Origin of the sequence: Alicyclobacillus sp. TC (assembly GCF_016804365.1) — a bacterium.
Classification (GTDB): Bacteria; Bacillota; Bacilli; order Alicyclobacillales; family Alicyclobacillaceae; genus Alicyclobacillus_I; species Alicyclobacillus_I tolerans.
In genome coordinates, this window is sequence record NZ_CP044434.1 from 1324425 (window position 1) to 1382095 (window position 57671).

58 protein-coding genes, 1 tRNA gene and 1 pseudogene (1 of these 60 only partly in view) are annotated in these 57671 nt (G+C 42.5%); 47 read left to right on the forward strand and 13 right to left on the reverse strand.

Going from position 1 to position 57671, the window contains the following annotated elements:
• Positions 1–55: 55 nt before the first annotated feature.
• From FY534_RS06460 to FY534_RS06480, 5 genes are all read left to right on the forward strand, one after another.
• Positions 56–820 (forward strand): CheR family methyltransferase, encoded by a 765-nt coding sequence (locus FY534_RS06460; protein WP_203115458.1) that lies wholly within the window; start codon positions 56–58, stop codon positions 818–820.
• 96 nt (positions 821–916) lie between these two features.
• Entirely contained in the window at positions 917–1090 is a 174-nt protein-coding gene (locus tag FY534_RS06465; RefSeq protein ID WP_165612039.1) for a hypothetical protein, read from the forward strand.
• Positions 1091–1245: 155 nt separating this feature from the next.
• Entirely contained in the window at positions 1246–1707 is a 462-nt protein-coding gene (gene cbpB, locus FY534_RS06470) for a cyclic-di-AMP-binding protein CbpB (protein ID WP_072875231.1), read from the forward strand.
• 6 nt (positions 1708–1713) lie between these two features.
• Positions 1714–2436 (forward strand): biosynthetic peptidoglycan transglycosylase, encoded by a 723-nt coding sequence (locus tag FY534_RS06475; protein WP_072875230.1) that lies wholly within the window; start codon positions 1714–1716, stop codon positions 2434–2436.
• A 137-nt stretch (positions 2437–2573) separates the two neighbouring features.
• Complete coding sequence (locus FY534_RS06480; protein WP_072875229.1) at positions 2574–2810, forward strand: biotin/lipoyl-containing protein; 237 nt, start codon at positions 2574–2576, stop codon at positions 2808–2810.
• Positions 2811–2990: 180 nt separating this feature from the next.
• Here FY534_RS06480 and FY534_RS14820 read toward each other — a convergent pair whose 3' ends face one another.
• Positions 2991–3116: a hypothetical protein gene (locus FY534_RS14820; protein WP_255567418.1), complete on the reverse strand. Its 126-nt coding sequence runs from the start codon at positions 3114–3116 to the stop codon at positions 2991–2993.
• Between the two features lie 244 nt (positions 3117–3360).
• Here FY534_RS14820 and FY534_RS06485 point away from each other — a divergent pair, with 244 nt between their 5' ends.
• The 3 genes from FY534_RS06485 to FY534_RS06495 all read left to right on the forward strand — a co-directional run bounded on the left by FY534_RS06485 (position 3361) and on the right by FY534_RS06495 (position 4697).
• Positions 3361–3936: a lytic murein transglycosylase gene (locus tag FY534_RS06485; RefSeq protein ID WP_203115459.1), complete on the forward strand. Its 576-nt coding sequence runs from the start codon at positions 3361–3363 to the stop codon at positions 3934–3936.
• Positions 3937–4058: 122 nt separating this feature from the next.
• Positions 4059–4529: a hypothetical protein gene (locus FY534_RS06490; RefSeq protein ID WP_203115460.1), complete on the forward strand. Its 471-nt coding sequence runs from the start codon at positions 4059–4061 to the stop codon at positions 4527–4529.
• 92 nt (positions 4530–4621) lie between these two features.
• Positions 4622–4697: transfer RNA gene (locus FY534_RS06495), tRNA-Gly, on the forward strand.
• A 122-nt stretch (positions 4698–4819) separates the two neighbouring features.
• Here the strand turns inward: FY534_RS06495 and FY534_RS06500 are convergent.
• Positions 4820–5488, reverse strand: a complete 669-nt coding sequence (locus tag FY534_RS06500; RefSeq protein ID WP_072873240.1) for a class II aldolase/adducin family protein — start codon at positions 5486–5488, stop codon at positions 4820–4822.
• A gap of 184 nt (positions 5489–5672) precedes the next feature.
• Here FY534_RS06500 and FY534_RS06505 point away from each other — a divergent pair, with 184 nt between their 5' ends.
• A complete protein-coding gene (locus tag FY534_RS06505; RefSeq protein WP_203115461.1) occupies positions 5673–6056 on the forward strand; it encodes a PadR family transcriptional regulator in 384 nt (127 codons plus the stop codon).
• Complete coding sequence (locus tag FY534_RS06510; RefSeq protein ID WP_072873238.1) at positions 6053–7462, forward strand: MFS transporter; 1410 nt, start codon at positions 6053–6055, stop codon at positions 7460–7462. The genes FY534_RS06505 and FY534_RS06510 overlap by 4 nt, the downstream gene beginning before the upstream one ends.
• 33 nt (positions 7463–7495) lie before the next feature.
• Here FY534_RS06510 and FY534_RS06515 read toward each other — a convergent pair whose 3' ends face one another.
• Positions 7496–8275, reverse strand: a complete 780-nt coding sequence (locus FY534_RS06515) for a sulfite exporter TauE/SafE family protein (protein ID WP_072873237.1) — start codon at positions 8273–8275, stop codon at positions 7496–7498.
• A 609-nt stretch (positions 8276–8884) separates the two neighbouring features.
• On the opposite strand from FY534_RS06515, the gene FY534_RS06520 reads away from it, so the two are divergent.
• Positions 8885–10084, forward strand: coding sequence for an iron-containing alcohol dehydrogenase (locus tag FY534_RS06520; protein ID WP_304503230.1), 1200 nt, complete (start codon positions 8885–8887; stop codon positions 10082–10084).
• Between the two features lie 78 nt (positions 10085–10162).
• Positions 10163–11623 carry a CoA-acylating methylmalonate-semialdehyde dehydrogenase gene (locus FY534_RS06525; protein WP_238413697.1) on the forward strand — a complete coding sequence of 487 codons (1461 nt, stop codon included), beginning with the start codon at positions 10163–10165 and terminating at the stop codon, positions 11621–11623.
• Between the two features lie 178 nt (positions 11624–11801).
• On the opposite strand, the pseudogene FY534_RS14605 reads toward FY534_RS06525, so the two are convergent.
• Positions 11802–13016 (reverse strand): annotated as a pseudogene (locus FY534_RS14605) (MFS transporter).
• Positions 13017–13055: 39 nt separating this feature from the next.
• Here FY534_RS14605 and FY534_RS06540 point away from each other — a divergent pair.
• Complete coding sequence (locus FY534_RS06540) at positions 13056–13565, forward strand: hypothetical protein (protein ID WP_238413698.1); 510 nt, start codon at positions 13056–13058, stop codon at positions 13563–13565.
• A gap of 774 nt (positions 13566–14339) precedes the next feature.
• On the opposite strand, the gene FY534_RS06545 is transcribed toward FY534_RS06540, so the two are convergent.
• The 5 genes from FY534_RS06545 to FY534_RS06565 form a co-directional block, all read right to left on the reverse strand.
• Positions 14340–14663 carry an antibiotic biosynthesis monooxygenase family protein gene (locus tag FY534_RS06545; protein WP_203115464.1) on the reverse strand — a complete coding sequence of 108 codons (324 nt, stop codon included), beginning with the start codon at positions 14661–14663 and terminating at the stop codon, positions 14340–14342.
• A 31-nt stretch (positions 14664–14694) separates the two neighbouring features.
• Complete coding sequence (locus tag FY534_RS06550) at positions 14695–15750, reverse strand: cytochrome d ubiquinol oxidase subunit II (protein ID WP_203115465.1); 1056 nt, start codon at positions 15748–15750, stop codon at positions 14695–14697.
• Positions 15747–17114 carry a cytochrome ubiquinol oxidase subunit I gene (locus FY534_RS06555; protein ID WP_072873230.1) on the reverse strand — a complete coding sequence of 456 codons (1368 nt, stop codon included), beginning with the start codon at positions 17112–17114 and terminating at the stop codon, positions 15747–15749. Before FY534_RS06555 ends, FY534_RS06550 begins: the two co-directional genes overlap by 4 nt.
• Positions 17115–17273: 159 nt before the next feature.
• The gene (locus FY534_RS06560; RefSeq protein WP_203115466.1) at positions 17274–17960 is read right to left on the reverse strand and encodes a response regulator transcription factor; all 687 of its coding nucleotides are present in this window, start codon (positions 17958–17960) and stop codon (positions 17274–17276) included.
• Between the two features lie 49 nt (positions 17961–18009).
• Entirely contained in the window at positions 18010–19041 is a 1032-nt protein-coding gene (locus FY534_RS06565) for a sensor histidine kinase (protein ID WP_072873228.1), read from the reverse strand.
• Positions 19042–19215: 174 nt separating this feature from the next.
• On the opposite strand from FY534_RS06565, the gene FY534_RS14610 reads away from it, so the two are divergent.
• The 6 genes from FY534_RS14610 to FY534_RS06590 all read left to right on the forward strand — a co-directional run bounded on the left by FY534_RS14610 (position 19216) and on the right by FY534_RS06590 (position 24273).
• A complete protein-coding gene (locus FY534_RS14610) occupies positions 19216–19371 on the forward strand; it encodes a hypothetical protein (protein WP_238413699.1) in 156 nt (51 codons plus the stop codon).
• Between the two features lie 3 nt (positions 19372–19374).
• A complete protein-coding gene (locus tag FY534_RS14615; RefSeq protein WP_238413700.1) occupies positions 19375–19863 on the forward strand; it encodes a sulfite exporter TauE/SafE family protein in 489 nt (162 codons plus the stop codon).
• Between the two features lie 334 nt (positions 19864–20197).
• The gene (locus FY534_RS06575) at positions 20198–21385 is read left to right on the forward strand and encodes an FAD/NAD(P)-binding oxidoreductase (RefSeq protein WP_203115467.1); all 1188 of its coding nucleotides are present in this window, start codon (positions 20198–20200) and stop codon (positions 21383–21385) included.
• A gap of 30 nt (positions 21386–21415) precedes the next feature.
• Positions 21416–22009 (forward strand): helical membrane plugin domain-containing protein, encoded by a 594-nt coding sequence (locus tag FY534_RS06580; RefSeq protein ID WP_203115468.1) that lies wholly within the window; start codon positions 21416–21418, stop codon positions 22007–22009.
• 51 nt (positions 22010–22060) lie between these two features.
• On the forward strand, positions 22061–23458 hold the full coding sequence (locus FY534_RS06585; RefSeq protein ID WP_203115469.1) for an MBL fold metallo-hydrolase: 1398 nt from the start codon (positions 22061–22063) through the stop codon (positions 23456–23458).
• A 212-nt stretch (positions 23459–23670) separates the two neighbouring features.
• Positions 23671–24273, forward strand: a complete 603-nt coding sequence (locus tag FY534_RS06590; protein ID WP_203115470.1) for an NAD(P)/FAD-dependent oxidoreductase — start codon at positions 23671–23673, stop codon at positions 24271–24273.
• On the opposite strand, the gene FY534_RS06595 is transcribed toward FY534_RS06590, so the two are convergent.
• Positions 24274–25257, reverse strand: coding sequence for an aldo/keto reductase (locus tag FY534_RS06595; protein ID WP_072873223.1), 984 nt, complete (start codon positions 25255–25257; stop codon positions 24274–24276). It lies immediately after the preceding gene.
• Between the two features lie 125 nt (positions 25258–25382).
• Here FY534_RS06595 and FY534_RS06600 point away from each other — a divergent pair, with 125 nt between their 5' ends.
• The 18 genes from FY534_RS06600 (at position 25383) to FY534_RS06685 (ending at position 43104) form a co-directional block, all read left to right on the forward strand.
• Positions 25383–25562 carry an H-type small acid-soluble spore protein gene (locus tag FY534_RS06600; protein ID WP_370541564.1) on the forward strand — a complete coding sequence of 60 codons (180 nt, stop codon included), beginning with the start codon at positions 25383–25385 and terminating at the stop codon, positions 25560–25562.
• A 137-nt stretch (positions 25563–25699) separates the two neighbouring features.
• A complete protein-coding gene (locus FY534_RS06605) occupies positions 25700–26698 on the forward strand; it encodes an RluA family pseudouridine synthase (protein ID WP_203115471.1) in 999 nt (332 codons plus the stop codon).
• Between the two features lie 13 nt (positions 26699–26711).
• Positions 26712–27770 carry a M20/M25/M40 family metallo-hydrolase gene (locus FY534_RS06610; protein WP_072873250.1) on the forward strand — a complete coding sequence of 353 codons (1059 nt, stop codon included), beginning with the start codon at positions 26712–26714 and terminating at the stop codon, positions 27768–27770.
• Positions 27761–28786, forward strand: coding sequence for a M42 family metallopeptidase (locus FY534_RS06615; RefSeq protein WP_203115472.1), 1026 nt, complete (start codon positions 27761–27763; stop codon positions 28784–28786). Before FY534_RS06610 ends, FY534_RS06615 begins: the two co-directional genes overlap by 10 nt.
• Complete coding sequence (locus FY534_RS06620) at positions 28783–29772, forward strand: zinc-binding metallopeptidase family protein (protein ID WP_072873219.1); 990 nt, start codon at positions 28783–28785, stop codon at positions 29770–29772. Before FY534_RS06615 ends, FY534_RS06620 begins: the two co-directional genes overlap by 4 nt.
• Before the next feature lie 15 nt (positions 29773–29787).
• Complete coding sequence (aroC, locus tag FY534_RS06625) at positions 29788–30945, forward strand: chorismate synthase (protein WP_072873218.1); 1158 nt, start codon at positions 29788–29790, stop codon at positions 30943–30945.
• Positions 30942–32024 (forward strand): 3-dehydroquinate synthase, encoded by a 1083-nt coding sequence (gene aroB, locus FY534_RS06630; protein ID WP_203115473.1) that lies wholly within the window; start codon positions 30942–30944, stop codon positions 32022–32024. The genes aroC and aroB overlap by 4 nt, the downstream gene beginning before the upstream one ends.
• Before the next feature lie 57 nt (positions 32025–32081).
• Entirely contained in the window at positions 32082–32456 is a 375-nt protein-coding gene (aroH, locus tag FY534_RS06635; RefSeq protein ID WP_072873216.1) for a chorismate mutase, read from the forward strand.
• A 391-nt stretch (positions 32457–32847) separates the two neighbouring features.
• A complete protein-coding gene (gene trpD, locus FY534_RS06640; protein WP_203115474.1) occupies positions 32848–33909 on the forward strand; it encodes an anthranilate phosphoribosyltransferase in 1062 nt (353 codons plus the stop codon).
• Complete coding sequence (gene trpC / locus FY534_RS06645; protein WP_203115475.1) at positions 33906–34703, forward strand: indole-3-glycerol phosphate synthase TrpC; 798 nt, start codon at positions 33906–33908, stop codon at positions 34701–34703. Before trpD ends, trpC begins: the two co-directional genes overlap by 4 nt.
• Complete coding sequence (locus tag FY534_RS06650) at positions 34703–35386, forward strand: phosphoribosylanthranilate isomerase (protein ID WP_203115476.1); 684 nt, start codon at positions 34703–34705, stop codon at positions 35384–35386. Before trpC ends, FY534_RS06650 begins: the two co-directional genes overlap by 1 nt.
• Positions 35367–36584, forward strand: a complete 1218-nt coding sequence (gene trpB, locus FY534_RS06655) for a tryptophan synthase subunit beta (protein WP_370541565.1) — start codon at positions 35367–35369, stop codon at positions 36582–36584. The genes FY534_RS06650 and trpB overlap by 20 nt, the downstream gene beginning before the upstream one ends.
• Complete coding sequence (gene trpA / locus FY534_RS06660; protein ID WP_203115477.1) at positions 36559–37353, forward strand: tryptophan synthase subunit alpha; 795 nt, start codon at positions 36559–36561, stop codon at positions 37351–37353. The genes trpB and trpA overlap by 26 nt, the downstream gene beginning before the upstream one ends.
• A gap of 29 nt (positions 37354–37382) precedes the next feature.
• The gene (gene aroF / locus FY534_RS06665) at positions 37383–38417 is read left to right on the forward strand and encodes a 3-deoxy-7-phosphoheptulonate synthase (RefSeq protein WP_072873211.1); all 1035 of its coding nucleotides are present in this window, start codon (positions 37383–37385) and stop codon (positions 38415–38417) included.
• Complete coding sequence (locus FY534_RS06670; RefSeq protein ID WP_203115478.1) at positions 38414–39316, forward strand: prephenate dehydrogenase; 903 nt, start codon at positions 38414–38416, stop codon at positions 39314–39316. The genes aroF and FY534_RS06670 overlap by 4 nt, the downstream gene beginning before the upstream one ends.
• A complete protein-coding gene (gene aroA / locus FY534_RS06675; protein ID WP_203115479.1) occupies positions 39285–40622 on the forward strand; it encodes a 3-phosphoshikimate 1-carboxyvinyltransferase in 1338 nt (445 codons plus the stop codon). Before FY534_RS06670 ends, aroA begins: the two co-directional genes overlap by 32 nt.
• Before the next feature lie 350 nt (positions 40623–40972).
• Positions 40973–42358 (forward strand): hypothetical protein, encoded by a 1386-nt coding sequence (locus tag FY534_RS06680; RefSeq protein WP_203115480.1) that lies wholly within the window; start codon positions 40973–40975, stop codon positions 42356–42358.
• 176 nt (positions 42359–42534) lie between these two features.
• Positions 42535–43104 carry a YpiB family protein gene (locus FY534_RS06685; RefSeq protein ID WP_072873207.1) on the forward strand — a complete coding sequence of 190 codons (570 nt, stop codon included), beginning with the start codon at positions 42535–42537 and terminating at the stop codon, positions 43102–43104.
• Positions 43105–43206: 102 nt separating this feature from the next.
• Here FY534_RS06685 and FY534_RS06690 read toward each other — a convergent pair whose 3' ends face one another.
• Both FY534_RS06690 and FY534_RS06695 read right to left on the reverse strand, forming a co-directional pair.
• Positions 43207–44085, reverse strand: a complete 879-nt coding sequence (locus tag FY534_RS06690; RefSeq protein WP_370541552.1) for a YitT family protein — start codon at positions 44083–44085, stop codon at positions 43207–43209.
• A 128-nt stretch (positions 44086–44213) separates the two neighbouring features.
• A complete protein-coding gene (locus FY534_RS06695; RefSeq protein ID WP_203115481.1) occupies positions 44214–45278 on the reverse strand; it encodes a YkvI family membrane protein in 1065 nt (354 codons plus the stop codon).
• 337 nt (positions 45279–45615) lie between these two features.
• On the opposite strand from FY534_RS06695, the gene FY534_RS06700 reads away from it, so the two are divergent.
• Both FY534_RS06700 and FY534_RS06705 read left to right on the forward strand, forming a co-directional pair.
• On the forward strand, positions 45616–47055 hold the full coding sequence (locus FY534_RS06700; protein WP_072873204.1) for an NADP-dependent isocitrate dehydrogenase: 1440 nt from the start codon (positions 45616–45618) through the stop codon (positions 47053–47055).
• Between the two features lie 363 nt (positions 47056–47418).
• Positions 47419–48237 carry an undecaprenyl-diphosphate phosphatase gene (locus tag FY534_RS06705; RefSeq protein WP_203115482.1) on the forward strand — a complete coding sequence of 273 codons (819 nt, stop codon included), beginning with the start codon at positions 47419–47421 and terminating at the stop codon, positions 48235–48237.
• Positions 48238–48337: 100 nt separating this feature from the next.
• Here FY534_RS06705 and ylbJ read toward each other — a convergent pair whose 3' ends face one another.
• The gene (gene ylbJ, locus FY534_RS06710; RefSeq protein WP_370541553.1) at positions 48338–49630 is read right to left on the reverse strand and encodes a sporulation integral membrane protein YlbJ; all 1293 of its coding nucleotides are present in this window, start codon (positions 49628–49630) and stop codon (positions 48338–48340) included.
• 197 nt (positions 49631–49827) lie between these two features.
• Here ylbJ and FY534_RS06715 point away from each other — a divergent pair, with 197 nt between their 5' ends.
• The 8 genes from FY534_RS06715 to FY534_RS06750 all read left to right on the forward strand — a co-directional run.
• On the forward strand, positions 49828–50157 hold the full coding sequence (locus FY534_RS06715; RefSeq protein WP_072873202.1) for a nucleotide pyrophosphohydrolase: 330 nt from the start codon (positions 49828–49830) through the stop codon (positions 50155–50157).
• A 62-nt stretch (positions 50158–50219) separates the two neighbouring features.
• A complete protein-coding gene (locus FY534_RS06720) occupies positions 50220–50621 on the forward strand; it encodes a hypothetical protein (protein ID WP_072873201.1) in 402 nt (133 codons plus the stop codon).
• A 54-nt stretch (positions 50622–50675) separates the two neighbouring features.
• Entirely contained in the window at positions 50676–51452 is a 777-nt protein-coding gene (dapB, locus tag FY534_RS06725) for a 4-hydroxy-tetrahydrodipicolinate reductase (RefSeq protein WP_203115483.1), read from the forward strand.
• 60 nt (positions 51453–51512) lie between these two features.
• Positions 51513–52643 carry an N-acetyl-alpha-D-glucosaminyl L-malate synthase BshA gene (bshA, locus tag FY534_RS06730; protein ID WP_072873199.1) on the forward strand — a complete coding sequence of 377 codons (1131 nt, stop codon included), beginning with the start codon at positions 51513–51515 and terminating at the stop codon, positions 52641–52643.
• Positions 52640–53944 (forward strand): hypothetical protein, encoded by a 1305-nt coding sequence (locus FY534_RS06735; protein ID WP_203115484.1) that lies wholly within the window; start codon positions 52640–52642, stop codon positions 53942–53944. The genes bshA and FY534_RS06735 overlap by 4 nt, the downstream gene beginning before the upstream one ends.
• Positions 53928–54944, forward strand: coding sequence for a biotin--[acetyl-CoA-carboxylase] ligase (locus FY534_RS06740; protein ID WP_165611936.1), 1017 nt, complete (start codon positions 53928–53930; stop codon positions 54942–54944). Before FY534_RS06735 ends, FY534_RS06740 begins: the two co-directional genes overlap by 17 nt.
• A gap of 133 nt (positions 54945–55077) precedes the next feature.
• On the forward strand, positions 55078–55884 hold the full coding sequence (locus FY534_RS06745; RefSeq protein ID WP_072873197.1) for a tetratricopeptide repeat protein: 807 nt from the start codon (positions 55078–55080) through the stop codon (positions 55882–55884).
• Between the two features lie 13 nt (positions 55885–55897).
• Positions 55898–57671 carry the 5' portion of a helicase C-terminal domain-containing protein gene (locus FY534_RS06750; protein ID WP_203115486.1) on the forward strand. The gene runs 1061 nt beyond the window's last position, so only the first 1774 of its 2835 coding nucleotides appear in the window; its start codon is at positions 55898–55900; its stop codon lies beyond the right edge, outside the window.

A 57671-nucleotide genomic window follows, 5' to 3' on the forward strand; every position in this document is an offset into this window, starting at 1 on the left:
AGCGACAATCTCTCGATGCTGGGCAGCGAGTGTATATAGGAGAGTTGGTTTTAATTTGGAAGATGATTTCGAGCAATTCATTCGTGAATTTTATCATTTGACGGGCCTTGATTTAGCCATGTATAAAAGACAACAAATGCAAAGAAGACTTGCCGCCTGGGGAGAACGATTAGGATACTCCACATTTCAGGAATTATCCCATGCAATACATGAAAATCCTAGCCTGATTCACACACTGCTCGATAAAATGACAATTAATGTATCAGAGTTTTTTCGCAATCGTGATCGATGGAATTCACTGGCCAGTCATTTGAGTACGTTAAGTTCTGGATCCAGACTCCAAATATGGAGTGCAGCGTGTTCTACTGGTGAAGAACCATATACCATTAACATCCTTTGTAAGGAACATTTAAAAATTGATACCCGTATTTTAGCGACAGATATCGACGAAGATGTATTACAAAAAGCGAACGAAGCAAAATATCAAGCCTATCAAGTCCGGGAATTTAACCAACAAGAATTAAATCGATATTTCGACTATGGTGAAAATGTATTCACTTTAAAAAAAGAATATAAGGAAGGTATCGTTTTTAAAAAACACAATCTTTTATCAGACACATATCCTTCAAACATCGACTTGATTGTATGCCGAAATGTTTTGATTTATTTCACTGAAGAAGCGAAAGATCTTATTTTGCATCGTTTTTCTCAAACCCTTAAGAGTGGCGGCCTGCTGTTTTTAGGAAGCACTGAACAATTGATGCAACCATTTACCTATCAATTGAAGTCCATCGCACCCTTTTTATATCAAAAAATGTAAATTCGCAATCTGTAAAATATTTCTTTTTGTATAAGCATCGTTCTCCTGTATCATCATAACCTTGTTCAGTTTTACAGAGGAAAGGGGGGCGATTTCGTGACCAAAGAGCAGAACTTCTCTGCTTCTCCAAATTCTGCTTTGCCTGAAAACGAAACATATCAGGATTCTGTCCTCGATGCCATTGATCGGCTTCAAGAAGATGGTGGAGTGTCTCCTGAAATTTCGCACAGACCTCCTCAACACAAAGTCAGAATTCCGAAAGAAAAGTAAATTTCACTGGGCAGGCGTCTTATAGACGCCATTTTTTTGTTCTTTTGACTAACTTCGGACACGCTAGAGATGATGGCAATGAATTCATTCTGTATAATAGATAGGTCTTAAATGCTCTGTTTGCCTCATTCGAGAAAAGGAGTCGATTGTCTGATATGACTGAATGGATGAACCGTCCAGTGAACGATCCGTCCTTTTCAAAATTGATCATTCCGGCGCAGAATGTTGCTTGTGTCGAAGATGCTAATTCGGCTGAGCACGCTCTGCTCGTTCTCATTAAATCCAGATATTCATCGATACCTGTATTGTCTCGAAAAAATCAAGTCGTGGGTACAATTAGCAAAACCATCATTCTTGATCATGTTCTCGGTCTGGAAAGAATTGAAGTAGAACGTCTTTCCACGATTCAAGTGGGACAAATTATGTCGAAAGAGATTCACGAGATTCGCTTGGAAGACAGTTTACGCAAAGCTATCCAATTAGCTATTCAAACGCCATATTTATGTATAGTTCAAAACGGTCTCTTTCACGGGTTAGTGACACGTAGAGCTTTGTTAGCTTACATAATTGAACAAACCAAAGTACCTGCTCCAACAAGATCGGCTGAAAAGGTGTGACGTTCTATGACACGCCGTGCGCAATTGGGTTACGGTCTAGTGAGTCTAGTATGTTTGCTTGCCCTGTCGCTCGGAGCCATGGACTTCTATTATCACAAAATATTTCCGATTGCTCGTGCTGTCCAATTAGCCGCTGAGAGAAAAATGATTCGTTACCATGTGCATCCTTTAACTTACAGTGAAATTCCGAGTTTTTATCGAGATGCGGTCATTGCAACAGAGGATAGGAGATTCGCTTGGGATCCTGGCATCGATCCTGTTGGCATATTACGGTCGTTTATTGTTGATGTAGAGAAAGATGGTTATGTAGAAGGAGGATCAACAATTACTCAACAACTGATTGACAATACCATCTTGCATCATCGAAAAACGATACCTTATAAAATTCATCAAGCCTTAGATGCCATTGGTCTCTATGATACGATGTCTAAAAAAGAGGTTTTCCAATTATATGCAAACGTTATTTATTTTGGTCACGGTGCTTACGGGTTGTATAATGCGTCAGAAGTGTATTTTCATTTACCCCCGAATCGTTGTAATTTAGGTGAATTGGCCATGCTGGCTGGTTTACCCAATGCACCTAGCGTATATGACCCTTTTAAATCCATGCGTTTAGCTCGTTTACGAGAAAGTATAGTTCTCGAGAATATGGTCGATGATGGTCTGTTGAGCGTAAAGCAAAGCCAGACAGTCTATGCACAACCCATTCGATTAGCCACTCTACAATAGATATAAGCAACTTTAGGTTGGTTTTGGCCAATCCCTATGATACACTTTCTCATTGAAGTAAGTCCTTTTATATTAAATATCGATTTGTCGATCATTTCTTTGAGACATGTGACATGATATTGAAGGGGAGAATACACATGGACGTAAAACTTCCTCAATTAGGTGATACTGTACAAGAATGTTTGGTCACCTCATGGCTGAAGCAAATTGGCGACTCTGTAACAGAAGGAGACGGTTTGCTAGAGGTTACTACTGACAAAGTGACGATTGAAGTACCTGCTGAGCATTCTGGGATTCTAAAAGAACAGTTTGTCAAAGTGGGCGATCGCGTTCTTACTGATCAATTGATTGCCCGAATTGAGTCTTTAATATGAATTTAACAAACCATGTTCTCAAATAAATTTATCCATCAAATGAAAAATATATTGAAACAAAAAACCTCCATTCACTGACAAGCGAATAAGGAGGTTTTTTGTTTTATTGCTTCTTCGTTTTTCTTCCTTCTCTAATCTACAGAACCATCTACCTTTCTGTTTAATCTTCCAATCTCCCAATTAAAAAATTTGCAAATATGGACTAGTTTTAGCTTGTCCAGCGTATGCATGAAAATAATCCAACAAACAGGAAAGGAAGATGAGTTTGCGAACCCGCACAACTTCTCTGGTGCTATGGTGCGCCATGTTTCTCTGCCTCCTGTGGCTGTTTTTTCCCCAGACTCAACGCCCAACAAATAACGGATCAGTTCGAGAAGAAAAAACATCGAGCATTTTGATTCCAGAATTACATATAGCAAATCTTGAATGGCCATTTCAGGCTCATTTAACAATAAAGGAAAAGAGAAATATTTCCATACCTCATTCTTCGATTTATAGTGAGAACAGTGTATTCTTTGAGCCTAAAAATTTAGTTTTGAAGAGAAAAGTGATGCAAAATGCAAAGCAAATTTTAAATCATCCTGCTTTGATAAGATATAAGGTAGAGTCTGGCGACACGCTCTGGTCTATTTCAACCATTTATCATGTTCCCATTCAAACTATCGAGTTGGATAACGGTCTCGATTCAACCACCATTTATCCTGGACAAGTTTTGCTCTTGAATCACCCGCGGTTGGTTCCATTAGAAATTCCTTCCACACTAAAAAATGTACCACGTAATTTGTTGCCAATTTATATGCAAGCTGCGGCAAAGTACCATATCCCTTGGACCATACTAGCAGCCATTCATAAAACCGAAACTGATTTCTCCACTGCTGGATTTATTGAGTCTTACGCTGGTGCGATCGGGCCAATGCAATTTATGCCAGCCACTTTCGCTGAATTTGGTGTCACTGCCCCGGGTCAAACAGGAGCACCTAATATCCACAATGTAGAAGATGCAATTTATTCTACTGCCCATATGCTTTCCGTATGTGGATTTGATCATAATCCATGGCAAGCAATTTGGGACTATAACCACTCTACCTATTACGTCGATCATGTATTGACGCTAGCTAACTTCTAATTGCGAATTCTTTCTTACATCAAGATCATTTGGCTCAAAAAAACATAACCAGAGATTGAATGAACTTATCGAGATCGGCAAAACTGGGAGGGATGGAATTATGGAGTAAGGAGGCCTGAAACTTGAATTTGTTTCAAACGCAGTCAGATGATAATTTATCTGCAGAGTGGTTGAATTATTCGCCATCTTTAAGAAAACTTATGAAAAGCATTGAATACTGGGATACTCGTGAGCGTTTTATGGCTGAGAATGCACTTGCAAGCCTTTGGGCAGCTAAACATGTCAGTCCTATTCAGACAGATTTGGTGATTTTAAAAAATGGGCAATTATTCGGGCTCATGACAGGTCACCTTTGGCCCAGTCAAAAACTTTACTTTATAGAGTACATTGCGGTAGCAGGGAAATCGACATCTGAACAACATTTCTATCGAATGCGGCTAGTTCGCGAAGCTATTGATTGCAGTCAGGAGCATGGTTTTCACGGCTGGGTAGGTTGTTCACCAGATCGTTCAGATATACGAATATGGAAAGATTTAGGATTTTGCGATCACGGTGACTTGATTTATCGTCGCATGGGTTATTTTTTGCAGTAACCCGCATACTCTTCAATAACAACATGAGCGGTACAAGTGCTTGCTTCCTAATGATCATGTGGGATATACTATAGATTGATTGAATTGAAGATGCGGATGTAGTTCAATTGGCAGAGCGTCAGCTTCCCAAGCTGAATGTTGCGGGTTCGAGTCCCGTCATCCGCTCCAGAAAAGACAAGGCTTCCGAGATGTTTATCGGAAGCCTTTTTTCGTGTAGAATCCACAAATTCACTACAAACTTAATTTTCGGATTCCAGCAATTGAGAGAATTTATCAACCGCTGAAGAAAATCAAGAATGAATATTTTCAAACTTGCGTTTATGCTCTTCAATTTGTTGAAATGCCTGTTCTGGCAATGATTTTTCTCCTCCAATAAGACGAGCTTTTAATATCAATTCTGCTCCTTCGTCAAGTGTGGCGAGCAACTGTGCCGTTTCTACAGGAGATTTTCCAAACGCTAAAACTCCGTGATTAGCTAGAAGGACAGCAGAAATGCCTGGTTTTAGTTTTACCGCTTCAACTATTCCATTCACGGACGCATTAGAACCTCGAGGTGCCCATTTAATAACAGGTGCTGGTTCAGTCATTCCAAACCGCATAAGTGGTTCGTACACTACCGGAATAGGTTCGTGTGCAATGGCAAAAGCTGTTGCATTTGGGGCATGCGTATGAATAATGCCACCTACCGATTCTCTCGCTCTATATACAGCAGCATGCATTTGTATAATTTCAGCTTGAGCTGGCATAACTTCGCCTTCCAGAACTGTTCCATCTGTACGAATGACCGCAAAACTATCTTCATCTAAATTTGCAACATTCCCACCGCGTGTCATGAGCATAGTGTCTGAGGATAGCCTAGCAGACAAATTCGCATGAAAACCCCGGAACATAAGACCTGCATCACGAAGTAAATTTGCGGCATTGATGATATTTTGTTTACTTTCTTGAATATCCACCATGTATAACCCTCCATTGTGTTAATGATATCATACTGTATATTACAGTATATTATTTTGATGTCAATAGATAATTCATTTATAAGTAAAAATTTAGATAAAATTAACTGTTGAGTATATATGCAACTTCAATTATACTGTTTAACACAGTATGATTTCTTTTCAAATTGTATAGAGAGGGATTTTAATGGCAAAAGATACTAGTTTACCAGGGAAACAAAATCGTCATTTACCAGCTTTTATTTTGTTGTTTTTATCAAAAGAAGATACACATGGTGGTGCTCTTTGGAACAGAATGAACGAAATGATGCCGGCTAATTGGGGAATTGATAGTGGAGCGGTGTATCGTGTTTTACGTGATTTAGAAGAACGTCAATGTGTTACATCTTATTGGAATACAGAAGATACTGGACCAGCTAAACGTATTTATCATATAACTCCTATAGGATTAGATGAATTAAAAATGTGGTACGAGGACATATGTTTACGAAAAAAAAATCTGGATTTTTTTATACATGAGTATGAATCCTTGAATAGAATCCACGAGTTCAATGAAGAGACAAAAGAGTGAAACAAGTATCCGAACAGACATATCAATCTTGGTATAGATGGATTATATTTACTGTTGTTGTGTCGGGTACATTTATGGTGAATGTAGACAGTAGTATTATGAATGTTGCCCTGCCGGTTCTTGAAAAAGATTTTCATACAACGCCACAAGTTTTACAATGGGTGATTTCTGCATACTTACTTATGATTACAGGAATTTTACCGATTATAGGAACTCTATCAGATAGATTAGATAGAAAAACTGTTTTTTTAACAGGTATTGGTATATTCACTTTCGGTTCTTTACTTTGCGCTTTCTCTGAAAGTATTTTACAATTGATAGTTTTTCGAATTTTCCAGTCTATTGGCGGCGCTATTATTATGGGAAATGTTATGTCCATTGTTTCGTATATATTTCCGTCAGGTGAACGAGGTCGGCCTTTGGGTTTGGTTGGAAGCGTTGTAGCAGCTGGAACCATTGTCGGACCTTCCTTAGGTGGTTTTTTAATTTCTTCGTTTGGATGGCGATCTGTATTTTTAGTGAACTTGCCAATAGGTGCAATTTCGTTTATTGCAATAATTTTTGTATTAATGTCCATTCGTAGCAACCAAGCGAAAAATTCATTTGACGTGATAGGAGCTAGTTTATATTTTTTGGCCATTATTTGCTTACTACTGTTTATGTCGGAAGGTTCGACATGGGGGTGGGATAGCCTGGTCAGTTTTGTGACGATAACCATCTCCATTATCTCGTTTCTATTTTTGATTAGACGAGAAATATCGATAGAACATCCTATAATTCAAATTTCATTATTTCGTTCAAGCGCATTTTCAATTGGTAATTTTACTGGATATATATCCTATATCATGATGATGTTTCCGGGAATTTTACTGCCTTTGTATATGCATCAAGTATTACATATCTCTGAATCTCATATTGGATTTCTTCTTACACCACAGGCTGTATGCATGATTCTCTTTTCTCCAATCGGGGGATGGTTAGCTGATAAATATGGAACACATGGTCCAGCGATGATAGGATTATTATTCGCAACACTAGGACTCGGATTTATGTCAATGTTTCATATCCATACATCCTATTTAAATATTGTGATCGCGCTATCCTTATTTGGCATTGGAATTGGTTTATTTACATCCCCTAATAATGTTGCTGTACTTGAAAGTGCACCACTCGAAAAATCGGGAATTACAGGTAGTTTAATGGCTACCGTACGGAATTTTGGAAGAGTTTCAGGCGTAGCTTTATCTGTATTATTCTTACAACTATCGGGAAATCATTTGTACACGACTCAAGGATTTATTCACGCCACATCTTTTTCATTTACCATGGGGTTCTTTATAGGAATACTAGGGATACTACTTACTTTGATTCGGTTGATCATTCAACGTAAATTACGTGCGTTATGATAATGTCAAATCATTTTTTGTCTAGTAAGATTATTAAAGTAAAACATCCATCCAAATTTTCAAACTTGTAGCTAATATAAGTGCAGCAAGTATGAATCGAAGCCATCGGGTATTCATGTGTTTACTGATTCGAGCTCCTAGGGGAGCACCGAGTATACTTGCCCAAATCATAATAAGGGCTGGACCTAGTAAAACATCACCAGTAGAAAGTTTTCCTATGGTTGTACCAATAGAAGAAATGAGCGTTATAGCTAAAGAAGATGCTATGGTGACTCGCGTTGGAATTCGTAGAACGACAAGCATAATAGGCACTAAAATAAATGCGCCTGCCGCACCTACAATTCCACACAATATGCCTACTATAAATGAAGCTATGACAGCAATGGAACGCTGAAAGGTAATTTCTGTTACAGGAATTTCTTCTAATTCTTTGTTCGAGAAAAACATCATTATGGCAGCTACAGTCGCTAAGGAAGCATAGATAATATTGATCGTCGATTCAGGTAAAAATTTAGCTCCGAATGCCCCAATAAAACTTCCAATAAGGATGGCGCTACCCATGTATGAAATAAGCTTCCAATGGAGGAAATTCCCTTTTCGATAAGCCCATACTCCGGATCCTGCTGCAAATAATACCTGAACTGCACTGATGCCAGATACCTGGTGAGCTGTAAATGCTGCAACTCCCAGTAAAGGTGGTATATAGAGCAATAGTGGGTACTTGACAATTGAACCACCAATACCAAGCATTCCTGAAATAAACGAGCCTACCAATCCAATCGTTAAAATGGTAACAAAAGTAGCTAAACTCATAAACACATCCCCTAACAACATGAATAAAGTAGATATTTGTTTATATGCTCAGCTGGACAAGATTATACGTGTAGGGGTATGTAGGGTGGGAGACCATCGGTATATGGATATGGATTGATGCCATTTTGCACTTGCCTTATCATTGAGTTATTCAGAGATTGGGGCAAGTAGTCAGGTTTAAACCATTTTGCCTGGATCACTCGGATCACTCAGATAAGGGGGAATGGAGAGCATTGCTGAAAGGCTCAGAGGCTGGAGTCACAGTGACATTGAACACATACACTTCATCTTTTCTTCAAATAAAAATAACAACTACGATAAGCAGAATCGTCGACGGAACAAATCTCATGAGTACACCGATATGAAATCCAGTTACTTCCTTAGTGAAAATGTCTGAAATGAACGACAAATTTGTTTTGATTTTTTTACATAAACAGACATTGCATCAACACTACATTTGGATAAATCAAAGAATACGGTTGATTGAAAAGTTCATTGTATTTGAAAATGACATGCTTTGCTGAGTTACCCTTACAACTTGTTATATTCTTGGCACGAGAATTGCTGATACATTGGTATGTAAGTCAATTATGGAAAGGATTGACGATCATGAGTTCAGCACAAGTGAGTTCAATTGGGGAGTTTCGTGTCCCAAGCGTGGTCTATTCAGGAATCGGATCGCTGGAGAAACTGGGAAGTGTAGTATCGAATCTTGGATCACGGGTGTTGGTTGTAACGGACAAGATTATGATGGATTTAGGACATGTTGAACGAGTTTCAACCCTCTTGAAACAATCCGGTCTGGAATACACGGTGTATGCAGGTGTGAACGCAGAGCCGACAGACATACATGTTGAAGAAGCACTAAGTGAATTTATCCAGCATCATTGCGATTTGGTCGTTAGTATTGGTGGTGGCAGTTGCATAGACGCAGCCAAGGCAGTCGCCGTTATGGCTGTTCACGAAGGTTACATTGGACAGTACATGGGGAGTAACAGGTTGTTCGATAAAACGCCAATACCTTTGATTGCAATTCCGACCACAGCGGGAACCGGATCGGAAGTAACAAGCGTTACGGTTATCACTCATACAAAAGCTGATATTAAGATGATGATTCGCCAACCGGCACTGATTCCATACGCGGCTATTGTCGATCCGTTGCTCACCATTTCGTCTCCACCTCAGGTGACAGCTGCTACGGGAATTGATGCGCTTTGCCATGCGATAGAGGCGTATATTTCAAAGCGGAGACATCCTCTCACTGATACGTTAGCTATGTCGGCAATTCAAAAAATTGTTAACCACATCGAAAGAGCCTATGTCAATGGTGAAGACCTCGTGGCTCGTGAAGCCATGTCCATTGCAGCGATGGAGGCGGGTATGGCATTTACCAATGCTTCAGTTTGCCTCGTGCACGGTATGTCTCGTCCCATCGGAGCAGTTTTTCACGTTCCGCACGGTGTATCGAACGCAATGCTGCTGTCAACGGTTTTGGAGTATTCGAAAGATGCTTGTACAGATCGACTTGCAAATATTGGCCGAGCGCTGAATCTCGGAGATGAGAGCAGTTCTGACGAAGATGTAGCCAACAGTACCGTTCAACACGTGTCGCAGCTTTGTGCAAAGTTGGATATTCCCAACATGAAACAATGGGGCATTGATGAAAACGAGTTCATAAAGACTTTAGACAAAATGGCTACGGATGCAATTGCAAGTGGAAGTCCGGCAAACAATCCGAAGGTACCTTCTCATGAAGAGATTGTACAACTCTACAAATCAGCTTATGCAATGGACTTTTCTTTTCAATGAAGAAAACTCGCGCGTAAGTTTGCAGGAGTTGTTTGAAGATACTTTATATAAGATACCCATTTGGGAGGTAGTGGACATATGACAAAATCGTCAACAGAAATTAAGACCCTCAAGAACTATATAGGCGGTCAGTGGATAGAGGCACAGACTGAGAAATATGAGGACGTACCGAATCCCGCAACAGATCAAACAATAGCCCGCGTTCCACTTTCGACCCCAAACGACATTGATATAGCTGTCAAAGAGGCGACTAAAGCTTTTGCGCTTTGGAGTAAAACACCTGTTCCCAAACGAGCTCGAATCCTCTTTCGGTATCAACAACTGCTGGTTGAGCACTGGGACGAACTCGCTCGCCTCATCACCGTTGAAAACGGCAAAAGCTATAAAGAAGCCTATGGAGAGGTGCAACGCGGTATTGAGAATGTCGAGTTTGCTGCTGGTGCTCCAACACTGATGATGGGGGAACAGTTGACGGAAATTGCATCTGGGCTCGATTCTGCCATGTATCGTTATCCGGTTGGTGTTGTCGCAGGGATTACGCCGTTTAACTTTCCAATGATGGTTCCATGCTGGATGTTTCCGCTTGCCATTGCTTGCGGCAATACCTTCATTCTCAAACCGTCCGAACGGACACCAATGATGGCGCAGCGTCTTGTGGAACTGTTCAACGAAGCAGGACTTCCGCAAGGCGTCCTCAATATTGTTCACGGTGCTCATGACGCCGTAAATGGTTTGCTGGAACACAAAGGTATCAAGGCAATTTCCTTTGTCGGATCGCAACCTGTTGCAGAGTATGTCTATAGAACGGCTGCACAAAACGGAAAGCGGGTGCAAGCTTTAGCGGGTGCAAAGAATCATACGATTGTTCTTCCGGATGCCGATCTCGATTTGGCTGTAGAGCAAATCATTGGTGCAGCCTTTGGTTCTGCTGGGGAGCGATGCATGGCTTGTTCCGTAGTTGTTGCAGTAGGAGATATTGCAGATGAGCTTGTTTTTAGACTCAAGGAAGCATCGGATCAGATCCGGATAGGAAATGGATTGAATGAAGAAGTATTCTTGGGTCCGTTAATTCGTGAGAGTCATCGTCAAAAAACTCTCGGCTACATTGAATCTGGCGTGAAACAAGGGGCTCAGTTGGTGCGCGATGGTCGTTTAGACAGTGTCGAAGAAAATGGATATTTTGTAGGTCCTACCATCTTCGATCAAGTCAGTACGGAGATGACGATTTGGAAAGATGAGATTTTTGCACCGGTACTTTCCGTTGTACGCGTCAACACGCTCACCGAGGCGATTGAATTGACGAATCAATCCCGGTTTGCCAATGGTGCCTGCATTTTTACTGATAGTGCGAGTGCGATTCGGCAATTTCGAGAAGAAATCGATGCTGGTATGCTTGGAGTCAACATCGGGGTGCCTGCACCGATGGCATTTTTCCCGTTTTCTGGTTGGAAAGATTCGTTCTATGGTGACCTTCACGCAAATGGCAAGGACGGCGTCAATTTCTACACCAGGAGAAAAATGGTGACTGTGCGAATGTAATCCTTTGGGACATTAACACACTATTCGAATTCAATTTAAAGTTTTTATAGGATTGGGTAGCAGGAAATTAGCTGACTTATAATGATGGAAGATTACACAATCCTTTGATGCTAATCTTCATAAAACGACTCCGACCAGTTGATAACAAACGGCCGGAGTCATTCTGCAATTTAACAATTTAAGCCCCTTCAGTCGCTTGTGGAGTCCGGAGCCACACACCCTGCAGCCAGAACAGTGCAATGGCAGCAAGAACAACACCGCCAATCATGAATAGAAAGCCGTCATTGTACGAATGTGTCGCAGATACAATGCCGCCGATGATAAGCGGTGCAATAAAACCCCCAATCTGACCTCCGAAGTTCACAAAACCGGTAAATGTACCGCGCAAACTGTCGGGCAAAAGATCAAGTGCAACACCCCAAATTGGACCAAAACCACCGTAAAGGAAGAAAGCAGCGGCACAGAGTCCGACCACACTTCCATCAACAGTACCTGTAGTATACGCAATGTATAGTGATACGCCCGCTATCAAGTAGCTAATCGCAATCATGGTGGCACGGAAGCGGTACAACAGTTTGTTGCCAAGGAAGCCAAGAATGACAAGTCCTAAAAATCCAAACCAGTAGGGTAAAGAGGCATCTACACCGAGCGCTGAAAGCGTTATATGGCGTGCCTGACTTAGGTAGGATGGCATCCATCCCAGGAATCCCCAGTATGCGATATTAAAAAATAAATAGGCAAAGAACGCAAGCCTAATCATCGGATATGCCAAGACATCAGACCATGTTGCATGCAGTCCTTTACGATTTATGATTTCGGTATGCACGATACCTTCTGAAGGTTTGTGTGGAATCAGGAAGGAAATCAAAATGGCCATGAACACGCCCGGAATAATAAACCAATAGAACATGCCATGCCAACCGGCTACTTAAAGTAGCCAGACGGCTAACGGAGCCACAATAGCCGGACCTAGGGCAATAGATATCAAAAAAAGCCCGTTTGCAGCTGACCGCTGTTTCGATGGAAAAAAGTCTCCAATTAATTTGAATTGAGCGCCATTTTCGAGACCTTCCCCAACGCCAAACAGAACTCGGACAACAATCAGAAATCCAACGGACATGGCCATACCTGTCATGCCTGTGAAGATGGACCACCAAATGAGTGCAATCACAAGTAATTTCTTAGCACCAATTTTATCAGCGAGAATACCACCCGGAATTTGTAAAATGGCATAACCAAATGTAAATGCGGATAAGACTGCTCCGAAGGCCACTGGACTAATGTGCGATGCCTTTTGAATGGTAGGACCTGCAATTGAAATGTTGATTCGGTCCAAATAAGCCACAAACATCATACTCTCATGAGCTAATGAGAATGTAAGATGATGTAACATTCACAGGTTGTATGGCGTCTATATAGAGAGGTGATTGAAATGTCCAAATTATTGTTTATTTTCAGTTTGATGCTGTCGTTGTTACTGACTGGTTATGGTCAGCTTCCACATGTTGTTGCAAAAAAAGGGGCACAATGGGTGCCATTTCCTAAAACAAAAGATATTCAACATGTTTACGTAGTTTATGGATTGGCAGCTAGGTCATATAGTCCTAAAAAACAATCAAAGACAATAGCCCAGATTGAAAACTGGTTAACTAAGACTCAACCTGTATCCATACAACTTCCACCACCTCCCAATCCGCCCATCATAACAAACGCAAATACAAATCCTGCAAAACTAGTATTGCAGTTATCCTCTAAACAGCAAATTTTGATTAGTCCTGCATACTATATGTCGGGACATTCACAAGAACCGAAAGCGTTGTATCACTTTGTGAGTGGCGTGATTTCGTACCAGATTAAAAATAAAACTCTCTATTTTAAGGAAAAAGATTTGTATAACTGGCTAAAAAACAACCAATGGAAAGATGAATTTAGCACCAATTAAATCAATGAGTTTTGTGGATTTTCTGTTACTTTCGGTTGCTGATCACGAAACAGGTATGGTAACGGATATAGGTTCTGAATTGCATTTGGGTTACAAGGTGTTCTGCTTGAACCAGTTGTAGGAAACGTAGTTGAACGTGCTCCATATCAATATATTGATTGCTACGGATGTGTTGCTGGGTATCGTGTTTATGGAAAATTCCACTGCTTTACGCAGTACAAGCATTACTCATGCTGGTGTTTTTTTAACTTGTTCTTGTCGCAGGGTATTTAACTCCATGGACCAACGTTAGTTGGATAGTTGTTATTCCACTTCTTGTTACAGAAGATGAGTTGGTTCTTGCCAACTCGATTATTGAAACGATTTGGAAAGGCGCTTTATTGCGGTATCCTCTTTCTGGAAGACTTTTGATTGCGTGATTTGTGGCAACTGTGGCAGTTTTCGTTGATGGAGTATTGTTTTGGGTAGCCACAGGCTACCTTGTTGTACAAAAAATCCTGAATATGAATAAGCAGATGAAGACCATGGATTCAAAACTGTAACTAGCGGATTGCTGCTCAAGACAACATTTCACAAATGGCTGAACGGACTCTTCAGCATGCCTTTTGGCAAATTGACAAATTGTCTTAGCGGTGGTTTTGCTTTATTTTGATGGTGCTATCCATATAACAAAGGTTTAGATTAGAAAGAGGAGTGTGTATGGGAATAACTTTTACCACACTCCTCAAGCAGTCGAAAAGAGTTATAGAAACATTTTTCTATTAAAATAAATTTTTAATACTCATGTTCAACTTTACAGATGCGAGTGCGGAATTTTTGATACCATATAGATTTTCCTTTTGATTTTGCAAACTGATGAAAAGCGTTTCGACTCCAGGCTTCGATGGAAGCAAGAGAATCCCAGTAGGAAACAATAATTCCAAGTTCATCTTCAGCGCTCTCTATTCCAAGAAATCCTTCTTGTTCAGATGCAGCTTGAATAATCTCTTCTGTCATTTCATGGTATCCACTTAAATCCTCACCGGGAACAACCGTTAGGATGACGGAATAGTAGGGGGGCCTAGGTGTATTTGAAACAATGGTTTTTGACTTTGTCATCATACTGTCTCCTTTCCTCATCTCAATAAGTTTAATGTCGTTCTTTCATGTGCGTGGCCACATATTCAGCATCGACGATAAATAATCGTCTAAACCAAAGCAATAAAGGACTCAACACGACTAAACCTAACAATAATACGAGGAGTGTCGAGCGAAACATTAAAGAATTTGAAGACGATGATTGAAAGGTTAAATATGGGTATAACAGATACGGAGCATGAGCAATAGCATAACCAAGTTGAGATAAAACAACTTGTGCCAAGGCCAATCCAAGTTGCCATAAAGCTCTCATATTTGATATTTTTCGATCGCGTCGAGTAGAAAGAATCAAACTGTAACTGAGTAAAAAGGCGAGGAGAGATCCTACCATTAAAAATATAAAAGTTGGGTGGCGTAATCCATTTTCCATCAGATGCATGCCGTGTGGAGTAGGATAAAATAGAGCACTGGCTCCTAAAAACAGACTAACAGACCCTATCCATCGAGCGCCGGAAACAAAGCGATAATAAGCGCTCCATTGTTCTGCCTGCTGAGCATAGCGTGCAAGAAAAAGTGCAGAAAGGTAAAGGGATAGTGCTACACCAAAGGCCATATATAGGTATACAGAAATACTTGTAAAAAACATTTTGACATGAAATATCAGATGACCGTCAATAAGGCTTATATACCCTCCTTGTGAAAGAGGAAGTAACGCAATAAACATGCCAGGCAGCAAAAGGCCTGTCAAACCAGAAACAAATAGGGTATGCGTTTGAAACCGTTGAGAAGCATATCCAAACTGTAAATAAGCTCCACGTAAGGATAGTAAAATTAATAACAGGGTAGCAGGAAGGGCAAGTATTGTGCCGTAAGTAAATGCAGCTTTAGGAAATAATCCTACTAAGGCAACCGGAATGACAATCAGAAAGGCATTAATTAATTCCCAAGTTGGTGATAGGTATGTCGATGCTACTGATTCCGCATATGCAAATCCTCTCATATGAAAAAACCATCGCCAAAAACTTGAACCAAAATCTATAGCCCCTAGAATAGAGTAAACAAAGACCAGCAGCCAAAAAAACCATGCTCCCATAATCAGAATGGTCATGCTTTCACGCCCTTTGTAGCAGACGTATGGATGAATGATTCAGATGGCTCGGACTCACAAACAGTGTGTTTCTTAAAATAGACGCGCAGTGACCATACGGTTGCTATGAGAAGCACTGTAAAAAGAGCCATAAACCCACCAAACATCCAGCCGATTCCAGGGGCAGTAGTAACTGCTTCTCTGACAGTCATCAGATTGTAGATAATCCAAGGTTGTCGTGCCTCTTCTGCAAAAATCCAGCCGTCTTCAATGCCAGCCATAGCTAAAAATCCAGAAAAAACGATAAGTTTTAGAAACCAGCGTGCAGAAAGTAAGTTGATCTTCTTCCATTTAAAATAGAAATAAATCATAGAAAGAAGAATACAAAAAGTTCCTATACCAACCATAGCATCAAACATGAGGTGAACAGGGATGAGATCTGGCCAGGTCCATCTTGCAAAAGCATCCAATCCTATTACAGGTCTATTAAAGTGCATGGTTGCAAGCCAGCTCAAGAAGCCAGGGATAGGAATTCCACCTATAATTTTTTGCTGATGCACGTTGACTATACCGCCGATGACCAAAGGCGCGTAACGGGTTGTATGAAACAACCCTTCTGCTGCAGCTAATTTCTCAGGTTGATAAGTGGCCATCATTTTCCCGGATGCATCTCCAAAAAAAGCCGTTAAAATTCCTGCTATCCCACCAACCAACATAGTGAGAGTTAAATTCTGCCGGTGATAACGTTGTTCAAACTCACTCAATCCCTTTTTCAGTAGAGATACAGCGGCAACTGCAGCAAAGACAAAAGCTACGGCCATATAAGCCGATGTTAATACATGACCTAGTTCTTCTGGCATGGATGGGTTAATCATAGCTTTCCAGGGATTAGCGTATAATATTTTTCCGTTATCCCATTTTATACCTGTCGGTGTATTCATAAAGGCATTGACATCCGTAACTAAAAGTGCAGATAGCGCCGCACCAATAGAAACTCCAAGACTAGCAAAAATCCGTGTACGTTGACTAATTTTATCAGCACCATAAACATAAATAGCAAGGAATAGTGATTCCATAATAAAAGCGAAAATTTCCAATTCAAAAGGGATGTTAATGATTTGTCCGACAACAGCCATAAACTTTGGCCATAGAACGGAGAGCATAACTGCTACTGTTGTACCCGTTACAATACCAACACCTACCAGCAAAACAGCCACACGAGTAAGTCGTTTGGCAAATAGTTGATAACTTGTGTCCTTTTTTTTGGCAGCCATTATTTCAGCCAAAAAAATTAAAAATGGAATTCCCACACCAAGCGTAGCGTAAGTAATATGATAGCCTAATGTTACACCGAATAAAGTTCGTGCAAGGGTTAAATCAGACATACTCGTCACACTCCTCTTTGCTTATCCAGCATATTCATTGTAGCTCTGAGGAGAAGTTTCAGGATATCAGGGAAGTTCCTGATATACGTACAGAGTTTAAATTACATGAGTAATGTGGAGTCGGAATGGAGAATCGGATCAATCGATGGACGCTATACATTAGGTTTGAGGATGTGAAGAAGGATCATCCAGGAAGAGAAGAGATTCAATATATCCATTTTTTAAGGCATAATTGACAAGTTCAGCACGTGATTCTAGATTTAGTCTTTTCATAATATTAGAACGATGTGTTTCTACTGTTTTGACGCTAATATGAAGTCGTTTAGAAATTTCCTTATTAGTAAATCCATTGGCTAATAAAATCAAAACTTCTGTCTCTCGAGGAGAAAGTTCATGGAAAAAATTTTCTGCCTTAGATTTGTGCAAAATCCGATTGATTGTCTCTTGAGATAGACGTTTGGGTAAATAAGGATTCCTAACCGTACCCTTACGCACAGCTTCTAAAATTTCAGTACTATCATCGTGTTTAAACAATATCCCATCTACTCCAGCAGCTAGCATACGTTCAACGTGTATATCATCATCAAACATCGTTAACATGATAATGCGAATTTGAGGAGACATTTCACGAATGTGCCTTGCAGCCGTAATCCCATCTAGACCGAGTGGCATATGAACATCCATTAAAATCACGTCAGGAGATAATCGCTCAGCTAATATAAGAGCTTCATCGCCAGAAGTTCCTTCTCCAACTACAGTAATATCAGATACTCCTTCAAAAATGAGACGCAGTCCTTGTCGAACCAGTGTATGATCGTCCACTATAACCACTTTTATAGTTCCCATTCAGTGTCATCCCTTTTTTATGTTTATTTTTATTTTGAAAAAGTTGAAATTAAGAAAGTATCATTGGATTCGGAAATTGGACTTCTATCTTTGTACCCTTTCCAGGTAACGAATCTATGTTCCATTCCCCCTGTAATGCGGACACGCGTTCTTTGATGTTCTTTAAACCGTATCCTGTACTATTTTTGATTTTGTCCATATGAAATCCCATACCATTGTCGAAAATAGTCACTTTACACATATGATTGCAAGAGAGAGAAATAGAAATTTGAGTCGCTTTTCCATGTAAAATAGCGTTATGCAAAGCTTCTTGTACAATGCGATATACGTGTACGGCACTTCGATTTAAATCATCGTGAATCCAGTTGTTATCAATCACAACTTTTATTTCGCGTCGATGGGACGACATTTGTTCAGCTAGCATGCGAATGGCTGCTGTAAGTCCAAGGTCGTAAAGAACAGCAGGATATAAATCTCGAGACATAGCTCGTACTTCGTCTGAGCATAACTTCACTTGTTTTCTAATTTCCTCAATTCTCTTCTGAAGATGGATTGGAGCATTTCGTTTGAGATGGTCCAGACTTAAATCAATGCCATATAAAGTTTGTGAAATACTGTCATGTAATTCTTGAGAAATTCTTTTTCTCTCTTCTTCTTGTACTTCCAAGGTTCTTTGATTTAATTGAGCTCGTGTTTCCAATTCCTTTGCTTGACGCTCAATAGTAACATCCCGAATGGTAATCACCATATCACGTGAAGAAGTATTATTAGGAGTGGACAAAAAAGTTCTACTCATTCCAACAGGTACAAAAGTACCCATTTTAGTTGGTAGATCGGATTCAAAATAACTTTGCCTAGGTTGACTGGCTAAAAAACATCTTTCTTCTCCTGGTTCCACTTTTCTCTGCTGGCAATATAAGCAATATGGAATGATATCTCCAACTTCCCAGCCTGTCATACGTGTGGCCGAAGGATTAATAAATACAATAATTCTTTTCTTATCCATGACTATAATTCCATCGTTCAATAAATTAAATAGTTCTCGAAGTCTAGAATTCTCGTCTTCGATGCTAGATTTCATAGGACACACTCCAATATGATAAATTCCAATATCTATGAATTAGATTAAATTCTATCCTATTCTTCATAAGAACATAATCAGAGTTTTCTCTGATGTTTTATAACTTGCTTTCATCATACACTCTGCTCATGAGAGGAGAGTGTTTTTTTGACGGCCATTTAAATTTTTCTTGCTGTGTTGTCTGGAGGAATTGTTGGATTTTCTTTACGATTGCTCGGTGGTGGGGGATCCATTTTAGCTGTTCCACTATTGCTTTACGTAGTAGGAATTGGCGATCCACATGTGGTCATTGGTAGTACAGCATTTGCAGTTGCTGTAAATGCATTTTAAAAATTGATACCTCACGCTAGACACCAACATGTAAAATGGAAAATTGCAGTACAATTTGCTATTCCAGGTGCAATTGGAGCCTATGCTGGTTCAGCCGTAGGCAAATGGGTACCTGATAATCAAATTTTATTTTTGTTTGCGATTCTAATAATTATCATGGCTATTCGAATGATTATGCCCAAAAAACATCAGGCGGAAGATACTTTACATGTTCAAAATCAAGCGAATGTTTTCAAAATCATCATGATTGGGATGGCCGTAGGTTTTACATCAGGATTTTTTGGTATCGGTGGTAGTTTTCTCATTGTTCCTGGTCTAATGTTTTCGGCAGGTTTACCAATGATTGATGCTATTGGCTCTTCACTCTTCTCAGTTGGAACTTTTGGACTAACTACCGCTATAAATTATAGTATTTCAGGCCTTGTCAACTGGTGGGTTGTCATAGAATACATCGCAGGCGGAATGGTAGGAGAATTGTTGGAACCGTTTTAGCTTCTCGACTCAGTTCAAAACGTCGAACTTTAAATTATATTTTTCTGGTGTGGTTTTTGTGGTCGCCATCTATATGTTGGTATTAAATGTACAAGCCCTGCACCTTTGAACATTGTATTCTATGGTTTAGAAAATAGCACCTCATTATTTATGAAAATAATCTGATTAAACTAAACATTTGAAACTCACGAACAATCAGGGATTTCCCTGATACAGAATTGGCATGATGAGGTGTACGTTATTCAGTAAAGACATCTTGCCATACTTTAATGCTATTCGTAATACCCTATCCTGTATTTAATCAGAAAAAATCATTAGAATGGAGTGAAAGCGTATGCATTATAAAATTGCCATTGTAGGCGGCGGTACCGGAGGAATTAGTGTAGCAGCGAGATTATTGCGAGAAAACAAGGGGATTTCTGGGCAGGTTGCTATTATTGATCCCGCTACAAAGCATTATTATCAACCTCTATGGACGCTGGTTGGAGGTGGTGTTGCTCAGCGTGAAGTAACGGAACGCGAAGAAGCTTCGGTCATTCCTGAAGGAGCTGTTTGGATTCAAGAGGCAGTTAAAGAATTCCTTCCTGAAAATAATCAAGTCATCTTAGATTCTGGAAAATCTCTTTCATACGACTATCTGGTGGTCGCTGCTGGTATTCAAATTGATTGGCATAAAATTAAAGGTCTCAAAGAATCGATAGGCAAAAATGGAGTATGTAGTAACTATTCGTATGACTATGTCAACAGCACTTGGGAAAGTTTGCGTAATTTTAAAGGTGGAAACGCAATATTTACAGCCCCCAATACACCAATTAAGTGTGGTGGAGCTCCACAAAAGATCATGTATTTAGCTGACGATTATTTTCGGAAGAACAAGGTACGCAGTAAGTCGAAAGTTATGTTTGTGTCTGGCGGAGGAACTATTTTTGGCGTTAAAAAATATGCTGATTCGTTAAATCAAGTGATAGCGCGCAAAGAGATTGAAACACATTTTAAACACAATTTAATAGAGATTCGTAGTCAAGAAAAGATAGCCGTATTTGAAAACTTAGATACCAAGCAGCATGTTGAAATGTCTTATGAAATGATTCATGTAGTTCCGCCCATGAGCGCTCCTGATTTTATCAAATCCAGTCCTTTGGCAAATGCAGATGGTTGGGTAGATGTAGATAAATTTACCTTACAGCACAATCGATTTAAAAATATATTTGGTATCGGAGATTGTACGAGTTTACCCACTTCGAAAACAGGGGCAGCGGTACGCAAACAAGCTCCCGTTCTTGTAGCTAATCTTCTTAGCCTTATGGAGAAACAACCCGTGGTGAAGGAGTATAACGGTTATACTTCTTGCCCTTTAGTTACTGGCTATGGAAGCCTCATTCTTGCTGAATTTGACTACAATAATGAACCCTATGAAACTTTTCCGTTTGATCAAGGTAAAGAAAGATGGAGTATGTATTTACTCAAAAAGGAATTACTTCCCGTCATCTACTGGGATGGCATGCTTAAGGGATTGATGTAAAAGAAAGTCATGGAGAAAGGAGGGGACTTCATGTCAGTTGAACAAGAGGTTACACGTAGAACACAAGATTCATTGACAGACATTCTGTCTAATCCAGAAATTCAATCAAGCCTTGTCAAGGCTTTGGAAAAGCTACCAAACATAATGGAGAAATATGATGCTCTTGACCGCATGCTATCTTTTGCAAATGAAGTTTTTAAAGACGGAGATTCCATGGATTATCTTTTGAATGGAATAAAAACAGACTTACCACCAATTCACCTCAATCGAGATACGCTTGAATCTGCGTTCATTTTGCTAGACAAACTGCCAAAACTAGCAAAATATGTCCAACAGATGGAACTGGCAATAGATATTGTAGAATCTTTTGTCACAGATAAACAGTCGATAGAATATTTAACAAATGGAATCAATGACATCGTAGAACCGTGGCGTTCTAAAATTCAAGATGGTGTCTCTATTGTAAAGGAAGCCCAACAAAGAGCAGCTAAAGATCAATCAACGCTGTCTGTATTCTCGCTGATGAAATTAGTAAAAGATCCTACTATGCAAAAAGGGTTGCATATCATAAAGGAAATTTTGACTGTCATAGGTGAGCGCAATGTATCGTCTCAAAATAAGTAGTTCTTGCACTTTATGATTTCACATTTTCAAGAGAATCGGAGTGAGTTGAACATGCTACTGAAATATTTTTATGATGAAAAGTTAGCGCATGCCTCTTACGTAGTGGGGTGCCAAGCCACAGGAGAAGCGATTGTTATTGATCCTGCACGTGATGTCAAGCCCTACTTAGAGCTAGCCCAAAAAGAAGGTGTACGAATCGTAGGTGCTACGGAGACGCACATTCATGCTGATTTTATCTCGGGTGCACGCGAATTAGCTGCAAGAACAGGGGCTACCTTATATCTCTCCGATGAAGGTGGAGAAGGCTGGCGATATGAATTTCTAGAAGAATATCCTTCAGAAAAATTGAAAGACGGTAGTCAATTTAACATTGGAAATATTCGTTTTGAAGTTATGCATACGCCCGGTCATACTCCTGAACATATTTCATTTTTAGTAACCGACGGTGGATCAAAGGCGACTGCGCCTTTAGCCATTTTTACAGGGGATTTTGTTTTTGTGGGAGATGTAGGAAGACCGGATTTGTTGGAAAAAGCTGCCGGACAAAAAGGTACATCTGATGCATTGGCAAGAAAAATGTTTCAATCTCTTCAGAGATTCAAAACATTGCCCGATTTTATCCAAGTACTACCTGCTCATGGTGCGGGCAGTGCATGCGGAAAAGCTCTTGGTGCGGTCCCTTCAAGTACGGTTGGCTATGAAAAAATGGTCAATTGGGCATTGCAATATGATAACGAGGAAGATTTTGTACAGGCGTTATTAACTGGCCAACCTGAGGCACCCAAGTATTTTGCCATGATGAAAAAACTAAATAAAGAAGGACCACCTTTATTGTCAGATATCAATGAGCCTAAGATAGAATCCACAGATGGACATAAAGTGAATGATTGGCTGGAAAAAGGTGTAGTTATTGATACCAGACCATCTAAATTGTTTGCTGAACGTCATTTTCCAGGTACTTTGAATATTCCATTTAATAAATCTTTCGTGAATTGGGCAGGATGGCTCATTTCCTATGATGTTCCTATTTACTTACTCGCCAGTGAAAAGCAACTTCCAGAAGTGTTAGAATCTCTTCAGTCGATTGGACTTGATCATGTCGTAGCCGCAATGGATCCTAAAGTCATCCATGAATCGGGATTGAACATGGAATCATACGAAAATGTTGATCCAAAATTAGCTAAATCTCGAGTTTTAAGTGGTGAAGTACAGGTATTAGATGTCCGAAACCTAAATGAATGGGATGAAGGACATATGTCGGAAGCTAAACACATTATGCTGGGACATTTAGATGAACGTCTCCATGAGCTTTCGTCAGATAAACCCATCCTTGTCCATTGCAAGAGCGGCGGAAGATCGGCAATAGCAGCTAGTATATTGCAAGCCAAGGGCATCAAGAATGTTCAAAATCTATTGGGCGGATATGATGAATGGGTTCGAACAAATTAAGGTGTAAAGATTGCGATCACTGAGGTGAATAGATAAGGCTGTCCCAACACGTGATCTGTATCCTCTGAGAGTTCAGAGGGAATGTCAGATTAACCAAGGGACAGTTCTTTTTTATGAATGGATATGGATTCTGCTTTTGTGGTATAATAACCTCACGATACTATACAGGGTATAAGTATAAAAATAGAAATCTTATTGAGGGAGAATTCGCTATGAGACATGTCGATGTATTAATAGTAGGTGGAGGAGTAGCTGGATTAAGCTGTGCACTCTTTACAAGTAAAGCGGGACTCTCAACGCTAGTCATAGATAACGAAGATTCACAAATCTCTGATGTTAAACAAATTTGGAATTTCCCAGGAATTGTTGAAGGAATATCCGGAGAGGAATGGCTGAGTGCAGCTCGTCATCAAGTTCAAAAATATGGTGGGCAGTTTCTGACTGGTCAGGTTACATCCCTAGATATACATAGCCCAATAAAAAAAGTCTTCTTGGAGCCTAACAAAATTTCCACAAATTACGAGTGGGAAAATCCTATTACCACAACATATCTGGTCTTGTCTGTTAATTTGGGTTATCAATTACTGGAAGACTCAGGATTCTCACTGGCTGTGAATGAACACGTTCCCAGCCGTAAAATTCGATATGTAGAAGGTGTCCAGTACAATGGCCGTACTCATATTCCAAATGTGTATATTGCTGGACTCTTAGCTCATTTGCCCAGTCAAACGGTCATTGCTTCTGGACAAGGTGCTTTTGTAGGTATACAAATTGCAAGTCAACATTTAGGCAAAGCTTTTATGTGGCATGATTGATTAATAGGCCCCACGAATCCATGGTTGGACTTGTATGCGATAGAACTCTCCCAGGCGCTGGTGTTCTTCTTTTGAAAAAGAGGGTACCTCTAATGATTTTAAATTATCTTCCACTTGAGCTGTAGTGCGAAACCCAGGTATAGCGCATGTTACTGCGTCAAAATCAAGAATCCAGCGCAATGCAGCTCTTGTCATATTGCCTCGATTTTCAGCAATCCAACGCACTTGTTCCGCCAATTCTACACCTTTTACAAATCCTAACCCTGCAAAAGTTTCGCCCACATTAAATTTTTCCCCATGTTCATTAAAGTTACGGTGGTCATTTTCTGAAAAACGATGTTCTGGGGTGAACTTCCCGGTTAATAACCCACTGGCTAACGGCAGGCGCGCTAAAATGCCCACACCCTTTTGCTTGGCGAGAGGAAACAAGGATTCAATTGGTTTTTGACGGAAAAGATTAAATATGACCTGCAAAGCTTTGGCATTCGAATGTTCTATTGTATAAATTCCTTCTTCGACAGTCTCTACACTTACACCGTAATATCGTATTTTTCCTTCATCCATCAATTTCTCCAATACCTCAAAAACTGATCCATCTTTTAAAATAAACATGGGGGGACAGTGAATCTGGTAAATATCCACATAGTCCCTTTTTAACCTTCGCAAGCTTCCTTCTAAATAATGGCGAATGGATGTTTCCGAATAGGTAGCAGGATTTAAAATATCACCGGATCGACAAAATTTCGTAGCTATATGGATCTTGTGCTCTTTTCCCTGCGTAGCTTTGGCAAGCAATTCTTCACTGTGTCCCATACCGTATACATCAGCTGTATCAAAGAAATTCACACCAGCATCCATGGCTGCTTGCAGCGCGCGCAACGCTTCAATATCGTCAGTATTTCCCCAATCTCCACCAATCGTCCATGTTCCAAAACTGATTTCGCTCAATTGAAGCGACGTATGACCTAACGCACGATAGTTCATTAGATAAACACCTCATTCTCTTTGTTATTGGAACAAGCGAAAGCCAACGAATCAACGAACGTATAAATTTTGATTTACAGTAAATGTTAAAGTTAATTTCTTGAAAGGAGAAGATTCAAATTCATATCCAACGTGCAGTTGAAATAGCCTCATCGCCTGATATGGTGCATGTCACTTGCCAAGGTGTTCCTATCTACATTCAACACGTAGACGAAAAAAATGAAATGTGTCGAGTTTATCCTCTCGATCAGCCGAACAATGAACGGGACGTTCATGTTTCAGCACTTGAAGAACATCGTGGTTAACGATTCTATCCAAAAGCTGTCACCCAGATGTTTTCTTCTTCTGGGAGACAGCTTTTTTGTGTTCTGAAGAAGGCATCCTCTTGTCCAAAGACCCTTTCACCCGCTACAATGCACAGAAACGAAAGTAGGTGAGAAACATGAAAATAGAGTGGATTGTCAAGGAAAACGAACAAGGAAGGCGCTTGCAATCTATTCTGGAAAAATCTTTAGGTGTTTCCCACCGATTGATGCGCACGCTCCGCGATGAGAATAAAGTGTGTGTAAACGGACGATTCATGAAATTTTATGAACAAGTCTACCAAGAAGACCATATTGAAGTCATTTTACCGGAAGAATCTGCTAGTGTTCAACCTGAAGCTTTGCCCATCGATGTTTGTTACGAAGATCCATACATTCTTGTGATAAATAAACCGGCAGGACAATTATCACATCCATCCGCTCGTGAGAGAAACAAATCTGCATTAGCAGCAGCCGGTCATTATCTTCTGTCTGAACACTTAGTGCCCCATTGTGTACACCGTTTGGATAGAGACACTTCCGGTTTGCTATTGCTTGCCAAGCACGCGCATATTCATCACTTATTTGATCTGTTAGTAAGAAATCATCAACTGAAAAGATCGTATATGGCTATTTGTTATTTTCCCAGCCATCTGTCGCTACACCAATGGTATACTATTCAATCGCGGATTGCCCAAAATCCAGAACGTCCTTCAAAGAGAATCGTTCAAGAAGAAATGGGCCAAGAAGCTATTACTCATTTTTTTATACTTGCAAAAACGCAACAAGCTGCTTTGGTACAGCTTGAACTGGAAACCGGTCGAACTCACCAGATTCGTCTACATATGGCGAGCGTCCGAATGCCTCTCATAGGCGACAGGGACTACGGTCAACTTTCCCTGAACGATGATGAGAGTTCTTTTTATACAAAGATGGCCAGTCGCCAAATGCTGCACGCCTATCAACTCGCTTTTTTTCATCCTATTCTAGAAAAATCAGTATGCGTCACTGCTGAACCTCGTTCAGAGATGATAGAACTATGGGAATGGCTTGGCGGATCGAGTAAAGAAATAGAGACAAAAAATTGCGTACAATTTGATACGAGTGATAAAGTAAATTTATTGACAGGAGAGGAGTGAGCAACTCGAATTGATGAAACATGTGGATACACTCATTCGCTTATTAGAAGAACATGGCGGACCTGGTTTTGAAGAGGAAGTCGCCAAAATTGTGGAATCTGCAATGCGTACATATACTTCCAAAATTGAACGGGATACTCTGGGGAATTTGATTGCTACCGTAGAGGGTCAATCAAGTGGAAGACGCCCTCGGGTACTGCTCTCTGCACACATGGATGAAATCGCACTGATGGTAAGCCTCATTGACAAAGGTGGTTTCTTGCGTGTTGCGCAAACAGGAGGTTTTGATCCCAGGACGCTCGTTGGTCAAGAAGTGGTGGTGCACGGAAAAAACAAGCGTTGGCATGGAATTATTGGCAGCAAACCACCCCATTTGCAAGCGCCAGACGAACAAAAAAAAGCTGCTCCATTAGAAGATCTTTTTATCGATTTAGCTATGCCAGAAGAACGAGTGCGCTCGGAGATCCGTGTGGGCGATCGCGTTACGTTGCATCGCAGTGTTATGCCCCTGCTTCATCATCACTACAGCGGAAAATCACTGGATAATCGAACAAGCGTAGCAGTCATACTGGAATGTCTGGAGGCATTAAAAAAATACCATCATCAGGCAGATGTCATTGCTGTTGCTAGTGTTCAGGAAGAAGTAGGCGTTCGAGGAGCAACGACAGTGGGGTACGGCCAGGCTCCTGACGTAGCCATTGCCATTGATGTGACATTCGCTGACATGCCCGGACAGGCATCTGACTTCAGTTACAAAATTGGTAAAGGACCAGCCATAGCCAAAGGACCTAACATCCACCCTAAAGTATTCCAGGATTTAAGTGAAGCTGCGAAGGCAAACAACATTGACTATCAATTAGAATTATCACAAGGTCCCACAGGTACTGACGGACGGGCATTTCAAATTACGAGGGAAGGAATTGCCACAGGGCTGGTTGGGATAGCTATTCGCTATATGCATACCTCTGTTGAAACAGGCAGCTATCAAGATATTGTCGATTGCGGTAAAGTACTGGCCGAATATATAGCGCAATTAACTTGGGAAAGAGTGGAGGACTACTCATGCTACTAAAAAAATTGACTGAAGCTATGGGACCCTCCGGTTACGAGAATGAAATTCGTAATGTCATTCGCAGTGAAGTGACTCTGTCGCACAATCACATTTTCACGGATGTTCTAGGCAATCTTTTTGTACAGCAAAACCAAGATACTCAAGGTCCACATATTATGATTGACGCACATATGGACGAAATTGGCTTAATGATTGTTCATGTGGAGGAAAACGGCTTACTTCGTTTCCGTCCAATCGGTGGTATTGACCCCCGTGTTCTCGTTTCAAAACCTGTTGTCATTGGAGATAGCAAACACTTTGGCGTGATTGGCAGTAAGCCGATTCATCTGCAAAAACCGGAGGAACGCCGGCAGCCACTCGGTTGGTATCAACTTTACATCGATATAGGTGCTTCTTCCAAAGAGGACGCTCTTTCTGTTGTGCAACCAGGAGATGTAGCCGTATTTGCGACAACTTATGGAGAAATGGGAGAACGAGCAGCAAAAGCAAAATCGTTTGACGATCGCGTTGGTTGCGCGTTGTTGGTGGAAACGATGCAAAAAGAATGGCAGTTGAGACTTTCTGGAGTGTTCGCTGTACAAGAAGAAGTAGGGCTGCGAGGGGCTACAGCCGCAGCGTATCGATTGAAGCCTGACATCGCTATTGCTCTGGAAGGCACTGTTTGTTTTGATGTCGTTGACGCCCCGGCACACAATCAAGCCACACAACTTGGCAAAGGACCTGCCCTTACTTTGCAAGATGGCCTCACCCTGCCAGATCGACGTTTTACGGAGTTCATGATTGCCACCGCAGAAAAATATAACATCCCATGGCAATATCGACGCGTTAAAGGCGGTTCAAACGATTATGGAGCCATTCAAAAAGCCCGAGAAGGTGTGATTGGTGGCGCTATATCTGTACCTGTCCGCTATATTCATGCGCCTGCACAAATTATTTCACTCGAAGACTACCAAGCAGCCTTACAACTCCTTACAGCAATTCTGACTGAAATTCAGGAAGGAAGATGGCATTCATGAAAAATATCATCAAGCAATGGTCGGAGATGGTTATTCCTGCAGGAAGTGAAGCGGCGCATTTACCAAGCGTTCTTGCCACCTTTAAAGACATTGCAGATTCAACAGAGATTGACAGGCTCGGCAACGGGATTGTACGAAAAAATGGTGTTGGGCCGCATGTGGCGCTCGTAGCACACATAGATGAACCTGGAATCATGGTCAATCATATAGAAGAAAACGGCTTCCTTCGCTTTCTTACCATTGGCTCGCTGGAGGCCAAGCAGCTGATAGGGCAACACGTTCGATTTACCAATCAGACGCGCGGCATAATCGGTTGCGAAATGAAAGACGCCAATACCTCTTTAAGTGTTGACGATCTGTATATTGATCTCGGTGTGGATTCAGCAGAAGAAGCCTACCATCTTGCTCCCATAGGCATTTCTGCTGTACTGGATGTTCCCTTTGCTGAACTGGGTGAACATCGTTTGTCGGGACGCGCGTTGGACAATCGTGCAGGTTGTGTAGCTGCAGCAGATGCATTCCGTCAATTGGCTGACGAAGGTAGACAGGTTACTCTCGTTTTCAGTGCCCAATCAGTAGTGGGGGCACGCGGTGCCAAAACGGCTGCTTTCGCTCTTCAACCCGATCTCGTTTTGGTGATTGATAGTGCTCCAGCTGGAGATATGCCAAAAGCAAAACGTATGGATTTGCGTCTAGGTCATGGACCTGCGTTAAAAATCATGGACGGAACCGTCATAACCCCATTACGTGTCAAAAATGTTTTGCAAGATGCTGCTGAAACTCTTGGCATTAACATTCAGCATGAAGTATGGCCTGGAGGACAGTCGGATGCAGGACAAATTCATTTGTCACAAGCAGGCTTAATGGTAGGTGGTCTATCGATTCCGACACGCTATACAGGCCAGTTGTCGCAAGTGATTGATGTTCGTGATGTCGAGTCACTCGTCAAATGGGCTGTTGCGGCAGCCAATCAGTGGAAGGCTTAGACAGGAGGGCAAATAGTGCTTCGTTACCTGACAGCAGGAGAATCTCATGGACCTGAATTGACAGTGATTGTTGAAGGCATGCCCAGCCGTGTGCCAATTCAAAAAGAAAAGATTGATGAACAGTTGCGTCGACGCCAACAGGGATATGGACGCGGTAGACGAATGCAGATTGAAACAGATACGGTTGAAGTAACGAGCGGTATTCGTTTTGGAGAAACATTAGGTTCGCCGATTACCATGCGAGTTGTCAATCGCGATTTTAAAAACTGGATAGAAAAAATGTCTGTATGGGGAAATCCTCCAGAAAATTTAAAAGAAGTTACTCGCCCACGGCCTGGGCACGCTGACCTTGCCGGAGGTTTAAAGTACGATCACGAAGACTTGCGCAATATCCTGGAACGAGCCAGCGCTAGAAACACAACCACCGTCGTGGCCGCTGGAGCTTTGGTTAGACAATTGTTGGAACTCTTTAAGATAGAAATTACAGCTCATGTAGTGGAAATTGGCGGTGTAGTAGCCAAACCGGATACACTCGATTTTCAACAATTAATAGATGCTGCTGACCGTTCTCCTGTGCGAACAGCTGATCAAGTGGCTGAAGCCAAAATGATTGCTAAAATTGATGAAGCCAAAGAGCGTGGTGACACGGTTGGCGGGATTTTTGAGATTATTGTACGCGGTTGCCCACCTGGACTTGGCTCTCATGTGCATAACGACCGCAAATTAGATGCCCAATTAGCTGGTGCATTAATGGGTATCCAAGCCATAAAAGGTGTTGAAATTGGTCTTGGTTTTGAAGCAGCGCGGAGATTTGGTTCACAAGTACACGATGCCATTGTTTATCAGGCTCCACGTTATCTGCGTCCCTCGAATGGAGCAGGTGGCATAGAAGGCGGGATGACAACCGGTCAGGATATTGTCATCCGCGTGGCCATGAAGCCGATTTCGACGCTCTATAAACCCTTGGCCAGTGTTGATATGAAAACGAAAGAAGTGGAACTGGCAGCGGTGGAGAGATCAGATCACTGCGCAGTTCCTGCTGCATCGGTTGTTGGTGAAAATGTAGCGGCTTTTGTTATTGCGGATGCATTTTTACGCAAATTTAGCGGCGACTCTTTGCGTGAAATCCAAGCGCAAGTCGCGGCATACCAATCCATGGTGGAAAAACGATGATGAAACTCGAGGTGCGAAGTAAAAGTCGCCATTATCCTGTTTGGATTGGCGAACAGTTACTGGAACGCTGTGCTGAATATTGGCCTTCTGGGGAAAAGAAGCCCGGGAAAATTGTTGTTGTGACCGATCATCATGTGGTTTCGACACGAAAAACTCAAATTTTTCTCGAAACCTTGCAACAAATGGCTGAGACTCATTTGCTGACCGTGACAGCTGGAGAAGCTAGTAAGTCTCTGGAAACAGCTGAAACGATATATAGTAAACTGGCTCAATTACAAATTCGTCGGGAAGATATGCTGGTTGCTTGGGGGGGTGGTGTGGTAGGAGATCTGACTGGGTTTGTAGCCGCTACTTATCTGCGAGGCCTGCGTTATATCCAAGCTCCGACCACATTGTTAGCCCATGACAGTAGTCTGGGAGGCAAAGTTGGCGTCAATTTAAAGTATGCTAAAAATTTAGTCGGATCTTTTTATTCCCCTGTTGCTATCTGGTACGATGTTGAAATGCTAGAATCCCTATCTCAGCGAGATTGGGCAAGTGGTATGGCAGAAGTGATCAAACACGCCATTATCGGATCGGAAAAACTGTTTACTGAGCTTTACCAATCTCCGTACCGCAGCTATCCGGGAGGTTCGGCCTCCATAACCATGCTCAGTCAAGCTATGCAAGTAAAAATTGACGTGGTTGAAGCGGATGAACAAGAGGCAGAATGGCGTATGGTTCTCAATGCGGGACATACGATTGGCCATGCCGTAGAAGCCAAAAGCGAATACCGCTGGTCTCATGGAGAGGCCATATCGATTGGGTTAGCTGTAGAATCCTATTTGGCAAAGCGATTAGGGTTGCTCAGTGAAGATGATAAACAAAAAATCATTGAATGCTTGGAGCTGCATGGCTTACCAACTCAGGACAAGGGAATGGCCTTTGATGAATTGATTCCTTATCTTCAACTGGATAAGAAAAACTCTCAGGACGGTTGGACTTTTGCTTTACCAGAACGGATTGGCCAAGTAAGAATTATAAAAAATATAGATAAAGACCTGGTCAGGTTGGCTTGGCAGGATAATGAGTCTCGCTGATTGAGCAGACCCTAGAATACCAAGCCGCGTGTCCCATGTGAGAGGAGAGAACAGAATATGAAAGTACGGGGTATTCGAGGGGCTATTTGCGCAAGTGAAAACTCACCCTTAGCAATTCACACGGCTACTCGCGAATTGGTAGATACCATTGTAGAACTTAATGAAATTGACGTAGATGATGTGGCGAGTATTCTTTTTACCATGACCGCCGATCTGACAGCCGCCTTCCCGGCAGAAGCGGTCCGTTCGCGTCCTGGTTGGCAGTGGGTTCCTCTCATGTGCGCGACAGAATTGCCGATTGAAAATAGCAAGAGCCGCTGTATTCGGGTTTTGATGCACGTCAACACGCATAAAACCCAAGAAGCATTGCAGCACGTGTATTTAGGTGAAGCTATTGTATTACGGCCCGATCTCGCTCAAAAAAACGTCTAAGGAGAAACCTGCCTGTTGACGCATAGGATAATTTTGCGTATGATCGCAAGAAAGGATTTTACGTTTTTTACGAATATACCAGTAAGCCGTCTTATAAGGACGGCAGCCTACAGTGAAGTATAGACGAGTCGAGTGTGGATTTGAGGAGAGTTGAGTGGAGCAGAGCGATGTTTCTTCGTCTTTTGGCGAATGAATCAGCGTAAAAGTGCGTTCATGGAGAAGATAGTTGCCGACATTAAGGCAGCTTAATAGGCCATTGACCGTGCATCCACAGGTTAGGTTGAATCTCCTCCTAGCTTGTGGGTGTTTTTGCTTTTGCGCCGAAACGCAAACCGTCTTCATGCTTCACCACTCTTGCTCCTAATGTATTCTCAAGAGGAGTTGAGTGGAGATGTCTCAATCGTTGGTTCAAGACATTCTGCAACGTTTAACAAAAGGGGAAACATTATCTTTTCCGCTTGCTGAAGCTTTTACACAAACGCTTATGCAAGGAGAAGTAACGGAAATTCAAACCGCTGCCGTCCTGACAGCTTTAGCTATGCGCGGCGAAACTTCTGATGAAATTGCAGCATTTGCTAGCGCCATGCGCTCGCACAGCCTGCGCATAACAGCCCCAGAAAACGCAATAGACACTTGCGGTACAGGCGGAGATGGACGGAATACGTTTAATATATCGACTGCAGCAGCTATCGTAGCTGCCGCCGCAGGTGTTCCCGTTGCTAAACATGGAAACCGGAGTGCTACCAGTCGCAGCGGCAGTGCCGACGTTTTAGAACAGTTAGGGGTCAGTGTGACACTAGAACCTCATCAGGCAGAGTACTGCTTAAACGAAGCAGGAATTTGTTTTCTTTATGCGCGTACGTACCATCCTGCCATGAAATACGCTGCAAAACCTCGCCAACAGCTTGGTTTTCGGACGATTTTCAACATTCTAGGTCCGCTGACCAATCCAGCTCATGTCAAGCGGCAGGTCATTGGAGTTTTTAAAGCCGATCTCGTTCCCATAGTCGCAGAAGCCCTGCTGAAACTTGGCAGTGAACATGCACTCGTAATGCATGGCAGTGATGGATTGGATGAGTTCACATTGTCTGGAGAAACTTTGGTAGCTGAACTGTGTTCCGGCAACATTCGTAACTATACGCTGACACCAGAAGAAGTAAGTTTGCCAAGAGCTGATGTATCCGAGTTAGTGGGCGGGGACGCTGCTGATAATGCCCGAATGATGTTGGATTTGTTTGCGCAACAAAGGCCAGGAGCCATATTGAATGCTGTTTTATACAATGCAGCCGCCGCTTTGTACGTTGCTGGACAATCAAATTCCATCCGAGAGGGTGTCGCTGTCGCTCAACAAATATTGAAAAGCGGTGCAGCCTTAGCGAAACTTCAGCAACTCGTGCAATCTTCGCAAGATGCACAGACAATGGGTAAAGCAGAGGAGGGGATCATCTCGTGAGCAGTTTTCTGGAAGAAATTTTGCGTGTAAAGGAACAGGAAGTAACTGCATTGCCGGATCGACCCACTTTTGAGAGAAACATTACCCTAAAACCAAGCCTGCGAAAACGACTGCTTGAATCTGATCATTTGCAAATTGTTGCTGAATTTAAAAGAGCCAGTCCATCGAAAGGCATTATAGCTGACACACTGCTACCTGTAGAACGTGCCAAAAGATACGAAGACGCTGGAGCAGCAGCAGTTTCAGTTTTGACAGATCAAACCTTTTTTCGCGGATCGCTTCAAGATTTACGGGAAATTGCTGAGTCTGTCCAAATACCTGTACTGCGGAAAGACTTTATCATTTCAGAAAAACAGCTTCGGGAAGCTCATGCAGCTGGAGCGGATATTGTTCTTTTGATTGTTGCTGCTTTATCTTCCGAGCGTCTGGCAGAATTGCGCCATTTTGCGGCAGAATTAGGCCTGGAAACACTCATTGAAGTTCACAATGAACGCGAACTTGAAACCGCTTTGGCTGTTGAACCTGATATTCTAGGTATTAACAATCGAAACTTGCACACTTTTGAAGTCTCCTTGCAAACGACCGAACAATTGATGACGCAAATTCCTTCATCCATACCTGTACTGTCAGAAAGTGGTATGGCGACCCCGGATGACGCTCAAAGAGTAGCTATTGCCGGAGTGAGTGGTTTGTTAATTGGTGAGACGTTGATGCGTCATGGGGACGATCAACTGCCAGGCGTTTTACGAGGATTTCAAGTCAAACGATTTCCGTTTGTCAAAGGGTCTTATTGATGATTCGACCTAAAGTTAAGATATGTGGTTTGAAAGCAGGAGACAATTTGGATTTTGCGCAGCATCCGCTGGTTTCCCATATAGGTTTTGTTCAAGTCCAAGCCAGCCGACGCTATATTGATCCGGATGACGCAAAAGTTATGGTGCAAGCGTTAGAACATCAAGTTCAAGCTGTAGGTGTTTTTGCCAATCAATCGGTTGATGAAGTCATAGAACGCTGCCATAGAGCAGGTTTTACAGTAGCCCAGTTACACGGTCAGGAATCTTTGCAAGATTGTGAGGAAATTCGTAGACATGGACTGCAGGTCTGGAAGGCCATATCGGTGTCCACCAGTGATTCATCTGGACAAGTGCAGGCTGCTATAGAGCATTACCGTTCAGCGACAGATGCCTTGCTTCTTGACGCGGCAGCTCCCAATTCAAGTGAGGGCGTTACGGGTGGCTGGGGAAAATCTTTTGACTGGCATCTGCTCCCTCAGATATTGCGTTTTTTTCCTGGCGATCCGATTTGGATAGCAGGGGGTTTACGGCCTGACAACGTATCACATTTACTCTCCGTGACCATTCCTTATGGACTGGATGTGTCTTCAGGAGTCGAGATCGGCGGTAGAAAATCTTCAGAAAAAATTGCTGTTTTTTTAGAAAGGGTGAACTCGTTTGTCCATACCAACAAACTTTCCTGACGCCGCTGGTCGATTTGGTCCGTTTGGCGGACGCTATGTTCCAGAAACACTCATGGCTGCCTTACACCAGTTAGAAGCCGACTTTCATCGTTTGATGGCAAGCAACGATTTCCGCAAAGAATTGGACTATCATCTACGCACCTATGCAGGGCGTCCATCCGGACTTTATTATGCTGAAAATCTGAGTAAAAGTCTGGGTGGCGCGAAAATTTATTTAAAACGTGAAGATCTGAACCATACAGGAGCTCATAAAATCAACAACACAATAGGCCAGGCACTGCTCGCTTTACACACAGGAAAAAAAAGGATTATTGCTGAAACAGGAGCCGGACAGCATGGGGTAGCATCTGCCACAGTAGCGGCTAAATTCGGCTTATCCTGCACGGTTTTCATGGGCGAGGAAGATATGCAGCGCCAGGCACTCAACGTATTTCGCATGCGCATGCTGGGAGCAGAAGTCGTGGCAGCCACTTCAGGTACGCGCACACTCAAAGATGCGACCAACGAAGCCATCCGTCACTGGGTCGAACATGTGGAGGACACGTATTACATTATTGGTTCGGTTGTAGGCCCTCACCCTTATCCACAAATTGTGCGCGATTTCCAAAGGGTGATTGGCGACGAGACAAAGCAACAAATTCTCGAATTGGAAGGTCGTTTGCCCAATCGGATTTACGCGTGTGTAGGTGGTGGCAGCAACGCTATGGGTATCTTCTATCCGTTTATAGAAGATTCATCTGTAGAATTGATTGGCTGCGAAGCGGCAGGTGAAGGGATTGACACAGAAAAGCATGCTGCTTCTATCGCTCGCGGCAAACCGGGTGTCATACATGGGGCCATGACTTATTTAATGCAGGACGAATACGGACAAGTGACACCGGCGCACAGTATTTCCGCTGGACTGGATTATCCAGGTATTGGTCCAGAACACGCTTGGCTGCATCAGAGCGGGAGAGCTCGCTATGTACCAGTGACTGACCAACAGGCGCTTGAAGCTTTTTACATGCTCTCCCGTACAGAAGGCATTATTCCAGCGTTAGAGAGTGCCCACGCTGTGGCCCAAGTTGTAAAGGATGCTCCTACACTAAGTAAGGACGAGATTATTGTGGTCTGTCTATCTGGACGTGGAGACAAAGATGTGGAACAAGTTGCCGCCAGAGGAGGAATTTCGCTTGGAACGCATTCAGAAGGCGTTTGAAAAACGCAAGGGAAAAGCGGCTATCCTGCCCTTTTTGACAGCAGGTGATCCAAATTTTGACGATTCGCTCGCTTGTTTCCGCGCTCTTTTGCAAGCAGGGGCCGATCTCGTTGAAATTGGTATACCGTATTCTGACCCATTGGCAGATGGGAAAGTGATTCAAGACGCAGCATTGCGCAGTCTACAATCTGGGTTTTCATTGCCAAGAATCTTTGAAATGACACAGTTGTTACGTCGCGAATCGGAAGCAGGACTTATCTTATTCTCTTACGTTAATCCTGTCTTTCAATATGGATTGGAACGCTTCTTTCAGGATGCTAAGAAAGCAGGCGCAGATGGCATTATCATACCTGATTTGCCTTTTGAAGAGAGTGTGGACGTCCGTCAAGCTGCCGATGCAGCTGATATAGCCCTGATTCCCTTGGTTACGCCTACGTCAGGTCGAGACAGAATCGCGTCCATCAGCAGTGAGGCCCGCGGGTTTGTTTATTGTGTTTCATCGCTTGGTGTAACAGGTGAACGGGTACAAATGTCCGAACGTGTGGAAGAGTTAGTGCGTACGGTACGACAATCCACCCCATTGCCTGTGGCTGTTGGATTTGGTGTATCCACTCCTGAGCAGGCTCAAAATATTGCAGCTTATGCTGATGGAGTGATTGTGGGTAGCGCTTTTGTGCGACGCATTGGACAATCGCTGGATCAAGGTCAAGATGCGATGTTGTCAACAATTACAGAATTTTTCAAAGAATTACAGACGGCTGTTCAATAGCAGCGCAGAAAAAAGGAGTGGAGAGAAGCATGATTATCGTTTTGAAAACAGGAGCAACAGAACAAGATGTGGAGCGGGTCAGTGAGTTATTGCGCAGTAAAGGACTTGGTGTTCACGTCTCACAAGGAATTGAAAAAACAATTATTGGTGTAATCGGTGCCAAGGAACGTGTGGGTGAATTAGCAGTTGAATCGCTGGAATGCGTAGAAAAGGTGGTTTCTGTGAGTAATCCATTTAAATTAGCTTCGCGGGATTTTCATCCTCTTGACACTGTCATTTCTGTAGGCAACTTGAAAATTGGTGGTCCAGAACCGGTGTATATGGCGGGCCCGTGTTCTGTCGAGTCACGGACAGGGATGATTGAAATTGCTCAGCGTGTAAAAGAAGCAGGCGCTCACATTTTGCGCGGTGGGGCATTTAAACCGCGATCGTCCCCGTATTCTTTTCAAGGGCTTGGCGAAGAGGGACTTAAATATATGGCTGAAGCTCGTGAAATAACAGGACTGCCGATAATCAGCGAAGTGATGGAACCAGAAACCGTCAATCTGATGGTTGACTATGTAGACATTCTTCAAATTGGTGCACGCAATATGCAAAACTACGCGTTGCTGCGCGCTGTTGGACGTACACAAACACCTGTATTGCTAAAGCGTGGTTTTAGCAACACGATTGAAGAATGGCTGATGTCTGCAGAGTATATTTTGTCTGAAGGCAACCCTAATGTTATTCTTTGTGAACGAGGTATTCGCACATTTGAAACATATACGCGCAACACACTCGACTTAAACGCTGTACCTGTAGTGAAACACTTATCGCATCTACCCGTCATTGTCGATCCTTCACATGGAGTTGGAAAATGGCGCTATGTGACTGCCATGAGCCGGGCGGCTATGGCTGCTGGTGCGCACGGCTTAATTGTGGAAGTACATCCCAACCCGCAAGAAGCTCTCTCCGATGGACCACAATCTTTGACTTTGGAGAACTTTGAGAATCTTATAGAGGAAGTCAATCGCATTGTTCGCGTGCTAAATCCAGAAGTAACGTCGGCAAACACAAACCAATGAACGTGCGTGTACTTGTGGTAGGATGCGGCTTAATCGGGGTTTCACTAGCGCTTGCTTGGAAAGAAAAGCATCCTGACTGGATTTTTTATGGTTTGGAAAATCACCCTTCACATCGTCAGGAGGCAATGCAGTTAGACGTTTTTACTCATGTGTTTGCCTCCTGGGATGATATGGAGAAAACCGCCTCTGATAGGTCATACACGATTGGATTGCTCGCGGTGCCAGTTGAAGCGGCTATTTCACTTCTCCCTAAAATTTCTGCATACTGTGAATGGTGTATAGACGTTTGTTCTGTGAAAGGTTGCATATGTGAAGTTGCAGAGCAACTTGGATTGCGTCAAAGGTTTCTGCCCACACATCCGATGGCTGGAAAAAGTGTGGGCGGTCCGCAATCGGCCAATGCTGAATTGTTTCTTAATTGTTCTTGGATTGTCATAAAGAATTGGCCAGCATTAGATTATTTTCGAGATTTTCTTCAAGGCACAGGTGCTCATCTTGTGATACTCGACAATGCTGAATTGCATGATGAATGGATGGCTGTGGTCTCGCATACCGTTCATCTCACTTCACTGAGCGTCATGCTTGCCTATGAAGATTATTGGGTAAACAGCGGAGTCGATCCCAAACTGCTTGCTGCATGCACTGGGCCAGCATTTCGAGACATCACTCGACTTGCTTCTTCTCCTAGCCAATTTTGGTTAGAAACTATCCACCAAAACCGTGAACCCATACTTTTGCATTTACAACGTATAGAAGATACATTAAAACGTTTTAAATTTTTACTAGAAAATCAAGATTTTCAAGGTATAGAAAGCGAATTAAAGAGATCTCAAATAGCTAGAAACGAATGGGAGGAGTGGAAAAGTCATGACAATTTCTTTAACCCATCCGAATCGTAGAACTTTTAAAAAAACAGCCAACTTAAGTGGAACTGTGCGCGTTCCTGGAGACAAGTCCATGACCCATCGAGCCATCTTGTTTGCTTTACTGGCTGAGGGAACAACACGCATTGAAGGATGGTTGAATGCGGCTGATTGCCGTTCTTCTCTGGAAGTGGCCAAACAACTGGGCGCCTCTGTTTCTTTTGAGCAAGAGTCCTTACTCATTAAAGGTACAGGAGGGTCTTTGAAAGAACCTGAAAATGTATTGGATTGCGGTAATTCTGGGACAACCATTCGTCTTTTCAGCGGAGCTATTGCTAGTCAAGTTTCTTTTGCCTGCTTGACAGGAGATGACTCTCTGCGCCGTCGCCCCATGGGAAGAGTGCTGAAACCACTCGCAGAAATGGGAGCCATCGCTTACGCGCGCTCAGGCAGTTACGCACCTTTTGCTCTTATTGGCCAATCTCCACTCTCAGCCATTCGCTATACATTGCCCGTTCCCAGCGCACAAGTCAAATCGGCAGTGATGTTGGCTGGGTTACATGCACCAAAAGCTGGTGGAGTGACCACCATTATTGAATCTCAACCCAGCCGTGACCACACAGAACGGATGTTGCTTGGATTTGGAGTCCAGGTAGATATGGAAAAAGAGGGAGAAAAACGCTACATATCCATTCGAGCAGAACAACCCCTGCGTGCAACCTCAGTAGAAATACCTGGTGATGCATCTTCTGCTGCATTTCTGCTCGTGGCTGCCGCTATTGTTCCTGATAGCGATGTAACGATTGAGCATGTAGGGTTGAATCCTACACGTATTGGATTTTTAAAGGTATTACAAAGGATGGGCGCCCATGTGGAAATTTTGAATCAACGGGAGAGTGCGGGCGAACCTCTTGGAAACGTACGTGTACGTTATCAACCACTCAGTGGAACGGATATTCTTCCTGAGGAAATCCCGTCATTAATTGATGAAATCCCCATTTTGGCCATAGCTGCAGCAGTGGCAGAGGGAAAAACCACTATTCGCGGTGCAGGAGAATTGAGAGTTAAAGAAACAGACCGGATTTTAGCTATGGCTAAAGGACTTCAGACGCTCGGTGTACATGTCGAAGAAGCAGACGATGGGCTAACTATTATAGGAGGAAAATTAAACGGCGGAGTGGTGGATAGTTTTCATGACCATCGAATTGCGATGAGTTTTGCAGTGGCTGGTTTGGCCGCTGAGCAAGAAGTGACTATTGAAAATTGGTCAGCCGTTGATATTTCTTTTCCAACATTTTCAGATTTAATTTTGGAACTTCAAAGGGAAAGAAAATTCGAATAAAAAATGAAAATTTGCATTGACAGCGCTTCCATTCCGTTATATTCTTGTAGTCGAAGGGTGATTGTTCTGATTTCTCTCCACTCCTAGCTTTAATACTAGAGCCTGCGATTGCAGGCTCATTTTTTTGAAAACGCATTCATAAATACATTTTACCTCCCACATATAGACCTCACTCTACAGAATCCATGATTTTTCCCATACTGTCCATAAGCTGAATGTTATGCAAATAGGTATAAGCCTCTCGGCATCGTCCATAATGGATACTATATTCTGGCAAACCATGTATCCCTATACAAGTACAAAACAAAAACATGACCGAGAATCATACAAGCCCCAAAGGAGGAGTCGATGTGCGATTGGCAGACTGCCTGGTCCAAGCGGACATCCATACACTGCAGGCTATTGCTCGCCATTATCAATTCTCTTGCGCACTCTATTCCAAAAACGAGATGATCCAAGAAATTTTGCACCATTTTCGCATAAACCCACAATTTCAACTCGAGCAAACTGCTCAAGAATATTTGCAAAATCCAATTTACGCAAGATTAGCACTTCACAAAACAGGTTTTTTTGCTAAAGAAGAAATCCAAGCTATGTTCCAATCTAATCCAACAGATTCGCTGGATCTGCAAGAAGCAATTTCCAGAGGTTGGTTGATTCCTATCAGAAAGTATAACGGTGACACCATCTATGTCTTGCCAGATGAGCTTCGTGAGCATTTACTCTATAGCGTGATCGACCAAATGCGTGAGAAATTGGTTTTTCATGAAGACGATGAAAATATCTCTTTGGACAAAACATCAGTTCTGAGTGATTTGCATACATTTTTGCAATACACAGAGAGACACCAGGTACAACTCACTGTCAACGGTTCAATTTACAAACGGCAGTTAACACAAATACTCGAATTGATGTCAACTCCTGAAGAAATACCGGTCGAGAGCTGGCGCTTTGGTTATGGAAGAAGATTTCATGACTATCCAGATCGTTTTGCTTTACTTTATGATTTCAGCTACTTTACTGGACTGTTAGAAGAGCAAGAAGTTGGGCAACTCATTATAAATTCCAGCCATCCTTGGTTACAAAAGGGTAACTACGAACAGTTACAGTCGCTATTTGAATTTTATATTCGATCTTATCGTCGACCTTTGCCGCGCCTACCTCTGATTTTATCTTTACTTATACATTTGTCCGAAAGCTGGGTTCGGGAAGACACTGTATATGAGGTTATTCAACACTTTTTATCTGATTTTTATTTTGATTCCAAAGAACAGGTGTGGAAACAAAGAATTTTACAAATGCTTCATTATCTTGGAATTGTGCATCTTCATCAAGAAACTTTTTCAGATTCTATACACAACTGGTTTCAAATGAGCAAACTCGGTCTACAATTATTGCTAGGAGATATTAAGTTAAGTGAAGAGAAAATTCGTCCAAACGCGACACTCCATGTACACCCGAACTTTGAAATTGTGATAAGCTCTCCGACTCATCCCTTTTTTGTAGAATTGGGACGCTTTGCAGAAATGATGGAGAGTACGGAAAGTTATCTCCGTTTCAGAATTACCGAGCAACGTGTTCAGGATGGACTTGCGGCAGGTTACTCGCTCTCTGATTGGCTCGAACGCTTGTCTAAGCAAACGGCACTAGCCATTCCAGGCAATGTCGAGCGGACTTTGCAAAAGTGGAGTAACAGGGGTATACAAAAGGAGGTGAAAAGCCTCATCGAGGATTAAAGAAAGAAACCTTTTTGAACGTACACAATTTTGCGAAAAATAGGCGAGTTCTGTGAGGTTTAGCAGGAAAACCAGAAGAACCTCTCGAATAAAATATACAAAGAATTCTTACTACTGCAGAGTCGCATCTCACCAGACCGCTTTCGGATACGCCGCTTTACAAGGAGGAGTCGGCTATGGCCACAACCGTTACAATCGCCGAGAAGAAACATTTTCTCCGTTGGTTTCTCGCGAATTACCAGCTGCAAAGCCGTGAAGCCGAGATGCTGGTCCGGTATATGATGACACGCGAGAACGTATTGCGCCGAGTTCATTTTGTGGATAATTTTCGGCATCTGCCAAGAGTCATGGTCATTTCGACCACATGTGTGCAGGTTGCGCCGTTCCGCTATTATCGCCGCAATAAGCCCGTCAGTACAGATGTTGAACAAGCATTTTTAGACTTGTATCAACATCCAGACGAGGATGTGTATGTAGGATTCTTTTTTAAAGAACGCGCAACCAGTGCTGAATACGCCGCTGTTTTAGAAGAAACAGCGTCTCATGAACTTGAACCTGCAGTAAAAGAATTAATTTCTCTGCAGGCTGAATGGATTATTGATGTATCTCTTCGCAATTACCAGCGGGAACTGCTCATGCAAGCAGTTGACAGAGCACTTGATGGCGGAGACAAACAGGCTTTTATTGAAGCAAGCCGAGCATTGATTGAATTTGATCATATGCAGCCACTCGCTTCAACCAATTGATAAATCTGACGTAATCATCTTCATCCAGACACCACCTTATACCTCAGCCAACGGGGAAAGGTGGTGTCTTCTTGATACGGTGAAGCAGTTATTGCTTGCTCATCAAGGGCTAGGCTGTTGCTGCTCTGCAGGCTGGACAGCGTTTTCGTTGGAATCAAACGTGAACCCTTCACCGAGAACTTCATGAACATCATTGACAATGACAAACGCTGTCGGATCGAGCTTGGCCACAATCTGTTGCACGCGTATCACTTCTTCTCTCGATACAACAACATAGACAACAGGACGCTGTTGACCAGTATATCCGCCTTGACCACTTAAAATGGTAGTGCCTCGGCTCAAGCTATTGTGAATTTCCTGAACAATTTGCTGATACGATCCTGAGATGATATACAACGCTTTGCTTCGTGACATTCCTTCAATGACAAAATCAATCACTCGACTGGAGACAAATAACGCAACGAGCGAATACATGGCCGTCTCATATCCAATCATCAATGCCACCAGACCGATTACAATGACATCAATAATAAAAAGTAATCGTCCCATGGCAATGCCTCGCGCTTGACGTATCAATCGGGCAATAATATCGGCACCGCCAGTCGTTCCGCCAGCTCGAAAAATCAACCCTAGTCCAAGACCTGTAATGACACCGGCATAAAGTGCCGCTAGCAGTTTATCATGTGCATCAACCTGCCAATGAACCGTCAGCCAACTGAATAAAGATACAGAAAGAACACCCAATGTTGTTTTAATAACAAACTGATGGCCAAATTTTCTCCACGCAATCCAGAGTAACGGTAAATTCATGATTAAAAATGAAACACCAATAGCAATATGCAATCGATAAAGAAGCAGGACTGAAATACCGACAAAACCACCTTCCGCCAGGTGGTTTGCAACTAAAAACGCATTTAGTCCTATAGAATAAATCAATCCACCCAAAATAATGATGAAATACTCTCTTAGTACATTCCACATCAGCATGCCACTCACTTTCGCGGACCAGACTGCTGTTTGCGTTGTACGGTTAAGGTATCTGAACGCAAACGAGCCCTTTTTCCATGGTGAGGCAGATGTCCAAAAACTCTGCCGCTCTTTAGTATGGCTTAAATTTGTTCACGATGGAATGGGGCGTGGTAGGTACGCAAAAGTGCAACTAAAAAAAGTAACGATAAACAGCCGAATGCTGTATAGCCATATTGGACAATCGACTTAAATCCTACAGCCGATAAAAGACCAGCTAGGAAGAGAATGAGCGGTAACAACCAACGTCTTTGCTTACCTTGATCTGGTGACAAAAAGGCAAGCGCGTAAACATTGCTGACAATAGTGGAAAAAATTTCAGCCCAGAGTACCAAGGGAAAAATCCATTCCAACCAAGCTCCCGCGTGTGCCGCAACATAGGCCATAGGCAATGCGTAATTACGCGCCTCTTGTCCGTAACAAAGCAAGATAAACGTTACCGTCAACAACATCATTCCAAGTGCCAAAGATCCCAGTAGAGAGCCTAGTTTTAATTCCTTTTGATGATGGGCAGTCGCCCCAAGTGGAATAAGCACTCCGGCAGACAATCCTACATTTAATCCTATGTAAAATAGAACCGACAAAACTGCATGCAGAAAACCTGGATTTGTGTTACTGATTATCCATTGGGAATGAACGGGCCATTTATGTTGAAGAAATGTCTGCCAGCCAACGTAAATCACAAAACTGACCATGAGTGGAACAATAATCACATTGGCACGCATTAAGCCATGAATGCCATGACGCACGGTAAACCAAGAGAGCAAGGCTGTCAAAAAAACGCCTAAAAAGTACGGGGCATGCAACCTCTCCCGAAACAATTCACCAGCTCCGGCCAACATGGCGACTGTCAATCCAAACATCATCATCACATAAAGAATGTCAATCAGCCATGCACCACGTTTGCCAAACATAACTTTGGTAGCGTCACGAAATGTATGGGCTCGGAGAATACGACCTAGTCTGAGCATTCGATAGCCGAAAAAAATAAAAAGCAGCGTAGTCAATAAAACCATGGAAAATGCAGGAATACCAAAGCGAACAAAAAACTGATCCACCTCTCGGCCAGAGGCAAATCCTGCTCCTACCACTGTTCCGATATATACACATGCAATTTGTACACTGCGCCAGATGGAGCCATCTTGCATGCCGATGTCCCTCCCTTCTTTACTATCCTATTGAAGATATTGGACACCCATTCCACCACAATCCAGCTTGATGAAAAGAAATACTCTGCATAAATTTGCTCATTTTTTAGAATGATTGATTTCAGAATACATAGACAATTTTTTGAGAAAATAGCAATTGCTATAATGACCGTGGAGGTGGATGTCATAAACTTATCCTTCATTACGAGTCACGATGAAGAAAAGCATGCGTGGCTGGTCAAACTCTGTTTATACCAAGTTAACCATGTTAAATTCAGTTATCATGAAAAATCGGAGTTCACTTCATTCTAAGTTTCATGAAGAAGGGGATTGCAAAATGGAAAAAACACCTATAACAGTAGCTTATGGCGACGGAATTGGTCCGGAAATCATGACAGCAACATTACGTATCATACAAGCAGCAGGTGCCCAATTGGACATAGAGACGGTCGAAATTGGTGAAAAAGTTTACAAACGCGGCGTAGACTCCGGCATGGATCCAGGAGCTTGGGAAAGCATTCGCAAAACTCGAGTTTTTCTAAAGTCTCCGATTACCACTCCACAAGGTGGGGGATACAAAAGTCTTAACGTAACCATGCGCAAGGCTCTAAACTTATACGCTAACGTTCGTCCTACCATCGCTTATTCCCCATATGTAGAAACCAAACATCCCTCTATGGATTTGGTCATTATCCGAGAAAACGAAGAGGATTTGTATGCAGGCATTGAACACCGACAGACTCATCAGGTTTACCAATGCCTCAAACTCATTACACAACCAGGTTCGGAACGTGTCATTCGCTATGCATTTGAATATGCTAGAGTCAATCATCGCAAAAAGGTTACTTGCTTTGTGAAAGACAACATTATGAAACTGACAGACGGATTATTTCATAAAGTTTTTGATCAGGTTGCATCTGAATACCCAGATTTGGAACATGAAACGCTTATTGTTGACATTGGGGCAGCACGGTTGGCAAATACACCAGAAAAATTTGATGTGATTGTTATGCCAAATCTCTATGGTGATATTTTGTCTGATGTAACAGCAGAAATATCCGGATCTGTCGGTTTGGCCCCATCGGCCAACATTGGCGATGGTTTTGCCATGTTTGAAGCTATTCATGGTTCTGCACCAGATATTGCTGGACAGAATATTGCTAATCCGTCTGGCTTGTTGCTTGCAGCCGTGATGATGCTCGTTCACATTGGTCAGTCAAAAGTGGCAGAGCGCGTTCATCAAGCGTGGTTGCGAACAATTGAAGACGGTATACATACTCGGGACATCTATCGAGAAGAAATAAGCCGTCAACAAGTAGGCACAGACGAGTTTGCGGATGCCGTGATTGCTCGATTAGGACAGCATCCTCAAGTATTAAAACCCGTCTCCTATCGAGAAGATATTGTCATGGCTCGTCGCCATATCAAGCCTGTTGAAAATACGCTCAAACAATTGGTGGGTGTAGACATATTTCTTGATTGGCAGTCAGGAAGTGCTAACGATTTGGGCAGCCAGTTAAGCACCATTTCTGTAGGTGAACTCAAGCTTGAAGTGATCACCAATCGCGGTATCAAAGTGTGGCCAAACGGGTTGCCGGAGACGTTCTGCACCGACCACTGGCGGTGTCGATTCCGCAAAACAGATGGAAGCCATGTAACCGCTGATGAGGTGATTTTGATACAAAAGAATATTCTTAATGCTGGATTTGACATTATTAAAACAGAAAATCTCTACACATTTGATGGTGTACCCGGATTTTCTGCAGTACACGGTTAATTCATCAAAAAAGAACGTTTTCAAAATTGGCTGTGAAGCCCTATTGTGAATGACTTAGTGCACAAACCAAACTGCCTTCCTCGCACTACAAAGTGCCGAAGGCAGTTTTTAATTTTCAGAATACCAGACAACGGCTTTAAACAAACATAGGCTCCATTCAAAAGCAAAAAATTGGATTTCCTGGATGACCACAAAATTACGAGTTGAAACATGAAGCAAGCCCGGTATCTCACAGCGCTTGTCTCATATATATGAATTGAATTCTGATAGCTTGTCTGTGAAAGGGAGGTGATAGACGTGCTGTTCACTATGCTATGGTCCTCACTTCCCGTTTCATCAGGCATCCCTTAAAGGAGGTGCGCGATGAACGCGCTACAAGCAATGATTATGGGTATTGTGCAGGGAATCACGGAGTTCTTGCCTATTTCTTCATCAGGTCATCTCGTCATGCTCGCAAAAATCTGGCATTTGAATCCAGAGGCTTCCGGAACTCTATTTGTCCTTTTTTTACATCTTGGTTCCCTTATTGCCGTCATGTATGCTTTGCGTAAGGAACTGATGTGGTGGTATCGACATCCTAAGTCCCGCTTGACGTGGATGATTGGCGTCGCGCTTTTGCCAACAGCCGTGATTGGCGTTCTGTTTGAAGAATGGTTTGAACATCTTTTTTCTACAGGGGCTACAGTAGGTTTAGAATTTGTCATTACCGGATGCATACTTTGGTGGATGGACAGTCGTACTGACGGAATGAAAACAGAAGAAACGATGCATGTCAAAGACAGTTTATGGATAGGTGCATTACAAGGCGCAGCCATCTTACCCGCTTTATCACGTTCTGGGCTTACCATAGCCGGAGGACTTTGGAGAGGAATGGAACGCCGAGCAGCTGCTCGTTTTTCTTTTTTGCTCAGCATTCCAGCTATTTTAGGAGGCATCTTAGTAGAATTGGACGATCTCTTTGAAGATCCGGTTGCTGCTCATCACTTGCCTTGGATGCCTATACTGGTAGGTACGATTTCCGCAGCCGTTGCTGGATATATTGGCGTTCGTTTCACCTTTTGGCTGCTTGAAAAGTGTCGCATGCGGATTTTTGCAGTCTATACTTTTGTACTGGCTGCCTTTATTCTATCCGACCAGGTCTTTTTTCACCGATTTTTTCCGCCGCTTTTTATTCTCCACTAAAAAGAATTTTCGCAATCCAACACATTCTTGGTATCAAAAAACCTCCAAATCCACACATTGTGGAGATGGAGGTCTTTTAATGCTTCTTTATCCATAGCTATCAACCATTGATTTGACGCCGCTGCCAACCGAGGAATGCAAATGCTGCAAAAAGCATGATCACCAGTGATAAAACCCAGATATGCAAATTTTGCCATGCCAGAGACCAATAGGGCATAGTGCTGGATTTGCTGGTTGTTGAATGAGTCCACATAGCAAAAGCTGGTGAAATATTAGCTATTGCTGGACCAACTTCCTTCGCAAGACCTGCTTTAAAGAGAATAACAGTAATCAATGCTGCCAGAACAGCATGCAACAGACGAGCCAAAAAATAAGGTTTCATGCGGATATCCGTTTGTGTCAGAACACTGGCAACCTGGGCATGAACTGCTAGACCGCTCCAAGCAATAATACCACTGATAACGGCTAATTTTTGAATCATAGGGGCCGCCACGGCTGCAGCTTGAGCCGATCCGATATCTAGCTCCAACACACCGGCAAGCATTGGATGTACCAATCCAGTATTCAGTCCGAAGAAATGAAATACATACATCAAAGGCCAGCCAATGAGCGTCATCAATCCAGACAGATGCAAGATTTCAATAAGTACTGCAAAAAAAACAATAAATCCACAAATCATAAGAAGGGTTTGAATGGATTCAGTAACAGAATTGCCCAGTAGTTTCCCAAAAGGCCGACCATCTTCTTCGTGAGCCTCCAACATCGCTTGATAAGCTCTTTTGAGAATAAAGGGACGAGGGCTTGATGGATTCGTTTGCTGTTCAGTATGGACGCTTACAGATGCCTGTTGTTTGTTGAGTCTTTCTTCCTTACGTCCCCAGAATTTAAAGAAAACACCTACCAAAAAGGAAGAAATGTAGTGTGCCAGAGCAATAAGTCCGCCGAGTGCAGGGGATTTGAGCATGCCCACAGCAACTGCCCCAAACATGAAAAGCGGATCGGCCGTATTCGTAAAAGCCAGTAAACGTTCTCCCTCTATACGCGAACACTGACCTGTTTCTCGAAAACGGGCTGTAATGACTGCATCCATGGGATACCCAGCAGCAAGCCCCATGGAAAGTGCAAAAGCACCTACCCCTGGAACACTAAAGAGTGGACGCATCAGAGGTTCTAATAAAACACCAAATCCTCGTACAACACCAAGACCTAGCAATAATTCTGACAAAATAAAAAACGGCAAGAGTGAGGGAAATACCACATCCCAAAATACTTTCAGTCCTGACATACCTGCTTCAAATCCCTGTTTGGGATACACGCACAATGCAATGGTAAAAATGATGGCCATGGCAGCCAAAAGCAATGTCGACCCCCTGCCTCTGCTTACCCTGCTCAAAACAACCAACTCCTTCGATTATGGCGCTCTCTTTGTCCACAGTTATCCGTTAAATCTTATGAGGCAAGTCCGCAAATATGTGAAAGTTACTTTTTTGCCAGCTGATAAGAAGAACCAGTATAATTTCTCAATGGGGCCTCGAGATTCATACTAGCTCGTCAGTTCATTCGATGATCCTAAAAGGAGAAGGTCATACAATGGAACTTGCCGCTGTTGCCAAACGAGTAGACGACTATATTTCTCAATTCAAGGAAGGTTATTTTCAGCCGATGACGTTGGTTGTCAGGTTGACGGAAGAATTGGGGGAACTTGCTCGCGAGATAAACCATGTCTATGGAGAGAAACCCAAAAAATCGAGTGAACCTGAAGGTAGTATTGCTTTAGAGATAGGGGATATATTGTTTGTCTTAACTTGTCTCGCTAATCGACTGAATATCTCGCTGGAAGAGGCTTTTGTCGCCGTCATGGAGAAATTTGAAACTCGCGATGCCAATCGTTGGACGCGCAAAAATGGGAAAGAGGCATAGGGATAGACGTACAAGCGATGTTCATTTCCGTCGGCATATGTTGCTGGTGGAGGGGAGTCGCTGTGAACGGCGAGGACTATTTGCAAGAAGGATACGCCTATCTCTATGAACAAAATTTTTATCGGGCGGAACAATCTTTTCTTCAGGCAATTCTTTGCGATCCTAGTAATCCAGAATATTATTTTCACGCTTCTGTGACTATGCATCGCAATCAGGCCTATCAAAAGGCGTTGCAACTCGCGCAGATAAGCGTGGAATTAGCGCCGGATTGTGAATTGTATGCACAAAATCTGCAAGAAATTGTCGCATCCATTCTTGTACAAAATGCCTATCGGGCGCTTTCAAATGGAAACAAGCTACAAGCGGCAAAAGATTTTGCCGAAGCTTGTCTTCGCGATCCGTTTAATGTAGAAGCATTTCATGGCTATGAGTATTTGCAACATCTTTTACGCAGGGAGTCGTAGAACTAGACTTCCTGTGCTGGACAAGCTAAGAAAAGAGGAAAGGAGTTCTGATGGATGACAAAACCCATTCGTGTAGTGGTTGCGGGCGCTGCAGGAAAAATGGGACAAGCTGCCTTAACCGCTATTCAATCTGATGAGCGATTGCAATTGGTTGGTTGTCTCGTTCGACATACTCCTAAGAATTTGCCAATAGAAAAAGGTCGAGAAGTGGTAGTGGAGAGTCAGGTCCAATCGCTCTTAAAACAGACAGAGCCTGATGTATGGCTCGATTTGACAGACGCTGAAAGTGTCAAAAAGCATGTAGATATCGCTATTAGTGAGGGAGTTTCACCTGTTGTCGGAGCTACAGGTTACAATATGGAACAAGTGGAGGCTTGGGATCAAGCATGTCGCGAAAAAGATATTGGCGGTCTGGCTTGCCCGAATTTTTCAGTGGGAGCTTTGCTGATGATGCGATTTGCCAAAGAAGCCGCTCGCTTTTTCCAACATATCGAGATTGTGGAATACCATCATGCTGGTAAAAAAGACGCACCTTCTGGTACTGCGCGCAGAACAGCAGAAATGATTTCAGACGAAGCCCTTCCATCTGAACGGATTGAACCGCCATTACAAAGTCGTGGCATGATGGTCGCTGGTATACCTATACATAGTGTGCGCTTACTGGGCCTTGTCGCTCATCAGGAAGTACTGTGTGGCGGAGTAGGAGAGTTATTAACTATCCGTCACGACTCCCTGTCCAGGGATAGTTTTATGCCAGGTATTCTCGAGGCTTGTGTGGCTGTAAAAGAATTAAAAGGTATGGTTTATGGATTGGAACATGTACTTTTTTGACAGAGAAGCGTTTGAGAGAGTATGGCTCTACGACATTCACACAGAAAGGAGGCCACAGCCATGCGCATTGGTATCAGTTGTTATGCTACAGTTGGCGGGTCAGGAGCCGTGGCTACAGAACTGGGCAAAGCATTAGCCACCAGAGGCCATGAAGTTCATTTTATCGTATCTGACGTTCCTTTTCGTTTGGGTGAATTTCGTAACAACCTATATATTCACGAAGTAGAAACTGTATCGTACCCGGTTTTGCGGACACCTCCATATGATTTCTCATTGGCTGCCAAGATGGCCGATGTTGTTGCCGAATACCATCTCGATATTTTACACGCTCATTACGCCTTGCCTTTTGCTGTCTGCGCTTTTCTTGCCAAAGAGATGCTTGGAGAGAATAAAGTGCGCACAGTAACCACGCTCCATGGAACAGACGTGACCGTTCTCGCGCAAGATCGCAGTCTCAAAAATGTCATGCGTCTTGGTATTGAGCGCAGCGATGCTGTAACCGCCGTCTCTCACAGTTTAATTGAGGAAACGCGTAGTCTGTTTGGCACGGAAAAGGAAATCGAATGTATATATAATTTTGTCGATCCGGATATCTTCCGTCCGCAAAGTGAACGACAAACGCGCGCCTGTCTCGCCAGACCTGGAGAGCGTGTGCTCATGCACGTTTCTAACTTTCGTAAAATTAAGCGAGTACCGGATGTCATTCTCGTCTTTCAAAAGGTTCTTCAACAAGTCGATAGTCGACTTATTTTAGTTGGTGAAGGGCCAGAACTTACAGCAGCAAGAGATTTGGTTCGTCAACTTGGTCTACAGGAAAAAGTCAACTTTCTGGGCAAACAAGATGAAGTAGCCTCGCTTTTTGCTGCAGCTGACGTATTCCTGTTGCCATCAGAAAAAGAGAGTTTCGGACTGGTTGCTCTGGAGAGTATGGCTTGCGGAGTTCCGGTCGTCGGTTCCATCGCAGGGGGCATTCCTGAAGTGGTGAAACCCAATGAAACTGGATTTTTGTTTCCCATTGGCGATGTCGATGGAATGGCTAATGCTGTCTTGCGCCTCTTTTCAGACGAAAATTTATATCATCGGTTATCCGTTGGTGCCAGAAAAACTGCCGAAACACAGTTCAATGTTGCAGAGCAAGTAGCTCATTATGAACGAATTTACCAACGACTCATTGAGGATGCAAGCCGGTGATTGACGTTCATTCTTTTGTACCGCCATCGATTCTTTCCATTCTTAAACGTATAGAAGATGCTGGATACGAGGCAGTCATTGTTGGCGGTGCTATTCGCGATTATTTATTTGGCCGGAATATCAATGATTGGGACGTGGCAACTTCCGCACGTCCCGAACAAGTGCAGAAAATTTTTTCACATACAATTCCTACCGGATTGCGTCATGGAACCATTACAGTAATTGAAGCAGGTGAAATTTGCGAGGTTACGTCCTATCGGAAAGAAAAGCATTATAACAATGGAAGACATCCTGAACTAGTGGAATATACAAAATCGCTTTATGAAGACTTAAGCCGACGGGATTATACAATAAACTCCATTGCTTTATATCGCAACGGAAGGTTGTTTGACCCGTTCGATGGTAGAATAGACATTCAAAATAAGATCCTTCGTACGGTAGGCAATCCGCAACAACGTTTAGCAGAAGACGCCTTGCGTCATCTGCGAGCTTTTCGTCTAGCGGCTGATTATGACTTGGAAATAGAATCCATGACTTGGCAAGCTATGTGTCAAAACGCCCACATGACCTCGTGCTTATCACGAGAGCGGATGAACCAAGAGTTATTACGCTTTGCCAAATGTGATTGGACCGCCTGGGCTCCTAAGCTTGGTGCTGGACTCTGGTTACGTCATCCACTTTATCCAGGTTTGTCTATACTAGCAGATGGCATGATAGCAACAAGAGAGCATGATGAGCACAATTGGCTGCAAGTATTACAGTCTTTTACTGCAAAAGAATGTCAAGAAATTGCGATTGGACTTTGGCTCCTACGTGCTTATTCTGCAACGAAAACCAAACCAAGTTTGGAATCATTGCAAAATTTGCAAAGAAGCCTTGGAAAATCTAAACATTGGTTGACAAGTTGGATGGAACGATTGGAGTTATTGAAAGAACTGCTTCCGCTCTCCGTTGATCTCTTTATTCCTTTATTGGCTAAAAAACTGATCATCAAAGAAAAAAGCCATAAGGATGCCCATATGTTGCTAGCCCTTCTGGCTATGCAAAAAGACTTGCCGGTTCATCCATTATTCAAAAAATATCAAACCCATCTAAAGACGCTTCCCATAGAGCATATTCGAGATTTGGCTGTTCGAGGCAGCGACATAGCCTTACATCTAGCTCTATCAGGCCCACTTATTGGACAAGCTTTATTTATGGCTCAAAATGCTGTCATAGAAGGCCGTGTTGACAATAAAAAACCGATAATTCTTGATTGGCTTAAAAAGCAGATGGAGGAAAACAATGACTTGGAGAAGTGATACTGAGAATATCCGCCTACATTTAGCCGAACTGTTTATTGAGCATCTAGGAGAACCCCTTTCTGGAGAACAACTCTCGCGAGAGATCGGTATCTCACGTACCGCTATATGGAAACACATGGAATATTTAACGGAAATAGGATTTCAATTTGATGCTGCTCCAAGACGTGGGTATACATTGAAAGAAATACCTGACTGTCCTTTGCAGCCTGTCGTCGTTCGCTATTTAAAAAATTCTACGACCTTAGGCCGTCAAGTGACGCACAGAAGCCGAGTCCATTCCACCAACACAATCGCTTCAGAATTACTAAGCCAAGGAGCTCCCCATGGTACTGCAGTTACTGCTGACGAACAAAGCGGTGGCCGGGGGAGAAGAGGAAGGTCCTGGATTTCTCCATTTGGCGGCCTCTGGATGTCACTTCTTTTAACGCGACCTTTGCCACTGCATAGAGCAGGCGAAATTACACTATTAGCAGGAGTTGCTACTGCGAGAGCGCTTGAACATACTTTTGGTTTACCGGCACGTATCAAATGGCCCAATGACATTCTGCTCCATCAGAAAAAAATTTGCGGTATCTTGGCTGAAATTCGAGCTGACGGAGAAAATGTGCATTCGGTTATTCTTGGTATAGGCATGAACGTCAATCTCACTGAAAATGATATTTTGCCAGAACTGAGAAACAAAGCATCATCCTTACAGATGGAAACTGGTCAACGTTTTTCACGGGCTGAAGTGATGGGGGCCATTCTGAACGAATTCAATCCAATGTATACTGAACTGGTGGAAAATGGAGGTGGTTTTGCCAAAGTTCAAGAAGAATGGTTAAGCCTTTGTGCACATCTGGGAGATTGGATTGAAGTGCAGCTGGGTACAGAACGCAAGCGCGGATTGTGTCTATCGATAGACAGAAATGGTGTTCTGTTGATGAAAATGGACAACGGTCAAGAAATTCGAGTTCCATCTGGAGAAATTGTTGCTTCAGAAACCATTTGTTACTAAGTCACAACCTCTGATGAGCCTTTTTGCCGCTCCCTATGCTATCTTACTGCATGGATTGCCTGCACTTGCCGGGCATAGGGAGAACGCTGTCGCACCATCCTGTGTTTAAACAAGAACGACGGAGGTGAGGAGCGTGTCACATCCAAGTTCTTCTTCAAAAAAGCTCTTTAGGACAGGCAAACAGCAAGTATACAGTAAACGCTTGTCTGAATTCGCGCAAACTCAATCCATATCCATTCAACATCCACAATTAACTAATCCTACTCATGATTTACTGCAAAAAGCTTGCGCTTATTATGAGTTACAACTCTATACATCGGCCAAGGAAATTTTTCAAAAAATCACGAACATCTATCCTCACCCTGACATCTATTGTCTATTGACATCTTGCTGTATTTATCTAAATGATTTGGACGAAGCGCAAATCTATTTAGAAGAAATAATTTCCTTTTCCAACCCAAAATATCGAGCTTCCATTTGGCAATTATCAGCAGAATTAGCTCTTCAACAAAATCATTACTTAGCTGCGATTGTGGCTTTGCGACAATATCTTAAATATAAACCTATGGATGGGGGAGTCTGGAAAGTATTAGGGCTCTGTTTGCTAACGGAAAAAAAATATCGCGAAGCACTGTTTGTGTTTTTCCGCTATGCTAGGCTCACGCCACCTGATGCTGATACACTATTACTCCTTGCCTATACTTTTTGCAAATGCGGCAATGATATACGAGCAATGGAAATTGTGCGTGCAGCACTTAAGCAATTTCCATACCATGAATATTTAGCTTTATTAGGGAGTTTTTTAGCATTCCGATTACAGCGTCCTTTAGAAGGTTTAAAATATTGCCATAGAGTGCTCTATCTTCAGCCAGAGCATCCAATCGCTCACATGCACGTTTATTTGCACAAATGGTACAATACTCAACATAGCGTCCATTAAGGAGGACAAACTTTTGGATTTGGTTGTCCTAGATATAGAAACAACTGGTTTTCGCCCGGATAAAGATGAAATTATTGAATTAGCTGGCGTACGCTTCCGAGAAGGTATTGCAGTTGATGAATTTTCTACACTGGTCAAACCGAATCAAGGTGTACCGCACCAAATTTCCGAATTGACCGGGATCGATAAAAGTATGTTAATAGACGCGCCTTCTGTGGAAAAAGCATTGCCAGATTTTTTGGATTTTATAGGCCAATCTCCAGTGGCAGGACACAATGTACGTTTTGATATTCAATTTTTAGAAGCAAATGCCAGAAGAATAGGCATATCTTCTCCCAAATTAGAGAACTCTCTAGATTCCTTGGCTATAGCTCGCATTATTTTACCTAAAAATAGTGAATACAGTTTGGCAGCTCTCGTCAAGCAGTTAGATATTACTCATGAAGAGCAACATCGGGCACTTGCAGATGCTAAGGCTACGGGTGAACTCTTGATAAAGCTTCAAGAAATAGCTTCCAGAAAATGGCCTACAAATTTGCTGTCGGAAATTTGCCGATTGGCTTCTTTTATTTCTCCTACTGTAGGTGCATATTTTGAAGAAATTCGGACTTTGGCTGAAAATGAGAAAAGTTTTCAAGCCATTCGCCCCTTAGATCAGATTCAGGGTCTTAGTTTTGCAGTAGTCACTGAAGATCACACAATCCAAGGTTCTAATTCGTTATTAGAGAACAATGAATTAACATTACCGGAAAAATCGGCCCATCTTCTTTCTTCAGAAGGACCCCTGCCACAGATGTTCTCACAATTTGCGGCTCGAGAAGCTCAAATGGACATGGCACGAATGGTGGCTGATGCCCTGGATAATGGTCAACATCTTATGATAGAAGCTGGAACAGGTACAGGGAAGTCGCTTGCTTATCTGGTTCCCTCTGCGTTATATGCCAAAAGCTCAGAAAAAAAAGTGGTTATTTCTACTCATACACTTGCTCTACAAGATCAGATTGAACATAGAGATTTTCCAATTCTGAAAAAAATGTTCCCTTTTCCAGTACACCTTGCAGTTTTAAAAGGACGCACCAATTATGCTTGTTTGCGTAAAATTCGCCAAGAATCAGCTTCGCTTATGATGACCTCCGATTCTTATGAGATTCAGTCATTCATGATGTTTATGAGCTGGTTGGTGGAGACAGAGAGAGGATTAAAAGATGAACTCAGTGTAGCAGCTGCAAGTTCTGGAACCTGGCAACGCATTCAAAGTGAGAGTGATTCATGTATTGGCAAACGGTGTGCTTTTTTTAAACGTTGCTACTATTTCCAAGCTAAGCAAAGCGCCCAGCAGGCAGACTTGGTGGTTACCAACCATTCACTGGTCTTCTCTGATTTAAAATCCGATCATCGCGTACTGCCAAGTTTCGATTATTTAATTATGGATGAAGCGCACCACGTGCGAGATGTGGCAACCAAACATCTAGGATCTGAGGTTCACTGGCTTCAATTTTTAGGTTTGAGTTATCGCTTGTCCAGAGAAGGCGTCCGCCACTCTTTACTTCAAGATTTACGACGTAAATATACCGATTCACCGCAAGCTGAAAGAATCATTCCATCAATTGAAAGAGCAGAAGAACACATTTTATCGTTGCGTCAAGTTATGGAAAGGATATTTTTACTATTTTCAAATTTGATTCCAAACGAAAGTAAGGAACTTCGTCTCTCAGATAAAATTTATCGGGCTCCAGAATGGGAAGAATTTCTTTCTTTACAAAAACAATTAGAAAATAGAATGGTGT

Coding starts and splice junctions, on each gene's coding strand:
- cbpB (WP_072875231.1), top strand. CDS start 1,246: ATGACTGAATGGATGAACCGTCCAGTGAACGATCCGTCCTTTTCAAAA.
- FY534_RS06475 (WP_072875230.1), top strand. CDS start 1,714: ATGACACGCCGTGCGCAATTGGGTTACGGTCTAGTGAGTCTAGTATGT.
- FY534_RS06480 (WP_072875229.1), top strand. CDS start 2,574: ATGGACGTAAAACTTCCTCAATTAGGTGATACTGTACAAGAATGTTTG.
- FY534_RS14820 (WP_255567418.1), bottom strand. CDS start 3,116: ATGGCGCACCATAGCACCAGAGAAGTTGTGCGGGTTCGCAAACTCATC.
- FY534_RS06485 (WP_203115459.1), top strand. CDS start 3,361: ATGCAAAATGCAAAGCAAATTTTAAATCATCCTGCTTTGATAAGATAT.
- FY534_RS06500 (WP_072873240.1), bottom strand. CDS start 5,488: ATGGTGGATATTCAAGAAAGTAAACAAAATATCATCAATGCCGCAAAT.
- FY534_RS06505 (WP_203115461.1), top strand. CDS start 5,673: ATGGCAAAAGATACTAGTTTACCAGGGAAACAAAATCGTCATTTACCA.
- FY534_RS06515 (WP_072873237.1), bottom strand. CDS start 8,275: ATGAGTTTAGCTACTTTTGTTACCATTTTAACGATTGGATTGGTAGGC.
- FY534_RS06520 (WP_304503230.1), top strand. CDS start 8,885: ATGAGTTCAGCACAAGTGAGTTCAATTGGGGAGTTTCGTGTCCCAAGC.
- FY534_RS06525 (WP_238413697.1), top strand. CDS start 10,163: ATGACAAAATCGTCAACAGAAATTAAGACCCTCAAGAACTATATAGGC.
- FY534_RS06540 (WP_238413698.1), top strand. CDS start 13,056: ATGTCCAAATTATTGTTTATTTTCAGTTTGATGCTGTCGTTGTTACTG.
- FY534_RS06545 (WP_203115464.1), bottom strand. CDS start 14,663: ATGACAAAGTCAAAAACCATTGTTTCAAATACACCTAGGCCCCCCTAC.
- FY534_RS06550 (WP_203115465.1), bottom strand. CDS start 15,750: ATGACCATTCTGATTATGGGAGCATGGTTTTTTTGGCTGCTGGTCTTT.
- FY534_RS06555 (WP_072873230.1), bottom strand. CDS start 17,114: ATGTCTGATTTAACCCTTGCACGAACTTTATTCGGTGTAACATTAGGC.
- FY534_RS06560 (WP_203115466.1), bottom strand. CDS start 17,960: ATGGGAACTATAAAAGTGGTTATAGTGGACGATCATACACTGGTTCGA.
- FY534_RS06565 (WP_072873228.1), bottom strand. CDS start 19,041: ATGAAATCTAGCATCGAAGACGAGAATTCTAGACTTCGAGAACTATTT.
- FY534_RS06575 (WP_203115467.1), top strand. CDS start 20,198: ATGCATTATAAAATTGCCATTGTAGGCGGCGGTACCGGAGGAATTAGT.
- FY534_RS06580 (WP_203115468.1), top strand. CDS start 21,416: ATGTCAGTTGAACAAGAGGTTACACGTAGAACACAAGATTCATTGACA.
- FY534_RS06585 (WP_203115469.1), top strand. CDS start 22,061: ATGCTACTGAAATATTTTTATGATGAAAAGTTAGCGCATGCCTCTTAC.
- FY534_RS06590 (WP_203115470.1), top strand. CDS start 23,671: ATGAGACATGTCGATGTATTAATAGTAGGTGGAGGAGTAGCTGGATTA.
- FY534_RS06595 (WP_072873223.1), bottom strand. CDS start 25,257: ATGAACTATCGTGCGTTAGGTCATACGTCGCTTCAATTGAGCGAAATC.
- FY534_RS06605 (WP_203115471.1), top strand. CDS start 25,700: ATGAAAATAGAGTGGATTGTCAAGGAAAACGAACAAGGAAGGCGCTTG.
- FY534_RS06610 (WP_072873250.1), top strand. CDS start 26,712: ATGAAACATGTGGATACACTCATTCGCTTATTAGAAGAACATGGCGGA.
- FY534_RS06615 (WP_203115472.1), top strand. CDS start 27,761: ATGCTACTAAAAAAATTGACTGAAGCTATGGGACCCTCCGGTTACGAG.
- FY534_RS06620 (WP_072873219.1), top strand. CDS start 28,783: ATGAAAAATATCATCAAGCAATGGTCGGAGATGGTTATTCCTGCAGGA.
- aroB (WP_203115473.1), top strand. CDS start 30,942: ATGATGAAACTCGAGGTGCGAAGTAAAAGTCGCCATTATCCTGTTTGG.
- aroH (WP_072873216.1), top strand. CDS start 32,082: ATGAAAGTACGGGGTATTCGAGGGGCTATTTGCGCAAGTGAAAACTCA.
- trpD (WP_203115474.1), top strand. CDS start 32,848: ATGTCTCAATCGTTGGTTCAAGACATTCTGCAACGTTTAACAAAAGGG.
- FY534_RS06650 (WP_203115476.1), top strand. CDS start 34,703: ATGATTCGACCTAAAGTTAAGATATGTGGTTTGAAAGCAGGAGACAAT.
- aroF (WP_072873211.1), top strand. CDS start 37,383: ATGATTATCGTTTTGAAAACAGGAGCAACAGAACAAGATGTGGAGCGG.
- FY534_RS06670 (WP_203115478.1), top strand. CDS start 38,414: ATGAACGTGCGTGTACTTGTGGTAGGATGCGGCTTAATCGGGGTTTCA.
- aroA (WP_203115479.1), top strand. CDS start 39,285: ATGACAATTTCTTTAACCCATCCGAATCGTAGAACTTTTAAAAAAACA.
- FY534_RS06685 (WP_072873207.1), top strand. CDS start 42,535: ATGGCCACAACCGTTACAATCGCCGAGAAGAAACATTTTCTCCGTTGG.
- FY534_RS06690 (WP_370541552.1), bottom strand. CDS start 44,085: ATGTGGAATGTACTAAGAGAGTATTTCATCATTATTTTGGGTGGATTG.
- FY534_RS06695 (WP_203115481.1), bottom strand. CDS start 45,278: ATGCAAGATGGCTCCATCTGGCGCAGTGTACAAATTGCATGTGTATAT.
- FY534_RS06700 (WP_072873204.1), top strand. CDS start 45,616: ATGGAAAAAACACCTATAACAGTAGCTTATGGCGACGGAATTGGTCCG.
- FY534_RS06705 (WP_203115482.1), top strand. CDS start 47,419: ATGAACGCGCTACAAGCAATGATTATGGGTATTGTGCAGGGAATCACG.
- FY534_RS06715 (WP_072873202.1), top strand. CDS start 49,828: ATGGAACTTGCCGCTGTTGCCAAACGAGTAGACGACTATATTTCTCAA.
- dapB (WP_203115483.1), top strand. CDS start 50,676: ATGACAAAACCCATTCGTGTAGTGGTTGCGGGCGCTGCAGGAAAAATG.
- bshA (WP_072873199.1), top strand. CDS start 51,513: ATGCGCATTGGTATCAGTTGTTATGCTACAGTTGGCGGGTCAGGAGCC.
- FY534_RS06740 (WP_165611936.1), top strand. CDS start 53,928: ATGACTTGGAGAAGTGATACTGAGAATATCCGCCTACATTTAGCCGAA.